Origin of the sequence: Paraburkholderia tagetis (assembly GCF_022213065.1) — a bacterium.
GTDB classification, from domain to species: domain Bacteria; phylum Pseudomonadota; class Gammaproteobacteria; order Burkholderiales; family Burkholderiaceae; genus Paraburkholderia; species Paraburkholderia tagetis.
This window is the reverse complement of sequence record NZ_JAKLJA010000018.1, coordinates 57,067-114,737: the sequence shown is the minus strand read 5'-3', so window position 1 is coordinate 114,737 and position 57,671 is coordinate 57,067. Positions and strand designations below refer to the sequence as shown.

The 57,671-nt window shown below is 66.3% G+C and carries 45 protein-coding genes and 1 pseudogene (2 of these 46 only partly in view); 27 read left to right on the top strand and 19 right to left on the bottom strand.

Annotation, left to right across the window (positions count from 1 at the left end):
- Positions 1–265, bottom strand: the 5' portion of a protein-coding gene (locus L5014_RS20965; protein ID WP_238465661.1) for a methylglyoxal synthase. 125 nt of this gene lie to the left of the window's left edge; only the first 265 of its 390 coding nucleotides appear in the window; its start codon is at positions 263–265; the stop codon falls past the left edge of the window.
- Between the two features lie 118 nt (positions 266–383).
- On the bottom strand, positions 384–1,163 hold the full coding sequence (locus tag L5014_RS20960; RefSeq protein ID WP_238465660.1) for an SDR family oxidoreductase: 780 nt from the start codon (positions 1,161–1,163) through the stop codon (positions 384–386).
- A 501-nt stretch (positions 1,164–1,664) separates the two neighbouring features.
- Here L5014_RS20960 and upp point away from each other — a divergent pair.
- The 9 genes from upp (at position 1,665) to rng (ending at position 10,593) form a co-directional block, all read left to right on the top strand.
- Positions 1,665–2,315 carry a uracil phosphoribosyltransferase gene (upp, locus tag L5014_RS20955; protein ID WP_238465659.1) on the top strand — a complete coding sequence of 217 codons (651 nt, stop codon included), beginning with the start codon at positions 1,665–1,667 and terminating at the stop codon, positions 2,313–2,315.
- A 549-nt stretch (positions 2,316–2,864) separates the two neighbouring features.
- A complete protein-coding gene (locus tag L5014_RS20950) occupies positions 2,865–3,593 on the top strand; it encodes a YebC/PmpR family DNA-binding transcriptional regulator (protein ID WP_238465658.1) in 729 nt (242 codons plus the stop codon).
- Between the two features lie 139 nt (positions 3,594–3,732).
- Positions 3,733–5,007 carry a phosphoribosylamine--glycine ligase gene (gene purD, locus L5014_RS20945; protein ID WP_238465657.1) on the top strand — a complete coding sequence of 425 codons (1,275 nt, stop codon included), beginning with the start codon at positions 3,733–3,735 and terminating at the stop codon, positions 5,005–5,007.
- A 489-nt stretch (positions 5,008–5,496) separates the two neighbouring features.
- The gene (gene hemF, locus L5014_RS20940) at positions 5,497–6,507 is read left to right on the top strand and encodes an oxygen-dependent coproporphyrinogen oxidase (RefSeq protein WP_238465656.1); all 1,011 of its coding nucleotides are present in this window, start codon (positions 5,497–5,499) and stop codon (positions 6,505–6,507) included.
- Between the two features lie 4 nt (positions 6,508–6,511).
- Positions 6,512–7,276 (top strand): nicotinate-nucleotide adenylyltransferase, encoded by a 765-nt coding sequence (locus tag L5014_RS20935; RefSeq protein WP_420800108.1) that lies wholly within the window; start codon positions 6,512–6,514, stop codon positions 7,274–7,276.
- Between the two features lie 2 nt (positions 7,277–7,278).
- Positions 7,279–7,746: a ribosome silencing factor gene (gene rsfS / locus L5014_RS20930; RefSeq protein ID WP_238465655.1), complete on the top strand. Its 468-nt coding sequence runs from the start codon at positions 7,279–7,281 to the stop codon at positions 7,744–7,746.
- A 135-nt stretch (positions 7,747–7,881) separates the two neighbouring features.
- Complete coding sequence (gene rlmH, locus L5014_RS20925; protein WP_133199453.1) at positions 7,882–8,352, top strand: 23S rRNA (pseudouridine(1915)-N(3))-methyltransferase RlmH; 471 nt, start codon at positions 7,882–7,884, stop codon at positions 8,350–8,352.
- Between the two features lie 139 nt (positions 8,353–8,491).
- On the top strand, positions 8,492–9,115 hold the full coding sequence (locus L5014_RS20920) for a Maf family protein (protein ID WP_238465654.1): 624 nt from the start codon (positions 8,492–8,494) through the stop codon (positions 9,113–9,115).
- Positions 9,116–9,123: 8 nt separating this feature from the next.
- The gene (gene rng / locus L5014_RS20915; RefSeq protein WP_238465653.1) at positions 9,124–10,593 is read left to right on the top strand and encodes a ribonuclease G; all 1,470 of its coding nucleotides are present in this window, start codon (positions 9,124–9,126) and stop codon (positions 10,591–10,593) included.
- Positions 10,594–10,866: 273 nt separating this feature from the next.
- Here the strand turns inward: rng and L5014_RS20910 are convergent, their stop codons facing one another.
- Together L5014_RS20910 and L5014_RS20905 are read right to left on the bottom strand one after the other, a co-directional pair.
- On the bottom strand, positions 10,867–11,334 hold the full coding sequence (locus tag L5014_RS20910) for an immunity 50 family protein (RefSeq protein ID WP_238465652.1): 468 nt from the start codon (positions 11,332–11,334) through the stop codon (positions 10,867–10,869).
- Positions 11,335–11,344: 10 nt separating this feature from the next.
- Complete coding sequence (locus tag L5014_RS20905; RefSeq protein ID WP_238465651.1) at positions 11,345–12,193, bottom strand: hypothetical protein; 849 nt, start codon at positions 12,191–12,193, stop codon at positions 11,345–11,347.
- A 520-nt stretch (positions 12,194–12,713) separates the two neighbouring features.
- Between L5014_RS20905 and mnmH the strand changes: the two genes are divergently transcribed.
- A complete protein-coding gene (mnmH, locus tag L5014_RS20900) occupies positions 12,714–13,790 on the top strand; it encodes a tRNA 2-selenouridine(34) synthase MnmH (RefSeq protein ID WP_238465650.1) in 1,077 nt (358 codons plus the stop codon).
- 274 nt (positions 13,791–14,064) lie between these two features.
- On the opposite strand, the gene L5014_RS20895 is transcribed toward mnmH, so the two are convergent.
- Positions 14,065–14,376: a DUF4148 domain-containing protein gene (locus tag L5014_RS20895; RefSeq protein ID WP_238465649.1), complete on the bottom strand. Its 312-nt coding sequence runs from the start codon at positions 14,374–14,376 to the stop codon at positions 14,065–14,067.
- A gap of 232 nt (positions 14,377–14,608) precedes the next feature.
- Positions 14,609–15,700 (bottom strand): glycosyltransferase family 4 protein, encoded by a 1,092-nt coding sequence (locus L5014_RS20890; RefSeq protein ID WP_238465648.1) that lies wholly within the window; start codon positions 15,698–15,700, stop codon positions 14,609–14,611.
- Between the two features lie 327 nt (positions 15,701–16,027).
- On the opposite strand from L5014_RS20890, the gene L5014_RS20885 reads away from it, so the two are divergent.
- Positions 16,028–17,302 carry an O-antigen ligase family protein gene (locus tag L5014_RS20885; RefSeq protein ID WP_238465647.1) on the top strand — a complete coding sequence of 425 codons (1,275 nt, stop codon included), beginning with the start codon at positions 16,028–16,030 and terminating at the stop codon, positions 17,300–17,302.
- Positions 17,303–17,450: 148 nt separating this feature from the next.
- On the opposite strand, the gene msbA is transcribed toward L5014_RS20885, so the two are convergent.
- Positions 17,451–19,205, bottom strand: coding sequence for a lipid A export permease/ATP-binding protein MsbA (gene msbA, locus L5014_RS20880; protein ID WP_238465679.1), 1,755 nt, complete (start codon positions 19,203–19,205; stop codon positions 17,451–17,453).
- 330 nt (positions 19,206–19,535) lie between these two features.
- Between msbA and L5014_RS20875 the strand changes: the two genes are divergently transcribed.
- The gene (locus tag L5014_RS20875) at positions 19,536–20,318 is read left to right on the top strand and encodes a glycosyltransferase family 2 protein (RefSeq protein ID WP_238465646.1); all 783 of its coding nucleotides are present in this window, start codon (positions 19,536–19,538) and stop codon (positions 20,316–20,318) included.
- On the opposite strand, the gene dnaE is transcribed toward L5014_RS20875, so the two are convergent.
- Positions 20,312–23,902 (bottom strand): DNA polymerase III subunit alpha, encoded by a 3,591-nt coding sequence (gene dnaE / locus L5014_RS20870; RefSeq protein WP_238465645.1) that lies wholly within the window; start codon positions 23,900–23,902, stop codon positions 20,312–20,314. The genes L5014_RS20875 and dnaE overlap by 7 nt on opposite strands.
- Before the next feature lie 203 nt (positions 23,903–24,105).
- Here dnaE and L5014_RS20865 point away from each other — a divergent pair, with 203 nt between their 5' ends.
- Together L5014_RS20865 and gluQRS are read left to right on the top strand one after the other, a co-directional pair.
- Positions 24,106–25,005 carry a sulfurtransferase gene (locus tag L5014_RS20865; protein ID WP_238465644.1) on the top strand — a complete coding sequence of 300 codons (900 nt, stop codon included), beginning with the start codon at positions 24,106–24,108 and terminating at the stop codon, positions 25,003–25,005.
- A 7-nt stretch (positions 25,006–25,012) separates the two neighbouring features.
- Positions 25,013–25,951, top strand: coding sequence for a tRNA glutamyl-Q(34) synthetase GluQRS (gluQRS, locus tag L5014_RS20860; protein ID WP_238465643.1), 939 nt, complete (start codon positions 25,013–25,015; stop codon positions 25,949–25,951).
- A 143-nt stretch (positions 25,952–26,094) separates the two neighbouring features.
- Here gluQRS and L5014_RS20855 read toward each other — a convergent pair whose 3' ends face one another.
- From L5014_RS20855 to purT, 5 genes are all read right to left on the bottom strand, one after another.
- Positions 26,095–27,585 (bottom strand): DEAD/DEAH box helicase, encoded by a 1,491-nt coding sequence (locus tag L5014_RS20855; protein WP_238465642.1) that lies wholly within the window; start codon positions 27,583–27,585, stop codon positions 26,095–26,097.
- A 578-nt stretch (positions 27,586–28,163) separates the two neighbouring features.
- Positions 28,164–29,600 (bottom strand): aldehyde dehydrogenase family protein, encoded by a 1,437-nt coding sequence (locus L5014_RS20850; RefSeq protein ID WP_238465641.1) that lies wholly within the window; start codon positions 29,598–29,600, stop codon positions 28,164–28,166.
- Positions 29,601–29,751: 151 nt separating this feature from the next.
- Positions 29,752–31,398, bottom strand: coding sequence for an acetolactate synthase large subunit (locus L5014_RS20845; protein ID WP_238465640.1), 1,647 nt, complete (start codon positions 31,396–31,398; stop codon positions 29,752–29,754).
- A 178-nt stretch (positions 31,399–31,576) separates the two neighbouring features.
- The gene (locus L5014_RS20840) at positions 31,577–32,053 is read right to left on the bottom strand and encodes an MliC family protein (RefSeq protein ID WP_238465639.1); all 477 of its coding nucleotides are present in this window, start codon (positions 32,051–32,053) and stop codon (positions 31,577–31,579) included.
- Between the two features lie 283 nt (positions 32,054–32,336).
- Positions 32,337–33,557 (bottom strand): formate-dependent phosphoribosylglycinamide formyltransferase, encoded by a 1,221-nt coding sequence (gene purT, locus L5014_RS20835; RefSeq protein WP_238465638.1) that lies wholly within the window; start codon positions 33,555–33,557, stop codon positions 32,337–32,339.
- 302 nt (positions 33,558–33,859) lie between these two features.
- Between purT and L5014_RS20830 the strand changes: the two genes are divergently transcribed.
- Together L5014_RS20830 and L5014_RS38645 are read left to right on the top strand one after the other, a co-directional pair.
- Entirely contained in the window at positions 33,860–34,531 is a 672-nt protein-coding gene (locus tag L5014_RS20830) for an META domain-containing protein (protein ID WP_238465637.1), read from the top strand.
- A 394-nt stretch (positions 34,532–34,925) separates the two neighbouring features.
- Positions 34,926–39,962 (top strand): DNA translocase FtsK, encoded by a 5,037-nt coding sequence (locus L5014_RS38645; RefSeq protein WP_274389445.1) that lies wholly within the window; start codon positions 34,926–34,928, stop codon positions 39,960–39,962.
- 166 nt (positions 39,963–40,128) lie between these two features.
- Here the strand turns inward: L5014_RS38645 and L5014_RS20820 are convergent, their stop codons facing one another.
- The gene (locus L5014_RS20820) at positions 40,129–41,298 is read right to left on the bottom strand and encodes a lactonase family protein (RefSeq protein WP_238465678.1); all 1,170 of its coding nucleotides are present in this window, start codon (positions 41,296–41,298) and stop codon (positions 40,129–40,131) included.
- A 345-nt stretch (positions 41,299–41,643) separates the two neighbouring features.
- Here L5014_RS20820 and L5014_RS20815 point away from each other — a divergent pair, with 345 nt between their 5' ends.
- The 3 genes from L5014_RS20815 (at position 41,644) to L5014_RS20805 (ending at position 45,460) form a co-directional block, all read left to right on the top strand.
- Positions 41,644–41,793, top strand: a complete 150-nt coding sequence (locus L5014_RS20815; protein WP_238465636.1) for a DUF3096 domain-containing protein — start codon at positions 41,644–41,646, stop codon at positions 41,791–41,793.
- Positions 41,794–42,000: 207 nt separating this feature from the next.
- The gene (locus L5014_RS20810) at positions 42,001–43,878 is read left to right on the top strand and encodes a glycoside hydrolase family 15 protein (RefSeq protein ID WP_238465635.1); all 1,878 of its coding nucleotides are present in this window, start codon (positions 42,001–42,003) and stop codon (positions 43,876–43,878) included.
- A 304-nt stretch (positions 43,879–44,182) separates the two neighbouring features.
- The gene (locus tag L5014_RS20805) at positions 44,183–45,460 is read left to right on the top strand and encodes a polyhydroxyalkanoate depolymerase (RefSeq protein ID WP_238465634.1); all 1,278 of its coding nucleotides are present in this window, start codon (positions 44,183–44,185) and stop codon (positions 45,458–45,460) included.
- Between the two features lie 107 nt (positions 45,461–45,567).
- Here L5014_RS20805 and L5014_RS20800 read toward each other — a convergent pair whose 3' ends face one another.
- A complete protein-coding gene (locus tag L5014_RS20800; protein ID WP_238465633.1) occupies positions 45,568–46,200 on the bottom strand; it encodes a TetR/AcrR family transcriptional regulator in 633 nt (210 codons plus the stop codon).
- Between the two features lie 409 nt (positions 46,201–46,609).
- Here L5014_RS20800 and rsxB point away from each other — a divergent pair.
- The 3 genes and pseudogenes from rsxB to L5014_RS20785 all read left to right on the top strand — a co-directional run.
- Positions 46,610–47,539: pseudogene (gene rsxB / locus L5014_RS20795) on the top strand (electron transport complex subunit RsxB); the annotation flags it as partial.
- Positions 47,540–47,732: 193 nt separating this feature from the next.
- Positions 47,733–48,377, top strand: coding sequence for an endonuclease III (gene nth, locus L5014_RS20790; RefSeq protein WP_238465632.1), 645 nt, complete (start codon positions 47,733–47,735; stop codon positions 48,375–48,377).
- Between the two features lie 206 nt (positions 48,378–48,583).
- Entirely contained in the window at positions 48,584–49,018 is a 435-nt protein-coding gene (locus L5014_RS20785) for a DUF1841 family protein (RefSeq protein ID WP_238465631.1), read from the top strand.
- 162 nt (positions 49,019–49,180) lie between these two features.
- Here the strand turns inward: L5014_RS20785 and L5014_RS20780 are convergent, their stop codons facing one another.
- The gene (locus tag L5014_RS20780) at positions 49,181–49,597 is read right to left on the bottom strand and encodes a c-type cytochrome (protein WP_238465630.1); all 417 of its coding nucleotides are present in this window, start codon (positions 49,595–49,597) and stop codon (positions 49,181–49,183) included.
- A 27-nt stretch (positions 49,598–49,624) separates the two neighbouring features.
- Positions 49,625–49,990 (bottom strand): c-type cytochrome, encoded by a 366-nt coding sequence (locus tag L5014_RS20775; protein ID WP_238465629.1) that lies wholly within the window; start codon positions 49,988–49,990, stop codon positions 49,625–49,627.
- Positions 49,991–50,405: 415 nt separating this feature from the next.
- Between L5014_RS20775 and L5014_RS20770 the strand changes: the two genes are divergently transcribed.
- The 5 genes from L5014_RS20770 (at position 50,406) to L5014_RS20750 (ending at position 56,065) form a co-directional block, all read left to right on the top strand.
- Positions 50,406–51,257, top strand: a complete 852-nt coding sequence (locus L5014_RS20770; protein ID WP_238465628.1) for an AAA family ATPase — start codon at positions 50,406–50,408, stop codon at positions 51,255–51,257.
- Between the two features lie 45 nt (positions 51,258–51,302).
- Complete coding sequence (locus L5014_RS20765; protein ID WP_238465627.1) at positions 51,303–52,475, top strand: vWA domain-containing protein; 1,173 nt, start codon at positions 51,303–51,305, stop codon at positions 52,473–52,475.
- A 130-nt stretch (positions 52,476–52,605) separates the two neighbouring features.
- Positions 52,606–53,823 (top strand): benzoate/H(+) symporter BenE family transporter, encoded by a 1,218-nt coding sequence (locus L5014_RS20760; protein ID WP_238465626.1) that lies wholly within the window; start codon positions 52,606–52,608, stop codon positions 53,821–53,823.
- Between the two features lie 341 nt (positions 53,824–54,164).
- The gene (gene tal / locus L5014_RS20755) at positions 54,165–55,124 is read left to right on the top strand and encodes a transaldolase (RefSeq protein WP_238465625.1); all 960 of its coding nucleotides are present in this window, start codon (positions 54,165–54,167) and stop codon (positions 55,122–55,124) included.
- 509 nt (positions 55,125–55,633) lie between these two features.
- Positions 55,634–56,065, top strand: a complete 432-nt coding sequence (locus L5014_RS20750; RefSeq protein WP_238465624.1) for a VOC family protein — start codon at positions 55,634–55,636, stop codon at positions 56,063–56,065.
- Positions 56,066–56,111: 46 nt separating this feature from the next.
- Here L5014_RS20750 and L5014_RS20745 read toward each other — a convergent pair whose 3' ends face one another.
- Together L5014_RS20745 and mctP are read right to left on the bottom strand one after the other, a co-directional pair.
- Positions 56,112–57,305, bottom strand: a complete 1,194-nt coding sequence (locus tag L5014_RS20745) for an FUSC family protein (protein WP_238465623.1) — start codon at positions 57,303–57,305, stop codon at positions 56,112–56,114.
- A gap of 261 nt (positions 57,306–57,566) precedes the next feature.
- Positions 57,567–57,671, bottom strand: partial view of a monocarboxylate uptake permease MctP gene (gene mctP / locus L5014_RS20740; RefSeq protein WP_238465622.1) — the final stretch only. Its footprint extends 1,446 nt past the window's final position; 105 of the gene's 1,551 nt are visible here — the last part of the coding sequence; its start codon lies beyond the right edge, outside the window; its stop codon occupies positions 57,567–57,569.

Here is a 57,671-nt window from a genome sequence, read left to right as displayed (position 1 = left end):
GCGGCTGCGGGGTCATGGGGTCGCGCAGAAAGATCACCACGTCGACATTGCCCTCGGCAAGCTGTGCGCCGATCTGCAGGTCGCCGCCATGCGGACCCGAGAGCATGCGCTCGACCTCCAGGCCGTGTGCCGCCGCGATGCGGCCGCCAGTCGTGCCGGTCGCGAGCAGCTCGCAGCGGCGCAGCGTGTCGACGTATTCGCCGCTCAGCCTGACGATGTCGTCCTTCTTGTGGTCGTGCGCGATCAGCGCGACGCGGGTAGGCATGGCCTGGTTCCTTGTTTCGGTGAGGTGGAGTGTGTGGTTGGGGTGGCGTTGGTGCGCGTGCCGGCGCGTCGCAATCGCGATGCAATGCGCCGCCGCGCGCGGATCGGAACGTACCGGATCAGAACGTGCCTGGGAATGCGCCGCCGTCGATCAGCCAGTTTTGTCCCGTGATATAGCCCGCATGGACGCTGCACAAAAACGCACAGGCACGCCCGAATTCCTCGGGCGTGCCGAAGCGGCCCGCCGGAATCGACTTCACGCGGCGTGCGCGCACTTCGTCGAGCGACAGATTGCTCGCCTTCGCCTGCGCGACGATGGTGGCCTGAATGCGGTCGGTATCGAAGGAGCCCGGCAGCAGATTGTTGATCGTCACGCCCGTGCCGGCGACCTGGCGCGCCACGCCCGCAACGAAACCCGTGAGACCCGAGCGCGCGCCGTTAGAGAGGCCGAGCACGTCGATGGGCGCCTTCACCGAGGAGCTCGTGATATTGACGATGCGCCCGAAGCCGCGCTGGCTCATGGCATCGATGGTGGCCTGGATCAGCGCGATCGGCGTGAGCATGTTCGCTTCGAGCGCAGCGAGCCACGCTTCGTGCGTATAGCTGCGGAAGTCGCCCGGCGGCGGGCCGCCCGCGTTGTTCACGAGAATATCCGGCGACGGGCACGCGGCGAGCGCGGCGGCGCGGCCCGCCTCCGTGGTGATGTCGCAGGCCACGGCCTTGACCTCGACGCCGGTGTTCGCGCGAATCTGCGCGGCGGTCTCCTCGAGCGTTTGCGCCGTGCGCGCGACGATCGTCACGTTCGCGCCCTCGGCCGCGAGCGCCTCGGCGCAACCGCGTCCCAGCCCCTTGCTTGCCGCGCACACCAGCGCGCTGCGTCCTGCGATACCCATGTCCATCGTTTGCGGTCCTCGTGGTTGTCGTGGTCGGTATGACGAATCGGTGACGGCGGCTGACGCAGGAATCGCGGCGACGGGCCCGGGCCGCCTGCGCGATCCCGGACGCGCCTGCTTGTCCCGCCCGCTTGTCTGCCTCTCGTCCCGCCTCTCGTCCCGCCCTTTTGTGCGTCCGATTTTTGCGATTCTAGAAGAATCGGGCCGCGCGCGTGGGACACCCCGGGCCGTTGGTCCCTGCCATGCCCCAACGCGGCCCCCGATCCTGCTCAGTTCCCGCCCAGTTCTCGTATACTTGCGCCTGTAGCGCGGCCCAGCGCTCCCGCGAGCCACGCCGGACTCAACAATCCGGCTGCCTGCCACGCGTGCGGCGGGCCCTGCACGCCGCACGCTGCGCGCACCCGCCCGATGGCCTATGACCGATGATCCATGGCCGATGAGGTTCGAGGCGCCCGGCAGCGGCACGACCGACACCCCCGATCCCCTTGCAGCCTCGTGCGCCCCGCCATGAAACAGGACAGCCGCTTTCCGAATCTCTTCATCCTCGATCACCCGCTGATCCAGCACAAGCTCAGCCACATGCGCGACAGGGACACGTCCACGCGCACATTCCGCGAGCTGCTGCGCGAGATCACGCTCTTGATGGGCTACGAAATCACGCGCGAGCTGCCCGTCACGACGCGCCGCGTGCAAACGCCGCTCGTCGAGATCGACGCGCCCGTGATCGCGGGCAAGAAGCTCGCGATCGTGCCGGTGCTGCGCGCGGGCGTGGGCATGTCCGACGGCCTGCTCGAGCTGATTCCGTCGGCGCGCGTGGGCCATATCGGCGTCTATCGCGCCGACGACCACCGCCCCGTCGAGTACCTCGTGCGCCTGCCCGACCTTGAAGACCGCACCTTCATCCTGTGCGACCCGATGGTCGCGACCGGCTACTCGGCGGCGCACGCCATCGACGTGCTCAAGCGCCGCGGCGTGCCCGGCGAGCGCATCCGCTTTCTCGCGCTGGTGGCCGCGCCCGAAGGCGTCGAGGTGTTCCAGCAGGCGCATCCGGACGTGCGGCTCTACGTGGCCTCGCTCGATTCGCACCTGAACGAGCACGCCTACATCATTCCGGGCCTCGGCGACGCCGGCGACCGCCTGTTCGGCACCAAGAACTGATGCCGCCGGGGGCGGCGCCCCAGCCGCCCCTCGCACCTGCTGCGCCTTGCGTGCGGTGCCCGTGAGATCCCCGCCCTGAATCTCCGCCCTGAATCTCCGTCCAATCCCCGCGCTGTCGCACCGAGGGGTGAGGCCGAGCGAGCCCGGCGTGATAAAATTCAGGTCCGCCCGACAGTCCCGAGGGCGTCGCGAAGTGCGCCGAAATGCGCCTCACGCGGCGCCGGCCAGCCCGGAAGTGGTCCCGGCCGGCCCTGCCGGCACAGGCAAGCCAACCAAGGCTGCGCTGCGTACCCGGCGCGCGTCCCGCACGAAACGGCAGCGCCAGCCACCGCTGGGAAGCCGGCCGCACGCGCGAGCGCCAGCCGCGCGAAGCGCCGGCCACGGGTAACCAGCGGCGGGCGGCGGGCGGACAGATACTCATGGATGGGCACACCGGCATGGAAGCATCGGCCGCGCACGAGCGCGCCACGCCGCGCCCTGGCATCGTATTGAAAACTGCAGCAACGACAACTGCACCATGCACGCTTCATGCGTGCGACGGAGAAAGGTATGGCGGGTCATTCGAAATGGGCCAACATCAAGCACAAGAAGGCGGCTGCTGACGCGAAGCGCGGCAAGGTCTGGACCCGGCTCATCAAGGAAATCCAGGTCGCGGCACGCATGGGCGGAGGTGAGATCGACTCCAATCCGCGCCTGCGTCTGGCCGTGGACAAGGCCTATGACGCCAACATGCCCAAGGACAACATCAACCGCGCGATCCAGCGCGGCGTGGGCGGCGTCGATGGCGCGAACTACGAGGAAATCCGCTACGAAGGCTACGGCATCGGCGGCGCGGCTGTCATCGTCGACACCATGACCGATAACCGCACCCGCACCGTCGCCGAAGTGCGCCACGCGTTCTCGAAGTTCGGCGGCAACATGGGCACGGACGGCTCGGTGTCGTTCATGTTCGATCACGTCGGCCAGTTCCTGTTCGCGCCGGGCACCCCCGAAGACAAGCTGATGGACGCCGCGCTCGAAGCGGGCGCCGACGACGTCGTCACGAACGAGGACGGCAGCATCGAGGTGATCTGCCAGCCCTTCGAGTTCCAGAAAGTGAAGGACGCGCTCGAAGGTGCGGGCTTCAAGGCGGAAATGGCCGAAGTCACCATGAAGCCGCAAACGGAAGTCGAATTCACGGGCGACGATGCGGTGAAGATGCAGAAGCTGCTCGACGCGCTCGAAAACCTGGACGACGTCCAGGAGGTGTACACCAACGCGTCGATCGACGAGGCATAAGCGGCGCGGGCGCGGCGCGGGAAAGCGCGGGCGCGAGAGGCGACTGGCCGGGCACCGGTTGGCCGCCGCCAAGATTTAACGGCCGGCGCATGGCGCGCCGGCCGCAACTGTTTCTGGTTCTGGTCTTTCGGGGATTTACATGAAGTTACTCGTCGTCGGTTCTGGCGGCCGCGAACATGCGCTGGCGTGGAAGCTTGCGCAGGCGCCGCGCGTCCAGCTCGTCTACGTCGCACCGGGCAACGGCGGCACCGCGCAGGACGAGCGGCTCGCCAACGTCGACATCACGGACATCCACGAGCTCGCCGATTTCGCCGAGCGCGAGCAGATCGCCCTCACCGTGGTCGGGCCGGAAGCCCCGCTCGCGGCCGGCATCGTCAACGTGTTCCGCTCGCGCGGTCTGAAGGTGTTCGGCCCCACGAAGGAAGCCGCGCAGCTCGAAAGCTCGAAGGACTTCGCCAAGGCGTTCATGAAGCGCCACAACATCCCCACGGCCGCCTACGAGACCTTCTCGGACGCCACGGACGCGCACGCCTACGTCGAGAAAAACGGCGCGCCCATCGTGATCAAGGCTGACGGCCTCGCCGCGGGCAAGGGCGTGGTGGTGGCGATGTCGCTGGAAGAAGCGCATCAGGCCATCGACATGATGCTCGCCGACAACAAGCTCGGCGACGCCGGCGCGCGCGTGGTGATCGAAGAATTCCTCGCGGGCGAGGAAGCGAGCTTCATCGTCATGGTGGACGGCAAGCACGTGCTCGCGCTCGCCTCGAGCCAGGATCACAAGCGCCTGCAGGACGGCGACCAGGGCCCGAACACGGGTGGCATGGGCGCCTACTCGCCCGCGCCCATCGTCACGCCGCAATTGCATGCGCGCGTGATGCGCGAAATCATCCTGCCGACCGTCGCGGGCATGGAGAAGGAAGGCATCCGCTACACGGGCTTCCTCTACGCAGGCCTGATGATCGACGCGCAGGGCAACCCGAAGACGCTCGAGTTCAACTGCCGCATGGGCGACCCGGAAACGCAGCCGATCATGGCGCGCCTGAAGGGCGACTTCTCGAAGGTCGTGGAGCACGCGATTGCGGGCACGCTAGACCAGGTCGAGCTCGAATGGGACCGCCGCACGGCGCTCGGCGTCGTGCTGGCCGCGTACAACTACCCGGACACGCCGCGCAAGGGCGACCGCATCAGCGACATCCCCGCCGAGACCGACAGTTCGGTCACGTTCCACGCCGGCACGCAGTTCGTGGACGGCAAGCTCGTGACCTCGGGCGGCCGTGTGCTGTGCGTGGTCGGCCTCGCCGATACCGTGCGCGGCGCGCAAAACGCGGCTTACGAGACCGTGAACCGCATCGCGTTCGACGGCATGCAGTATCGCCTCGACATCGGCTATCGCGCCGCAGGACGCAAGCAGTAACGTCCAGGCGCAGAAAAGGCGCGCGAACACGGCTTGCGAGCCCGTGCGCGCGCCAGCTCGCCGTATGGCGAGTTGTCTGGCTCGCTGCCTGGTTCGCTGTCTGACTTCATGGCACGCGTGACGTGCGCCGCCCCCAAGCGGCGCATCGCGCCACGCCAACGTCATGATCCAGGCGCGCCGCGGATACGTCTGCTCAAAGTCGGCTTGAAACCGGCTTGAAACTGGCTTGACGTCGACCTGAACCCGACCTGACATCGGCCTGAAGCTGGCCTGAAACCAGCGGCAACAACCGGGCGAACGAGCCGAACCAGCCATTACGCGCCGAGCGGGCATGGCGAACGCTGCGGCGCGCCGCATGGACGGCATAGCCGCGAAGCCGCGCCGAACGGCGTAAACTTCCCGCAACCGGCCGCACCGAGCGACCCGTACCCCGATTCCGAACCCAATCCTGGCGCAGTGCCGGCCCCCGCCGCCTCGCCCGCCCCACCGATGACCGAACCGACTGAAAACGGCCAAACCCGCGTGATGCCCGAAGGCGCGACCGATGGTGCAACCGCTGCTGCCATCGCTGGCGCCACCGCTGGTGGCACTCATAACAGCGCCGCCGTGCGCGCCTGGCTCTCGGGCCTGCAAACGCAGATCGCCGATACGCTCGGCGCCTTCGACGGCACGCCCTTCGCCACCGACGCATGGCAGCGCGAGCCCGGCGAAAAGCTGCGCGGCGGCGGCTGCACGCGCATTCTCGAAGGCGGCCAGTTCTTCGAGCGCGCGGGCATCGGCTTCTCCGACGTGTCGGGCGACACCCTGCCCCCGTCGGCCACGGCCGCGCGCCCCGAACTCAACGGGCGCGGCTTCGAGGCGATGGGCGTCTCGCTCGTGCTGCACCCGCGCAACCCGTACTGCCCGACCGTGCACATGAACGTGCGCATGCTGCTCGCCACCAAGGCGGGCGAAGCGCCCGTGTTCTGGTTCGGCGGCGGCATGGATCTCACGCCCTACTACGGCTTCGAGGAAGACGCGCAGCATTTCCACCGCGTCTGCCGCGACGCGCTCGCGCCTTACGGCGAAGGTCTCTACCCGCGCTTCAAGCGCTGGTGCGACGAATACTTCTTCCTCAAGCACCGCAACGAGGCGCGCGGCGTGGGCGGCATCTTCTTCGACGACTACGCCGAAGGCGGCTTCGACCAGGCATTCGCGATGCTGCGCAGCGTGGGCGAAGGCTTCCTGAAGGCGTATCTGCCGATCATCGAAAAGCGCCGCGCGACGCCCTATGGCGAAGCCGAGCGCGAATTCCAGGCGTACCGGCGCGGCCGCTATGTCGAGTTCAATCTCGTCTGGGACCGCGGCACGCACTTCGGGCTGCAAAGCGGCGGGCGCAGCGAGTCGATCCTCATGTCGATGCCGCCCTCGGCCAACTGGCGCTACGACTGGCAGCCGCAGCCGGGCACGCCCGAGGCGCGCCTGTACACGGACTTCCTGCCGGTGCGCGACTGGATCTGACGCCGTGACGCAACACCTGACCGCTCCCGCCGACACGCCCGCCCCGGCACCGGCCAGCGCATCCAGCCATGCGCTGGCACGCCGCGTCGGCCTGCTCGGCGGCACGTTCGATCCGATCCACGAGGGCCATCTCGCGCTCGCGCGCCATTTCGCGCGCATGCTCGGCCTCACGGAGCTGATCCTGTTGCCCGCCGGCCAGCCCTGGCAGAAGCCCGAGGTGAGCGCCGCGGAGCATCGCCTCGCGATGACGCGCGCGGCGGCCGCCTCGCTCGTGCTGCCGGGCGTGACGGTGAGCGTGGACACCGACGAGATCGAGCACGACGGGCCCACCTATACGGTGGAGACGCTGCGCCGCTGGCGCACGCGCAGCGCGAGCAACGCAGCGGCGGCGCTCACGCTGCTGATGGGCGCAGACCAGTTGCTGCATCTCGATTCGTGGCATGAATGGCGCGAGCTGTTCGCGCTCGCGCATCTGGGCGTGGCGAGCCGCCCCGGCTTCGATTTCGCGGCGCTGCCGCCCGCCGTTTCGGCGGAAGTGGCCGCGCGGCGCGCCAACGCCGCGACGCTCGCGGCCGCGCGCTGCGGGCATCTGCTGATCGACGCCACGCTCGCGCTCGATATTTCGGCCACCGAGATCAGGCGCGAGCTGAAAACATGCGTGCAGACGCAGGTAGCAACAGAACAACGCGGCGGCACAGCCGCCGAAAAGATTCCCGCGGCAGTGTGGGACTATATCCTTCAACATCATTTGTATCAGCACCACGGGTAAACATGGACATCCGCAAACTTCAACGCGCCATCGTCGACGGTCTCGAAGACGTCAAGGCACAGGACATTCGCATCTTCAACACGAGCCATCTGACCGAGCTGTTCGATCGCGTGATCGTCGCGAGCGGCACCTCGAACCGCCAGACCAAGGCCCTCGCCTCCAGCGTGCGCGAGAAGGTCAAGGAAGCCGGCGGCGACATCATCAGCACCGAAGGCGAGGACATCGGCGAATGGGTGCTGGTGGATTGCGGCGACGCGGTCGTCCACATCCTGCAGCCCGCGCTGCGCCAGTACTACAACCTCGAGGAAATCTGGGGCGACAAGCCGGTGCGCGTGAAGCTCGCGGCCAACACGGGCTTCACGGGCGCGCGCCCGAGCGAGCCGATCGACGGGGAAGACGAGGACGAACTCGACGCGCCCGCCGTGAAGAAGCCCGCGCGCAAAGTCGCATCGCGTCGCAGCGCGAAGTAACGCCGAACTCCGCCATCAACGCGAAGTGGACGCGCAGCGAGCAGGCTCGCAGTGAGCACACCGCAGTGAGACACAACAAGCACGCATGAGCACACAACGAGCGCGCTCGCGCGTCACACACATTCGTTTAGCACCATGAAACTGCATATCGTCGCCGTTGGGCACAAGATGCCGGACTGGGTGGCCGAAGGCTTCGAGGAATACACGAAGCGCATGCCGCCCGAGCTGCGCATCGAGTTGCGCGAGGTGAAACCCGAGCAGCGCTCGTCGGGGCGCTCCGCCGAAAGCGTGATGGCCGCCGAGCGCACGCGCATCGAAGCGGCGCTGCCGAAGAACGCGCGCATCGTCGCGCTCGACGAACGCGGCCGCGACTGGACCACGATGCAGCTCGCCCAGGCGCTGCCCGGATGGCAGCAGGACGGGCGCGACGTGGCGTTCCTGATCGGCGGCGCGGACGGGCTCGATCCGCAGCTCAAGGCGCGCGCCGACACGCTCCTGCGGCTGTCCTCCCTCACCTTGCCCCATGCGATGGTGCGCGTGCTGCTGGCCGAGCAGCTTTACCGCGCATGGACCATCACGCAGAATCACCCCTATCATCGCGTTTGAAGCGGGCCTCGAATTGCACAAACCCGCCACGCACGCCCGCCGGAGTTTGTGCGGCGAGACCGGCGCGCCGCAGCGGCCATCGTATGTGTGAACCCGCGCGAACCTGATTTCCGCCTCATCAAGACGTAAAAACGCCCCGATGACCACTACTGCGCCCTATCCGTTCGTCTATCTCGCCTCGCAGAGCCCGCGCCGCCAGGAACTGCTGCAGCAGCTCGGCGTGCGCTTCGAGCTGCTGCTGCCGCGTCCCGACGAAGACGCCGAATCGCTCGAAGCCGTACTGCCCGGCGAGTCCGCCGCCGTCTACGTCGAGCGGGTGTGCGCCGCGAAAGCCGATGCCGCGCGTGCCCGGCTCGTTGCGGGCGCCCACGCTTACGCGCCGATCCTCACTGCGGACACCACCGTGAGCATCGACGGCCACATCCTCGGCAAGCCGCACGATGCGGCCGATGCCTACGCGATGCTCGATAGACTCGCCGGCCGCGAGCACGAAGTGCTCACCGCCGTGGCCGTGGTCAATGCCGAAGGTGTGTGCCTGCCGCTCGCGCTCTCGCGCTCGCACGTGCGCTTCGCCCCCGCGCTGCCCGCGGCGATCGCGCGCTACGTCGCGAGCGGCGAGCCATTCGGCAAGGCCGGCGCATACGGCATCCAGGGACGCGCCGCCGAGTTCATCGAGCGAATCGACGGGTCCTATTCGGGTATCATGGGTTTGCCACTTTTCGAAACGGCCGCCCTCCTGCGCGCCGCCGGCATCGACTTCTAAAACCAATCATGAACGAAGAAATCCTGATCAACGTCACGCCTCAGGAGACGCGTGTCGCGTTGGTCCAGCAAGGTGCAGTCCAGGAGCTTCACGTCGAGCGCACGCTTTCGCGCGGACGCGTCGGCAACGTCTATCTCGGCAAGGTCGTGCGCGTGCTGCCGGGCATGCAGTCCGCATTCATCGACATCGGCCTCGAGCGCGCCGCGTTCCTCCATGTCGCCGATATCTGGCATCCGCGCATCGCGGGCGAAGCGCATGCGAGCGTGCATCATCAGCCCATCGAAAAGACCGTATTCGAAGGGCAAACGCTGATGGTCCAGGTCGTGAAGGACCCGATCGGCACCAAGGGCGCGCGTCTCTCGACGCAGGTGAGCATCGCGGGCCGCACGCTCGTCTATCTGCCGCAGGAGCCGCATATCGGCATCTCGCAGAAGATCGAAAGCGAGGCGGAGCGCGAAGCCGTGCGCGCGCGCCTGACCGCCGTGCTGCCCGCCGACGAGAAAGGCGGCTACATCGTGCGCACCATCGCCGAGGACGCCACGAGCGAAGAGCTTGCCGCCGATGTCGCGTACCTGCGCAAGACGTGGACGACGATCGTCGCGCTGGGGCAGCGCATGCCCGCCACGAGCCTGCTCTATCAAGACCTGAATCTCGCGCAGCGTGTGCTGCGCGACTTCGTGAACGACGAGACCTCGCGCATTCAGGTCGATTCGCGCGAAACGTTCCAGAAGCTCACCGAGTTCGCCTCCGAATTCACGCCCGCCGTGCTGCCGATGCTGCATCACTACACGGGCGAGCGGCCGCTCTTCGACCTCTACAACATCGAGGCCGAAATCCAGCGCGCGCTGTCGCGCCGCGTCGACCTCAAGTCGGGCGGCTACCTCGTGATCGACCAGACCGAGGCGATGACAACGATCGACGTGAACACGGGCGGCTACGTGGGCGCGCGCAACTTCGACGACACGATCTTCAAGACCAATCTCGAAGCGGCGCACACCATTGCGCGCCAGTTGCGGCTGCGCAATCTGGGCGGCGTGATCATCATCGACTTCATCGACATGGAGAATGTCGAGCATCGCGACCAGGTGCTCGGCGAACTGAAGAAAGCGCTCTCGCGCGACCGCACGCGCGTGACCGTGAACGGCTTTTCGCAACTCGGGCTCGTGGAGATGACGCGCAAGCGCACGCGCGAATCGCTCGCGCATGTGCTGTGCGAGCCCTGCCCGACGTGTCTGGGCAAGGGGCAAGTGAAAACCGCGCGCACCGTATGCTACGACGTGCTGCGCGAGATCCTGCGCGAGTCGCGCCAGTTCAACCCGCGCGAGTTTCGCGTGGTGGCGTCGCAGCAGGTGATCGACCTGTTCCTCGAAGAGGAGTCGCAGCATTTGGCGATGCTGATCGATTTCATCGGCAAGCCGGTGTCGCTGCAGGTGGAGTCGAATCTGAGCCAGGAACAATACGACATTGTGCTGATGTAGGGAGCGCCGGATCGCCCCGAATCACTGACTGACCATCAAGCCCGGCCAGACGGTGCTCTACGCAAAACATCAAAAATGCGCACGGCGAAAGTCCGGCAGGATTGCGCCGTGCGCCAGTTCATGGCGGACCACCGGGACAAGCTGCTCTCCACTTTTGCCGCAAGCACCCAAGCCAGCTACGGCCGTAACCCGAAACGCGTCGAGAGCGGCATGTCGGTAACGAAAGCCGTCGCTCTGATGAAGTTCCTGATGATGGTTCTCTCTGGACGTCGCTTACGAAGCGTCGCGGACGTAGGGGCGCATATCGCTGACCACAACCTTCGCGCACGTGAGCCGCACATCAAGACCAACGTTCGGCAACAGGTCTAATCGGATCAATCCGCCTGCAGCCGTGGCCAGCGTCATTTCCATCACTGTCGCCTCCTCAAGCATCGCGTTCACATCGATCTCCGCCGTTCGAATGTCGAGACAATCGAGGATGACCACATAGTCGTGGCGGCGACCAACGGGAAGCGGCCCGTAGCGGTTGTGAAGCACTTCCAACCGCACGTCCACCAGGTCACGTGTTCGAGCACCCGGCAACGGTTGACCGTCCCGCCCCTCTCGCGTCTCCCTCCGCCGGCTCATGCAGAAGGAGCGGACAGCCGAATCGTGAAAGGACGGATAACCGCCCAGCGCCCTCGTCAATACGTCACCATGGGTTGCCAATTCCCAGCCCCATGTCTTTTCAGGATCGCTCACTACACTTCCCTCATTCGCAGTTGATCGGAGACATCGGGAGGTGTGCATTGTCCCGCTTCCCATCGAAAAAATTATGTCCGTGCGACTCGCCGTGACTCGCGTGATATTGCGCGCACAGGTTACCGCTGGTGTCGAAATAGTCCACGTCGAGGCCATTCGGATTCACGCGAAAACCACCTGGTTCGTTGCCGCTCATCCCAACGCCGCGCGCCGCAAACTCCTGAACGTCATCGATCAACGTATCTGGCGTGTAGTCGAACGGCTGCGCATCGCCGAGCGGTGTCGAGCCAGAATCGCCGCTATCGAAGAAATTCCGTTTGGTTATGGCACCGTGTGAATCGTCACCGCCGCCGAGCAAAGCACCCGCCGCCGATCCGACAGCGTCAAGCCAACCAGACGCGCCATTAGAACTGGCGGCCTTGCTCGCGATCGCAACAACCGGTCGGTATGGCGTGCGTTCGATAAAGCGCCCACCCTCGTCGAGCGGTATGAACTGTCCGTCACGGACCCCGTAGACTGTGGGCTTCGGGTCTGGCACCCGTTTCGGCCAGCTTTGCGGCGCGTAGGACCTTGCAACTCGCCGACTACCACGCCATGCATGGTCAATCGCGGGAATGAGCCAACCATCGCGTACCGCGTCGCGAAGGATGCGCGTCACGCCGTCCCCATCGATCGGCGCGGACAATCCCGAGATGCGTAGGTGCTCGCGAATAAACGCAGCATACGCGTTGAAATCACTACTGGCCCGTGCGTCGCGGCGGCTGATGGAAACCCGGAACAGCCGGTCGAAGTCCCGCCGGTTCTGGTCGATCTGCTCTTCGCGCTCTTTGCGCTTTTTCTGGCGTTCATCGTAGGACAAGCTCCACCACGTAGTGGGCTCGTCCACGTCACGTGCAGGCACAAGGGAGCATTGCCAGTCGCTCGTAAGCGGTACGGACAGTGCATTGTATGAACGTCCCCATTCGGGTAACGACATGCCTCCTCCGGTTCAATCTGATGCGCGTATACGTAGCACGCGCCCGCCTGCCGCACCTTGCGGTAAGCCCATGGAGGGGGCATTCGATGCCGGATGAATGAGCCGGCGAGACTTTGCGGGATACTCGCACGCCGCGCCGCTGCAATACAGCTAGCCGTGCAGGAGACGCAAGCATCAAAAAACCGGCTCGCAACGTCGCACCGTATATCATTCGCTATTGGCCCTGCGCGCCCCGAAACCGGTTGCACGATCGGTTACACGCCAGGCAGCCAGAACCGGAAATCGGGCCACGTCTGCTCTAAGGCGATCGTTTGCCCCCAGGATTTTCCGTAACACATCGCTAAACCACGACCTCGCGCGCCACCGGCGCGAAGCCGTCGCACGCATCATCGGAGCACCGCAGTTGAATCACCAGCGCGCCACCCTTTCCCAACTGGGCGAGTTCGACGAGATCGTCGACGTGAGAACGCCGCTCGAATACGCCGAGGACCATGTGCCCGGCGCGATCAACGCCCCCGTGCTCAGCAACGAGGAGCGCGTGATCGTCGGCACGATGTACAAGGACTCGCCCTTCGAGGCCTCGCGCGTGGGCGCGGCTATGGCCGCGCGCAATATCGCCATGCATCTGGACACGACCTTCGCCGACCGTCCGCGCAACTGGCGCCCGCTCATCTACTGCTGGCGCGGCGGCAAGCGCTCGGGCTCGATGACGACCATGTTCAACATGATCGGCTGGCGCGCGCGGCAGCTCGAAGGCGGCTACAAGACCTACCGGAACACCGTGGTCGAGGCGCTCGGCACGCTGCCCGGGCATTTGCGCTATGTCGTGCTCGCCGGGCCGACCGGCAGCGGCAAGACACGCCTGTTGCAGGCGCTCGACAGTGCCGGTGCGCAAACGCTCGATCTCGAGGCGCTCGCCGCGCATCGCGGCTCGCTGCTCGGCGCGCTGCCCACGCGCGCGCAGCCCTCGCAGAAGTCGTTCGACACGACGCTGGTGGAGCGGCTGCGTGCGCTCGATCCCGCGCAGCCCGTTTTCGTGGAGGCGGAAAGCCGGCGCATCGGCGCGATCACGCTGCCTGTCGCGCTGGTCGAAGGCATCCACGGCGCAACGTGCGTCGTGGTCGAGGTAGCGCGCGAGGAGCGCGTGGCGCTGCTGCTCGAAGAATACGGCCACCTGCTCGGCGACCAGACCTACTTCCGGGAACAATTGCTGAAGCTCACGCCGCTGCATGGGCACGAGCGTATCGAGTCGTGGTGCCGTCTGCTGGAGGAAGGCCAGCACGCGGCGCTGTCCGAGGCGCTCGTGACCGAGCACTACGATCCCGCGTATTCGCGCAGCACGCGCAAGCACTATCCGACGCTTGCGACATCGCCACGCTTCGTATTCCATCCGATGACGGGCGAGCCGATCGAAGAAGCACGCGCGCTGCTCGCGCAACTGCGCGGCGAAAATCTGCTCGGGGAGACGTCGGGGCAATAGTTCGGTCTGTGCATGCGAATGGCCGCCCGACGGACGGCCACGCCAGGAAAAAGCGCCCGGGCGCCGATTCCGCGCCCGGGCCAAACCATCGGAGTCCCGATGGTGGAGGTTTCTTGCCGGGCTGACGGCATGCCAGAGCAGCCTTGCGCCGCCTGACTGGCCGATTTGCCGTGATCGCCCGCTTGTCTGTCGACTGTCGGGTTGCTCCGCGCGCCTCACCGCCCTCCCGCGGCGCGGCGCTCATTCGAATCGGAGCCTGAGTCGCACTGGCGGCTTAGGGGTGCGCGTACATCGCGTTCCAGTCTTGCGCCGACACCGTCGCGCCACGCACACCCGATTCCGAAGCATTCGCGACACCGCCATACGCGCTATTGCCGCTCTGCGCGGCCACCTTGGCCTGGGCGGCCTGGATCGCGTCCGGGTAATGCGCTTGATCGCCGTCGCCGACGCGGTAGCCGACCTTCTGCAGTTGCACGAGTTCTTCGCGCACCTGGGCGCGGGTGATGGTCGAGTGCGACTGAGCAAACGAAGCGACGGGGACGACGAGTGCAGCGGCAACAGCAACGGCTTGAATCAGGGACTTCATGGTTACGACCTCCAGTATGTTCAGGACGGCCGACGTGCGACTGTGTGTATGTGCATGCGACCGATGTACGCATCGTATGCCTGTCAGACACCAGGGTTAACCCCTAAAACCAAATGAGACTCTTCCAGACTTCGGAAGAATCGCTGAAAGTGCCGCGTGGCGGGCGTTTGCAGCGGAATCGCCCACGCTCGCGCCATGCGAACGCAAGCGCGAGGCGGGCACGAGGCGCAGACTAGCGGGTTGGCGAAATATCCGCGACGAGTTCGAGCAGCGCGTCCACGTGGGCTTGCACGCTGGCGTCGTACAGGATGTCGGGATGGGAGCCTGATGCATTGGCGGGTTTGGCGGACGCGGCCGGTTCGACGCGTCGTCCACGTGCCGCCACGGCCGCTTCGATTGCGCGGCGCAGGTCGGCGGCATCGCCGGGCCGGAACAGATATTTGGCGCTATCGGCGATGGCATCGCAGCAGCCGATATTCGACGAAAAGATCACGGGCGTGCCGCACATGACCGACTCGATGCCGACGAGTCCGAACGGCTCGTAAGTCGACGCAAGGATCGAGTAGTCGGCCGCGCGATAGGCGTTTTCGAGATCCTTCACATAGCCGATGTAGCGCACGCGCGTGCTCGTGCGTTCGGGCGGACGCCCGGCCACGGCCACGACCACGGGCAGGTCCAGTGCCTCGATCACCTGCTCGATGAGCGGCAGACCCTTGCGCTCGTGGCTGCTCGACGCAAAGAGCAAGACCGTTTCGTGGTCGGCGAACCCGTATTGCCTGCGCAGCGCGGCGCGCGTGCCGGCGTCCACCGGCGAGAAGCGCTCGCCATCCACGGGGGGACAGAGCACGCGGATCTTTGCCTCGTCCACGCCATAAAACTCGCGCAGTTCGGAACGCATGAGATCGGAATGCGCGACGATCACGCGCGACCGCGCGTATTGCTGACTTTCGAGCGCGATCTGCCGGCTGTCGGAGCCGCGCAGCGTGCGCCCCGTCGCGCGCAGAAAGCCGCGATGCGTGCCGCCGCAGATGGCGATCTCCGAGGAATCGACGCGGTTGCAGCCGATCAGCACGTCCACGCCCGCACGGCGGCGCAAGGTGGCCAGCCGCCGCGCGAACCACATGTCGCGCAGCTTTCCCGGCAGCAACGAGACGTTGATCCGATGCGGCTCCACGAGCGCGTATTCGGGTACGGATGGGTCGAACTTGCGTGCGAAGAACACGGGCCGCACGCCGCGCGCGGCCAGACCCCGGATGAGATCCATCGCGTAGCGTTCCAGGCCGCCACTGTGCTTGAGCGCGTTGCTGGAAATTCCAACCTTCATGACCCGTCCGACAAAAAATGATTGCGCGCAAATTTCGCGTGGGCCGATTATAAAGCGCCAGTTCCGTGCAACAGCGATGCCTTCCGCGCTTCCAGGCCAAGCCATGTCCTACTCAATCTGCGGAAAGTCCTGTAATACGCCAAGCGCTATGTCCGTCAGCGCATCGCGCATACCCAAAACCCCCTCCGGTATAATCGTTCGGCTAATGGGCAGCAGGACCTGTCCGCCCCGATGACAGGCTTATGCTGGCCGAGCGAGCGCAACGGCGCAACTGCCCGGCTACACCGACATAACAACTGACTGCCCATCCGATTTGCGCCGGCCGACATGAATCACGATACGACGACCTATCTTCGCCGCCTGGCTCCAATCGTTACCCTGCTACTCGCGGTTGGACCCGCCACGAATCTGGTCTGGCGCGGCGGTACGGGTTACTGCTTTTTCCTGCTGCTGGCGTTTGCGCTTTATGGCGCGTACACATATCGTCACGACCGCAGCTATTTCGCGCCGTGGTGCGAATACCGCTGGTACACGGCCGCGATGCTCGCCCCGCTCGTCGTGGTCGTGCTCCAGCAGCCGCTGCTCGGCTACTGGGCGCCACACCAGTTCGACGCCCTCTCGCGCCTCGCGCTCGCGCTGCCGATCTTCCTGCTGCTTAGCCGCCTGCCTTCGCGCCGCCTCACGGTCGTCGGCTGGGGTTGTGCACTCGGTGCGCTCGCAGCGAGCGCCTGGGTTTTCATCGACCGCCCCGCCGGCGGCTGGAACGATACCGAGCGCCTCTCGAACTACTACACGAATGCGATCCCGTTCGGCGACACGGCCCTGCTGTTCGCCTTCCTCTCGATATTCACCTTCGGCTGGGACCGCAAGGCGCGCCCACTCGCGCTTATCGTCAAACTCGCCGCGCTCGTGGCGGGCGGCTTCGTTTCGTATCTTTCAGGCACGCGCGGCGGCTGGATCGCGGTACCCGTCTTCGCACTCCTGCTCGGCGTGCAGTACGGTTGGTTTTCGCACTGGAAACGCGTGGTCGTGACGCTGGTGCTGCTCGCCGCAGCCGCCGGCGCGCTGTTTTCGACAAATGGCATTCGCCACCGCGTGGCCGACGCCAGCTCCGATTTTGCCCTCATGCAACGCGGCGACAAGGACACCTCGGTGGGGCTGCGCCTGCAGCTCTGGAACGCATCGGTGACGCTGTTCGAGCGCCATCCGGTCTACGGCGTGGGCAAGGGTCACCTGAAACTGGCGCTCGCCGATCTCGCGCAGCACGGCGAGGCCAGCCAGCAGATCGTCAATGAGCGCGCGCACAGCGACTTCTTCTCGGCCATCGCCGAAATGGGCGCCATGGGCGCCGCAACCCTATTTCTGCTCTACTTCGGGACGTCGGTCTATTTCTGGCGCGCGTGCCGCGCCGCCGACACGGTCATCCGCACCGCCGCCTGCAGCGGCCTCGCGGTGTCGTTCAGTACGATCCTCTTCGGGCTCACGATCGACGTGCTGGTGCCGATCCAGGTCGTCGTCCTGATCTCGCTGCTCACGGCTGTTTTCCTGGCGATCATCGCGTCGCGCAAGCGCGAACTCGAAGGCAGCGCGACAGCGCACTGAGCCGCCGCGGCGTGGCTGCACCGCCTCAACTCGCTGATCCACCCACGGCCCCCGGGCTAGCCGGAAAGCGCCGCGCTTCGTAGTACAGCCCGTTGGGGCCCGGCACAAGCCGCAAGGCGCCCGAACATCGGGCGCCCCACTCCGACGCTCACGCCGCGTTCTGCTGGAACTGGATCTTATGCAGATGCGCGTACAGCCCGCGCTGTTCGAGCAGTTGCTGGTGCGAGCCGCGCTCGGCGATGCGGCCCGCCTCCATCACGAGAATGCGGTCCGCGCGCTCGATGGTCGAGAGCCGATGCGCGATCACGAGCGTCGTGCGGCCCTTCATCAGCGTTTCGAGCGCCGCCTGCACATGGCGCTCCGACTCCGAGTCGAGCGCTGAAGTCGCTTCGTCGAGAATCAGGATCGGCGCGTCCTTGTAGATCGCGCGCGCGATCGCGAGACGCTGCCGCTGCCCGCCCGAGAGCTTCATGCCGTTGTCGCCGACCAGCGTTGCGATGCCTTCGGGCAGCGCCGAGATCGTATCCCAGAGGTTGGCCGCGCGCAGCGCGTCTTCGACGCGTGCCGCGTCGGCCTTCTCGCCGTAGGCCACGTTGTTCGCGACGGTGTCGTTAAAGAGCGTCACGTCCTGGCTCACCAGCGCAATCTGGCTGCGCAGCGCGTGGATGTCGTACTCCGGCAGCGGCACGCCGTCGACGAGAATCGCGCCGCCGCTCGGATCGAAAAAGCGCGGCAGCAGGTTCACGAGCGTGGTCTTGCCGCTACCCGAGGGGCCTGCCAGCGCGATCATCTCGCCCGGCGCCGCGCTGAACGTCACGTTATCGAGGATCGAGCGCGTACCGGGCCCATAGGAGAACGACACGTTGCGAAACTCGATCTCGCCACGCGCGCGCTCGAGCGGCTTGCCGCCGCCCGCCGGCTCGGCCGGCTCGTCGATCAGGCCGAAAATGAGCTCGGCGGCCGTCATGCCGCGTTGCAGCGGCTGGTTCACGTCGATCAAATGCTTGAGCGGCGAGATCACGAGCAGCATCGACGTCACGAAGGCGACGAAGCCGCCCACGGTCGTCTGGTCGTGCGAGGCTTGCACCACCGCGATCGTGATGACGACCGCCAGCGCGATCGAGGCGAGGAACTGCGTGATCGGCTGCGCAAGGCCGCCCGAGATCGTCATGCGCATCTGATAGCCGCGCAGGCGCTTGCTCATCTCGCCGAAGCGGTCCATTTCGTACTGCTCGCCGTTGTGAACCTTGACGACCTTGTAGCCGCCCACCGTCTCTTCGACGATGTACGACAACTCGTTCGTGAGCGCCTGGTGCTCGCGGTTCAGGCGGCGCAGGCGCCGGTTGATCTTGCTGACGAGCCAGCCGATGGCCGGCAGCAGCACGGCCACGATCAAGGTGAGGCGCCAGTTGAGAATGAACAGGTAGCCCAGCAGGAAGATCACCGTGAGCGAGTCGCGCACGGAGGTGACCAGCACGCTCAACAGCACGCCCAGGATCTGGTTGACCTCGAACACGATCGCGTTGATGACCGTGCTCGCCGTCTCGCGCTGAAAGAAGCCGACGCTCGCATGAATCATGCGCTCGAACATCTTCAGGCGTAGCTCGAGCAGAATCTTGTTGGTCATGTACTGGAGCAGATAGCCGGACGCGTACTGCGTGAGGCCGCGCACGAGCGCGAGACCGATCACGGCGGCCGGGACGATCCATCTGGCGTTAGGGCTGCCCTTGGTGCCGAAGCCGTGGTCGAGCAGCGGCTTGAGGAGCGCGGGAATGCCGGCCTCGGTCGCAGCCACGATCGCAAGCGTGACGATGGCCGCAATCGCCACCCAGATGAGCGGCTTGATATACGGCCAGAGGCGCCGTCCGACCGATGCGGCACTGGACTTCGTGCCGGAGCCGATCGGTTTGCTGAGGGTGGATTGTCGGGAGGTCTCGCTCAAGGCATCCTCTGGAAAGGCGTGTACTGGAAATCGGCTTATTTTTGGGTGACGCGACAGGAGCCATGCGCAGGACGCACTGACTCCGGTTCTGTTAGCGCCCCAGATACAGCCCGGTCATGGGCGGGTCGCCCAGATCAACGTCCCTGCGGCCCCCGGCTACGCGGGCCAACCGCAAGGCACAGCATTGTATACGTTCGAAGCGGGACACCCGTGCATGCGACATGCGTATGTGCCGCTATGTATATACTTGCCAGGCGCGCCTCCCGGCGCATTTCCACACGAAACAGTCGCATGACACAGACCACGCTCGGCGTCGCCATCATTACGAAAAACGCCGCCTCGCGGCTCGCTCAATGCCTCGACGCGCTGTCGTTCGCCCACGACATCGTCGTCATCGACAGCGGCAGCACCGACGGTACTACAGAAATCGCCCGCGCCCACGGCGCACGCGTCATCGAGGAAACGACCTGGCCGGGCTTTGGCACACAAAAAAACCGCGCAATCGACGCATTGGCAACGGACTGGATTCTCTCGATCGATGCCGACGAAATCGTCTCGCCTGAACTGGCCGGCTCGATCCGCGCAGCCATCGCCGCGCCGGTGACCGACGTCTACGCCGTCGACCGGCTCTCGAGCTTCTGCGGCTCGTGGATTCGCCACAGCGGCTGGTATCCCGACTGGATTCCGCGGCTGTTCCGGCGCGGCACCGCGCGCTTCTCCGATGCCCTCGTGCATGAGCGGCTCGTCTTCACGGCGAGCGCGCAACGACTCGAAGGCAAGTTGCTGCACTACTCCTACACGGATTTCGACGACGTGTTGCGCAAGCTCGACGCCTATTCGAGTGCGGGCGCCGAGCAGCGCGCAGCCGCCGGCAAGGGCGGCAGCGTCGGCAAGGCGGTGGTGCGTGGCGCATGGGCGTTCGTGCGCACCTACGTGCTGCGTGCGGGGTTTCTGGATGGCCGCGCGGGCTTCATGATTGCGGTGTTCAACGCGGAAACGGTTTATTACCGCTTTCTCAAGCTCACGCTACTCAACGGCCACCCTGCCGAGCGCGCGCTGAAGACCGATCAATAAACGATCTCGATGGAGCTGCCTGCGAACTCGCCACGCAACGCGGCGAGCAGGTCGTCGGTGGGCTTCACGCGCCACGCGTCGCCCAGACGCACCTCGCCTTGCGCGCGCTCGTTGCTATAGACGATCTGCACCGCGAGGCCGTTCGGAATGACGACCTGCTCGCGCTCGCGGCCCCGGCCGCCGCCACCGTAGCTGCCACCACCACCGCCGCCATCGCGACCGCCACGCCCGCGCGTCTCCACCACGGGCGCCGGCAGCGAGTCGTCGGGCTTCGCGCGATGCGCTTCGAGCACCGTGCGCAGCGCGCCTGCATTGGCGTTGCCGTTCATCTGCACCTTCACGGCCTGCGCGTAGCGGCTGCGGGCGCGCTCCAGATCCATCACGGTATCCACCGTGAAGCGGATACCGCCCGTGAACGCGTCGTTGCGCGCCCCGCCCTGCACGACGAGTAGCTCGTCTTCCTTGAAGAGCGCCTTGTGCGCCTCGTATTGCTCGTTGAACACCGTCACTTCGCACTGGCCGGTGCCGTCGTCGAGCAGCGCGATCAGCATCTTGCCGCGCTGGGTCATCTGCGTGCGCAGCGAAGCGATCACGCCCGCGACGAGCTTGTCGCGCCCTTCCTTGAGCTCGCCGATCTTCTGGCGCACGAAGCGCCGCACTTCGTCCTTGTAGGCATCGAACAGGTGGCCCGAGAGGTAGAAGCCAAGTGCGCCCTTCTCTTCCTGGAGCCTGCGCTTGTCGCCCCAGGCGGGCTCGTCCACCAGCTCATGCGCGGCCAGCGGCGCGTCGCCCATGTCGAAAAGGCCCGCCTGCATGGCGTTGGCGCTCGCCTGCTCGGCGGCTTCCATCGCCATCGGCACCGATGCGAGCAACTGGGCGCGATTCGCGTGGATCGTGTCGAACGCGCCCGCGCGGATCATCGCCTCGATCGTGCGACGGTTCACGAGACGGCGGTCGACGCGCTCGCAGAAGTCGAACAGGTCCTTGAATAGACCGCCTTCTTCGCGCGCGCGCAGGATTTCCTCGATGGCGTTCTGGCCGCTGCCCTTGATCGCGCCGAGGCCATAGCGGATCGTGCGCGAGCGCTTGCCTTCGGCCACGTTGGCATCGGCCACCGGCTCGAAGCGATACGCCGACGCGTTCACGTCCGGCGGCAGCACGACCATCTTGTTGGTGAGGCAGTCCTCGAAAAGAATCTTGACCTTGTCGGTATCGTCCATGGCGAGCGACATATTCGCTGCCATGAATTCGGCCGGATGGTGCGCCTTCAACCACGCCGTGTGATAAGCGAGCAGCGCATAGGCCGCAGCGTGCGACTTGTTAAAGCCGTAGCCCGCGAACTTCTCCATCAAGTCGAAGGTCTCGTCGGCCTTCTCGCGCGTGAGGCCGTTCTTTGCCGCGCCTTCCGCAAAAATCTCGCGGTGCGTGGCCATTTCCTCGGGCTTCTTCTTGCCCATCGCGCGGCGCAGCAAGTCGGCGCCGCCGAGCGAGTAGCCGCCGATGATCTGCGCCATCTGCATCACCTGCTCCTGATAGACCATGATGCCGTAGGTCTCTTTCAGAACAGGTTCGACGCGCGGATCGGGATACTCCACCACTTCGCGGCCGTGCTTACGCGCGCAGAAGCTCGGAATCAGGTCCATCGGACCCGGACGATACAACGCCACGAGCGCGATGATGTCCTCGAAGCGGTCGGGCTGCGCGTCCTTGAGCATGCCTTGCATGCCGCGGCTTTCCAGCTGGAACACGGCGACCGTATTCGCTTTCTTGAGGATCTGGAACGACGGTGCGTCGTCGAGCGGCACCTGGGCGAGCGACCAGTCTTTCTTCGACGGGTCGAGCATGCGGATGTAGCGCTCGGCCCAGTCGAGAATCGTGAGCGTGGTGAGACCCAGAAAGTCGAACTTCACGAGGCCGACGGCTTCCACGTCGTCCTTGTCGTACTGGCTCACGACGCCGCTTTCGTCGCCCTGCGTGTAGAGCGGGCAGAAGTCGGTGAGCTTGCCGGGCGCGATCAGCACGCCGCCCGCGTGCATGCCCACGTTACGCGTGAGACCTTCCACGAGCTGCGCGAGGTCGAGCAGCTGGTGCACTTCGTCTTCGTTGTCGTAGCGCTCTTGCAAGAGCGGCTCTTCCTTCATCGCATCGGCGATGGTGACGTGCTTGCCCGGCTTGAACGGAATGAGCTTCGCCACGCCGTCCGTGAAGTTATAGCCGAGGTCGAGCACGCGGCCGATGTCGCGCACCGCCGCCTTCGCGGCCATGGTGCCGAAGGTGGCGATCTGCGAGACCGCGTCGGCGCCGTACTTCTCCTTCACGTACTGAATGACGCGATCGCGCCCGTGCTGGCAGAAGTCGATGTCGAAGTCGGGCATCGAGACGCGTTCCGGATTCAGGAAGCGCTCGAACAGCAGGTTGTAGCGCAGCGGATCCAGATCGGTAATGCCGAGCGCGTATGCGACCAGCGAGCCCGCGCCCGAGCCCCGGCCCGGCCCCACCGGCACACCGTTGTTCTTCGCCCAGTTGATGAAGTCCGCGACGATCAGGAAGTAGCCCGGGAAGCCCATCTTGATGATGGTCCCGCACTCGAATTCGAGGCGCTCGTTGTAACGCGCGCGCTCGTTCTCGCGTTCGGCTTCCTCGGGGTAAAGCTGCACGAGGCGCTTTTCGAGGCCCTCTTTCGAGAGTTGCACGAGGTAGTCGTCGAGCGACATGCCGTCGGGCGTCGGAAAGAGCGGCAGCTTCGGCTTGCCGAGTTCGAGCGTGAGATTGCAGCGCCGCGCGATTTCGATGGTGTTCGCGATGGCCGAGGGAATGTCCGCGAACAGCGCGACCATTTCTTCCTGGTTGCGAAACCGCTGGTCGATCGTGAAGCGCTTCGGGCGACGCGGATTCGCGAGGATGTCGCCCTCCGAAATACACACGCGTGCTTCGTGCGCCGTGTATTCCTCGTCGGTCATGAACTGCATCGGGTGCGTGGCCACGACCGGCAGTTGCAATTGCGCCGCGATGGCCACGGCCTGCTCGATATATTGCTCGGCGCCCGGCTGGCCGCAGCGCTGCAATTCAATGTAATAGCCGTTCGGGAACAGTTTCGCCCAGCGCTGCGCGTGACGCTTCGCGCTTTCGACGTTGCCCGCCGCAAGCGCGAGGCCCACATCGCCCTGCTGCGCGCCCGAGATCGCAAGCAGCCCTTCGGCCAGCCCGGCTTCGAGCCACGCGACGTCGATTTCCGCGCGGCCTCGATATTGATTCGTGAGCCACGCCTTGGAAAGCAGTTCGCAGAGGTTGAGGTAACCGCGCTTGTCCTTCACGAGCAGAAGCAGACGCGAAGGCTTGTCGCGGTCGTCCGGATTCATGATCCAGACATCGCAGCCGGCAATGGGTTTGACCCCTTTGCCACGGGCTTCGGTGTAGAAACGGACGAGGCCGAATGCATTGCCGAGGTCGGTGAGCGCGAGCGCGCCCTGGCCGTCCTTGGCCGCCGCCTTGACGAGGTCGTCGAGGCGCACGATGCCGTCGGCAATCGAGAATTCGGAGTGGACGCGGAGATGGACGAAGCGGGGATCTGACATGGGCGTCATTGTAACTCTACGGTCCGGCGATTTTGGCCGCCGCCTGCGAGCATGGCGATGCGCCGGCCATACGGATAAGGCCTTGCGCGCCATCAGGCTCGCGCGGCATGCGGCATGGCGCGCGAGCGGCGCCGCAGCGTCGGGTTGAGGGATAATAGCGGATTACGCCCGCTGCGCAGCGGGCCCGTCCGATTCAGGTTTTCAAGTTGGCCATGCGTATTCTCAATCTCTCCGCCTACCAGTTCGCGACCCTCGACAAGACCGCCGAATGGCGTCCGCTCGTGCTCGAACGCTGCCATGCACTCGATTTGCGGGGCACCATCCTGCTCGCACCGGAAGGCATCAATCTGTTCGTCGCGGGCGATGAAGGCAACGTGCGCGCCTTCATGGACTACATCAACCACGATCCGCTCTTCGAAGGCAAATTCGCGACGCTGCAGTTCAAGGAAAGCTTCTCGGAAACGCGCCCCTTCAACCGCATGCTTGTGCGCCTGAAGCGCGAGATCATCACGATGAAGAAGCCCGCGATCCGCCCCGAGGAAGGCCGCGCGCCTTCGGTCGCGCCGGTCGTGCTCAAACAATGGCTCGATCGCGGCTTCGACGACGAAGGCCGCCCCGTCGTCATGCTCGACACGCGCAACGCGTTCGAGATCGACGTCGGCACGTTCGACAAGGCGCTCGACTACCGCATCGACAAGTTCAGCCAATTCCCGGGCGTGATCGAGGCGAATCGCGCCGATCTCGAAGGCAAGACCGTGGTGTCGTTCTGCACGGGCGGCATCCGCTGCGAGAAGGCGGCCATCCATATGAAGGAAGTGGGGATCGAGCACGTCTATCAGCTCGAAGGCGGCATTCTCAAGTACTTCGAGGAAGTGGGCGGCGCGCACTACAACGGCGACTGCTTCGTGTTCGATCAGCGCACCGCGCTCAATCCGCAACTCGAAGCCACCGACACCGTGCAATGCTTCGCCTGCCGCGCCGTGGTCACGCCCGCCGAGCAGGCTTCGCCGCTCTACGTCGTGGGCAAGAGCTGCCCGGCGTGTCATACGGAGCACGCGCAAGGTGCCGCGAGCGCCGCGGCAAGCGCCCAGGCTCCCGTTCAAGCCGCTTGATTCGCGCGTGAGCGCACCAGCTCGAACGCATAAGGGGTATCGCGGGCGCTTCGCGCCCTCGCCCACCGGACCGCTGCATTTCGGCTCGCTCGTTTCGGCGCTCGCGAGCTGGCTCGACGCACGCGCGCACGGCGGCGCGTGGCTCGTGCGCGTGGAGGACATCGACGGCCCGCGCACGGTGCCCGGCGCCGCCGAGGACATTCTCGCGACGCTGGAGCGCTTCGGCTTTCAGGCCGACGAGCCGCCCGAATGGCAAAGCCGCCGCGTGAGCCTTTATCGCGCGGCGCTCGACCAGTTGATCGCAGCGGGCCATGTCTATCCGTGCGGCTGTACGCGCAAGGAAATCGCCGATTCGCAACTGTACGCGCACCGGCGCAACACCACGCTGATCTATCCCGGCACCTGCCGCAACGGCCTGCACGGCAAGACCGCACGCGCCTGGCGCCTGCGCGTGCCGGACGATGCGCCTGCGCAAGCGGCCAACAATCCCGCGCTAATCCGCTTTGACGATCGCTGGCAAGGCCCGCAGCAACAGGATCTCGCGACCGAGGTCGGCGACTTCGTGCTGCTGCGCGCGGACGGCCAGTGGGCGTATCAACTCGCCGTGGTCGTGGACGATGCCGCGCAAGGCATCACCCACGTCGTGCGCGGCGCCGATCTGCTCGACTCCACGGCGCGCCAGATCTGGCTCCAGCAATGCCTCGCCGTGCCGACGCCCGCGTATCTGCATGTGCCCGTCGTCATGAACGAGGAAGGCGAAAAGCTCTCGAAACAGACCGGCGCGCTGGCGCTCGATGCCACGCGACCGCTCGAAGCGCTGCTGGCCGCCGCGCGTCATCTCGGGCTTGCACTGCGCGAGCCGGCGCCCGCGACGCTCGAAGCCTTTCAGGCCGATGCGATCGATGCATGGAAGCGCCGTCTCGCGCAGTTGCAGGCCACCGCATGAGCGCGTAACCCACGATTCCGCACAGCAATTCGAGCGCAAAAACGCAAAAGCGGCGTGCCGGTCGAAACCGGCACGCCGCTTTTTTCATCACACGAAACGCGCGAAACGGAACAGGAAACAGAAACCGCGCCGCGCCGAACGCCTCAGTTCGACGAAGACGTCGGCTTGTTACGCCACGACGAGCCCAGGCCGCCGAGCAGCGCCGCGAGCGGCTGCTTCTGCTTTTGCGACGTGTTAGCGGCCGGCGCCGGCTGGTCTTCGGCCTTGCTGCGCGCGCTCGGCGACGGCTCGTAGGGTTTCAGGAAGAAATCGTCAATGGGCTGCGCCGGGCGGTGGTGATGCGGACGCTCGTACGCACCGGCACGACGATGGCCGACACGCTCCCCACGACCTTCTCGGCCCTCATGACTGTCGCGTCCATCGCGGCCATCGCGGCGACGGCTGCCGCCTTCGTGATGCGCGACCGGCGTGTCGACCACGAGGCGCTCGACGGTCAGCGGACGCTTGATCAGCTTTTCGATATCGGCGAGCTGCTTCTTCTCGCTCGGGCTGCACAGCGAGAGCGCGTCGCCCGAGGCGCCCGCACGGCCCGTGCGGCCGATGCGGTGCACGTAGTCTTCCGCGTTGAACGGCAGGTCGAAGTTGATCACGGCCGGCAGCTCGGCGATGTCGAGACCGCGCGCGGCCACATCGGTTGCCACCAGCGCCTCGATCTCGCCGCGCTTGAAGGCGTCGAGCGCCTGCATGCGTTCGTTTTGCGAGCGGTCGCCGTGAATCGCGGCGGCCACGATGCCCTGCTTCTCGATCTGGCGCGCCAGCCGGCTCGCGCCGATCTTGCTGTTGCAGAACACGATCACCTGCTTCAAGCCCCGGTCGCGGATCAGTTGCACCACGGCGCCGGTCTTGTCGCCTTCGGCGACTTCGTAGACCACCTGGGTGACGTTAGTGGCCGTCGAGTTGCTGCGCGCGACCTCGATGGTCTGCGGCGTGCGCAGGTAGGTGGCGGCCAGCTTCTTGATCTCGCCCGAGAACGTGGCCGAGAACAGCAGCGTCTGGCGCTCCTTCGGCAGCAGATTCAGGATGCGCTGGAGGTCCGGCAGGAAGCCCATGTCGAGCATGCGGTCGGCTTCGTCGAGCACCAGCATCTGCACCTGGCCCAGACTCGTGGTCTTCTGCTGCACGTGGTCGAGCAGACGGCCCGGCGTGGCGATCAGGATTTCCACGCCGCGGCGCAGCTCATCCGATTGCGGATTCATGTCGACGCCGCCGAACACCACCGCGCTGCGCAGCGGCGTGTGCTGCGCGTAGGTGCGCACGTTATTGGCGACCTGATCGGCCAGCTCGCGCGTGGGCGTGAGAATCAGCGCTCGCACCGGATGGCGCGCGGGCGAGGCGCTCGTGCTCGCCAGTGGCAGCAGGCGCTGAATGATCGGCAGCGAGAAGCTCGCCGTCTTGCCCGTGCCGGTTTGCGCAGCCCCCATCACGTCGCGGCCCGTGAGGACCACGGGAATGGCTTGCGCCTGAATGGGCGTGGGCGTCGTGTAGCCCTGCTCCTGAATCGCCTTGAGGATCTCGGGCGCGAGGCCGAACTGATCGAAGGTCTCGGTGCTGGGCTTGACGGCTGTGTCGGACATGGTGGCTTCGCTATAAAGGCGCTATGCGCGCGAGGCGCGGCGCGCCTCAAATAATCACTACAGGGTACTGCCGGGTTGCTTCGAAAAGTGCTGGCAAACGTGGCAAGCGCTACGGGGCTGCGGGAGCCGCAGCGGCTTTGTGCCCGGCGTCTGCCAGGCTTCGTGCCCGGGTTTTGTCCGGGTTTTGTCCGGCTTTGTCCGATTCCCGGCCGCGGCGGCCGTCCTCCGGACGGCTCGCGGAAGATGCCCGGCATTTTCGCGGGAACGCCATCCATCGCGGTGCACAGGGAGCGCCGGCTGCACGGCCTCGCTCGACCTGCTCGTTCCCTTGTTTCCAGCCGGTGCGCCCTGCACGCTTGCATGCGCGCCTGAGCCCGGCTGCTTCTGTCGATGTCGACGTCGTGACGCCTGGCCAGAGCCCGCCACGAGGGCAGACGCAATTCGGCGAAAGGCCGGTATTGTAACACCTTGGCATAAATCCCTATGGCCGCGCGAACGGGCTTCTGCACGAGCCGGAGCCGGGCGGCCTGTCTCAAAACAGGCCGCATCCGGCCCTTTGCAGCGAATTCACCCCACGCTCACCACGTCTCGCGCATCACCATGAGCCGCAGCTCGGTCATGTCCTCGATCGCGTAGCGCACGCCCTCGCGCCCGAGACCCGAGTCCTTCACGCCGCCATACGGCATGTTATCGACGCGAAATGACGGAATATCGTTGATCACGACACCGCCCACCTCGAGCCCGTCCCACGCGCGATGCGCGTTCGCGAGCGAATCGGTGAAGATGCCCGCCTGCAGGCCGAAATCGCTGTCGTTGACGATTTCGAGCGCCCGGCCGAAGTCGTCGAAGCGCTCGAGAATCGCCACCGGCCCGAACGCCTCGCGCCGGTAGAGATCGGTGTCGCGGCCCACGTCTTCGAGCAGCGTGGCCTCGAACATCGCGCCATCGACCTTGCCGCCCGCGATGATCTTCGCGCCCGCCAGCACAGCGCTTTCCATCCAGCCCGCCAGACGCTTCGCCTCGGACTCGGAGATCATCGGCCCGACGAAGGTCTTTTCGTCCTTCGGATCGCCCATCTTGAGCGACTTCACCTTGGCAATCAGCTTCTCGCGCAGCGCGTCGTAGATCGACGCGTGCACGAGAATGCGCTGCACGCCGATGCAGCTCTGCCCCGACTGGTAATACGCGCCGAACGCAAGCCGGTCGACCACGTAGTCGAGCTTCGCGCCCTGGTCCGCGTCGACCACGGCCGCCGCGTTGCCGCCCAGTTCGAGCACCACCTTCTTCTTGCCCGCCTTCTTTTTGAGGTCCCAGCCCACGGCGGGCGAGCCCGTGAACGAGAGCAGCTTGAAGCGCTCGTCGGTGGTGAAGAGGTCGGCGCCGTCGCGGTGTGCGGGCAGGATCGAGAACGCGCCCTTGGGCAGATCGGTTTCCGCCAGCACCTCGCCGATGATGAGCGCACCCACCGGCGTGCGGCTCGCCGGCTTCAAAACGAACGGCACGCCCGCCGCGAGCGCGGGCGCGACCTTGTGCGCGGCGAGGTTGAGCGGAAAGTTGAACGGCGAGATAAACGAGCACGGCCCGATCGGCACGCGCTTCACGTAGCCGTGATAGCCCTTCGCGCGCGCCGAAATTTCGAGGTTCACGATATCGCCGTCGATGCGCACGCTTTCCTCCGCGGCCACGCGGAAGGTATCGATCAGGCGCGTGGCTTCGCCGCGCGAATCGTTGATCGGCTTGCCCGCCTCGATGCATAGCGCCATCGCGAGCTCGTCGAAGCGCTCGCGAAAGCGCGCGACGCAGTGGTCGATCACGGCCTGGCGCTTGAAGGGCGGGAACGTGCGCATCGCGGGCATGGCCGCCTCGGCCGCGGCGATCGCCTGATCGATCGCCTTCGCGTCGGCGAGCGCGACGCGCGTGGCGACTTCGCCGCTGTATTTGTCGGTGACTTCGAGATCGGTGTTGGCGGCGACCGCCTCGTTAGCCAGGTAGTACGGATAGGTCGGTTTCAGCATGACGCGTTCTCCGGAAATACGGGCGCGCAGCAAGGCGCGCGCCTGCTCGTTGACCAGCACGGACGCCGCAGCGCTCCACGTAGCGCTTCACCTGGCGTCTCACAGGGGACTTCACGCAGCGCAGCTCACGCGGCACGTCAAAACCAGTGCTTCAGAGCTGCGCGCTCAGCCGCTTGATCTCGCGATTGAGCACGCGCTCGTTGTCCGAGTAGTCGACGGGCACGTCGATCACATGCACGCCCGGCGTCGCGAAGCACTGCTCCATGAGCGGTTTGAGCTGATCCGCTTCGCTCACGCGATGGCCGTGCGCGCCGTAACTCTCGGCGTACTCGACGAAATCGGGGTTCTGCAGCGTCATCCCGTAGTCGGGGAAATTCATGTTCTCCTGCTTCCAGCGGATCATGCCGAAGGCGTCGTCGCGCAGGATCAGCACGACGAGGTCGAGCTTCAGCCGCACCGCCGTCTCCACTTCCTGCGAGTTCATCATGAAGCCGCCGTCGCCGCACACGGCCACCACCTTGCGCTCGGGATGCACGATCCTGGTCGCGATGGCCGACGGCAGGCCCGCGCCCATCGAGGCGAGCGCGTTGTCGAGCAGCAGCGAGTTGGGCTCGCGCGCACGGTAGTAGCGCGCGAACCAGATCTTGTACATGCCGTTGTCGAGACACAGGATGCCGTCCTCGGGCATCGCCTGATACACATCGTGCACGAGGCGCACCGGATACATCGGAAAGCGCGGGTCGTGCTGCCCCTTCGCGAGATGCGCATCGAAGTGGCGCTTGATCTCCGCGAAGCGCGCGAAGTCCCACGCATGCTCGCGCGGCTTGAGGCGCTCCTTCAATTGCCAGACGGCGTTGGCGATGTCGCCCACCACTTCGATCTGCGGGAAATAGACGGGATCGACCTCGGCACCCAGAAAATTCACATGAATGACGGTCTTTTCTTCGGCGCTGCGCATGAAGAACGGCGGCTTTTCGATCACGTCGTGGCCAACGTTGATGATGCAGTCGGCGTGCTCGATCGCGCGGTGCACGAAGTCGCCGTCCGAGAGCGTGGCGTTGCCGAGCCACAGCGGATGCGATTCGTCGATCACGCCCTTGCCCATCTGCGTGGTGAAGAACGGGATGCCGGTCTGATCGACGAATTCACGCAGCACGTTGCGCGTGGTCTTGCGATTGCCGCCCGCGCCAATCATCAGCAGCGGATGGCGCGCCGTGCAGATCGCCGCCACCGCGTGCGCGACGGCCTTTTCCTCGGCGATGGGGCGGCGGCTGTAGCTCTTCGGGATGGGCTTGCCATCGCCCTCCTCGTCGGCCACATCCTCGGGCAGTTCCAGATGCACCGCGCCCGGGCGCTCCTGCTCCGCCTGGCGAAACGCCTCGCGCACGAGCGCCGGAATATTGCCGATCGAGACGATCTGGCGCGCGTACTTGGTGAGCGGCTCCATCATGCGCACCACGTCCACGATCTGGAAGTGGCCCTGCTTGCTGGTCTTGATGGGCTTCTGGCCCGTAACCATCAGCATGGGCATGCCGCCGAGTTGCGCGTAGGCCGCGGCGGTCACGAAATTGGTGGCGCCCGGCCCGAGCGTGGCGAGACACACGCCGGTGCGACCGGTGAGCCGCCCGTAGGTGGCGGCCATGAACCCCGCGGCCTGCTCGTGGCGCGTGACGATCAGACGAATCTTCGAGCGCCGCAGCGATTCGAGCAGATCGAGATTTTCCTCGCCCGGGATGCCGAACACGTACTCGACGCTCTCGGCTTCGAGCGCCTTCACGAACAGATCGGATGCTTTCATCGGCCACCTCGCGGTTCAGCGGGCGCGGGTCAGTGCGGTTGCGTGTGACGTTGCGTCGAGTCACGCAATCCGCATGAATCGTGCGCACCGACCGCCAGATTACGCCGGTGGCGCGGATCGCGCCTGCAAGCGTGCAATCCGCTCGGGAGCGCTCCGGCCAAGGCCCGGGCGGCGGGCTCTAGCGCATGATCGTGGCGCAGCCGGAAAGGATCGGCTTGGGACTGCCTTCGTTCATTGCATCGTAGAGGTCGGCGCCCGGGCCCTTGGTCCACCAGGTGTAGCGGTCGGCCACGTACTTCACGCCAGACGCGGCAATCACGCCGACAAACAGCAATTTGCGGCCCTCGACGGGCACGAGCGCGAAGCTTTGCCCGTTGGTGCCGTTGATGTAGGTGACCTTGAAGGTCTTGCCGTCCGCGCAGGTATAGCGGAAGGTGTGGCGCGGCTGGGTCTGGATTTCGCGCACATCGAGCGAGGCGGCCTGTGCAGCCGGGGCCAGCAGACTTGCTCCCATGCCCGCGCCCAGAACGGCAAGCGCGAACGCGCAGGGGGCGAGCCGGCGCGGTGCCAGACGTGAGGGACGTGAGGGGCGTGCGGCGCGCGACGTGCAAAGGCTGATGGCAAGACGGTGGGCAGCGTTGCGTCCACGGATCATGGCGGGTTCTCCCGGTGTTGCGCTGGACCGGCGCGCTGGAGCGTTGCGTTGGACCATTGCGCCGGCGTGGTGCGCGTTGCGTTGCACGGTTGCGTTACGTGGTTGCGTTAGGTGGTTGCGCGGGCTTGCCGCGCGCGCGACAAAGCGGCGATTATCTGGTGCTGCGCGAACAGCGTGGAGCTGCGCGAACAGCGCGAATGCGGCAGATCAACGCCGCGGCGCGCCAGGCCGCCGAAGTCACGTAACTCGCGCAGCCGCCTGCTACGTGCCTTCTACGTGCTGGCTACGACGCGCTCCCAGGCACCGGGCGCACCGCAGCCGCAGCGGTGCGGGCGCGCGAGCGCGCCTCGTCGATATCCGCGCCTGTCGCGAGCGCCACGCCCATGCGGCGCTTCGCGAAGCTCTCGGGCTTGCCGAACAGGCGCAGGTCCGCGCCCGGTACGGCCAGCGCCTCGGCCACGCCTTCGAAGGCGATGCCGCGTGCGTCCATGCCGCCATAGATCACCGCCGACGCTCCCGGGCCGCGCGCCGTCGTATCGACGGGCAGCCCGAGAATCGCGCGCGCATGCAGTTCGAACTCAGAGAAACGTTGCGACGCGAGCGTGACGAGACCCGTGTCGTGCGGACGCGGGCTCACTTCCGAGAACCACACGTCGTCGCCGCGCACGAACAGCTCGACGCCGAAGAGGCCGCGGCCGCCCAGCGCCTCGGTCACCTTGTGCGCGACCTCGCGCGAGCGCTCGAGCGCCTTCGCGCTCATCGGCTGCGGCTGCCAGGACTCCACATAGTCGCCGTCCACCTGGCGGTGGCCGATCGGGTCGCAGAAATACGTCTTGACGGCGCCGCTCGCCGGGTCGATTGCGCGCACGGTGAGCAGCGTGATTTCGTATTCGAAGTCGATGAAGCCCTCCACGATCGCGCGACCATGATTCACGCGCCCGCCCGCGAGCGCGTATTGCCAGGCGCGCTCGACGTCGGCGTCGCTCTTGAGCACCGATTGCCCCTTGCCCGAGGACGACATCACCGGCTTCACCACGCACGGGTAGCCGACCTTCGCGATGCCGGCCTTGAGTTCGTCGAGCGAATCGGCGAACGCGTAGGGAGAAGTCGGCAGGCCCAGCTCCTCGGCGGCGAGACGACGGATGCCTTCGCGGTTCATGGTGAGCTGTGCGGCGCGCGCGGTGGGAATCACGACGGCGGCGCCCTCGGCTTCGACGGCGGCCAGCGCATCGGTGGCGATGGCCTCGATCTCGGGCACGACGAGGTGCGGACGCTCGGCATCGATCAGCGCGCGCAGCGCCTTGGGATCGGCCATGTCGATGACATGGGCGCGATGCGCGACCTGATGGCCAGGCGCGTTTTCGTAGCGGTCGACGGCGATGACTTCGACGCCCAGGCGCTGCAGCGCGATGATCACTTCCTTGCCGAGCTCGCCAGCGCCGAGCAGCATGACACGGGTGGCGGAAGCGGAAAGCGGCGTGCCGATGCGAGTGCCGGTCTGCATGATGTCTCCAGAATGACGGTGAGGCAGCGCGAGAGAGCGCGCGCTTCGAAATGGGCGAATGGTGGGCAAATACGAGGGAGCGCCGATGTTAACACCCCGCGCATCGACGCGTGCCGCGCGTGGATGAATTGAGCATGAATCGCGGCCGACATGCACGTCGATCATGCCAGGAATGCCGCCCGATCATGCGCGCATCGTGCGTGCGAAGCCTGCTTTGATGAACTTTTGCAGAACGTTTGCGCTCGCATGCCGCCCCTTGGTGCGTTACGCTTACGCCTTCGCCAGTTATGAGGAACGATGCGATGCCCCACCGCTCGAGCACACGCCCCGCCGCACGCAACATTGCGCGCCTGCTCGCCTCACGTGTCTCATGCGCCGCGCCGCTCGCGGCCGCCGCTGCAACGGCGCTGCTGCTCGCCGCCTGCAAGCTGCCGGTTCATCAGGACACGTCCGCACCGCCCCCCGACCCGTTCAATCCCGCGGCAACGCAGTTGCTCGACAACACGCAGTGGCAGCTCGTCGAATGGAAACGCGCCGACGGCACGCTGCGTGCAGTGCCGGGCGCGAACACCAATGGCGCCGCCAGCGCACCTGCGGGCACGCCCAACGCGCGGCCCATCACGCTCGACCTCTCCACCGCCAACGGCCAGCGCCGCGCGAGCGGCTTCTCGGGCTGCAATCGCTACATGGGCACGTACTCGCTCAAGAACGGGCTGCTCTCGTTCGGCCAGCTCGCGGGCACACGCATGGCTTGCATTGGCTCGGGCGGCGCAATCGAAGGCCCGTATCTCGACGCGCTCGCGCATATCCAGCGTTCGGGCGTGCAGATGCGCGAGCCGCAAACGCTCCTGCTCATCCTCGAAAACGGCGACCGCCTGACTTTCGCCGCTACGGGTTCGTCCGCTGCCACGGGAGCGCCGGCCGGTGCGCCGGCCGCTGTATCCGCCGCCGCGCCCGCGAAGCAGGGCGAGTGAGGCGTCATGCCATCCGGCAGCCGCGCCCTCGTATGGCGCGGCTCTTTTTTTGGCGTACCGCCATGCGTCTGGTGCATTGCCTGGTGCATTGCCTGGTGCGCAGCCTGGTACACGGGCTGATGCACGGACCTGCGGCCCGGGCCGGCACGGCCTTATTCCCGCTGAGTCCCGCGCCGGGTCTTGCGAAGTTTCCCGCGCTTTTTTCCGCGCTTTGCTCCGCCAGGGCCTGCGCTGTTTGCGGCCCTGCCCGCCTGGATTGCCGCACGTTTGCTGCATGTCTGCCTCGCACCGGCACGATCAAGCCGGTTGCGGCGCGGCAACGCGCATTGCCGTGCGCCTGGGCCTGGCGGTTACACTCGACACGTTGCACATCTTTTAATCGTTGATCTCTGGCATGCACACGGTAGTCCCTGGCTGGTTCGGCTTATCGGCCGTCTGGTTCATCCCTCTGCTCTGGCGTCTCGTGAAGTCGGTGCTCCCCGGCGGCGCGGGCTTGCGCGGGCCCGGCACGATCCGGCTCTGGCTCGGCTTTGTCTGCGTGTTGCTGGCGAGTTGCACGCTCGAGGCCTCGCTTCTGAACATCGACGGCTTCGATGCGCTCGGGCACGCGCTCGCGGGCGGGCTCGGCAAGCTGATCGGGCACACCGCCGCGCCGCTCGCAATGGCGGCGCTGCTCTTCGTAAGCCTTCCCTGGCTCATCGATTTCCGCTGGCGCGACTTCTTTGCCTGGGCCGACGTCTCGCTCGGCCTGGGGCTCAATATCCGTCCGTCGAGCAACAATGATGACGACGAGCGCCCGAGCCGCCGCGCGTCCAGACAGGACGCCGCGCAATCGCAAGGCGCGACGCGTTCGGGCCAAAGCGGCAAGAATGGCCTAAGCAGCCTAAGCGGCCTTGGCAGCCTGGGAAGCCTCGGCAAGCTGGCGAGTGGCTTGGGTAGCAACCTGGGGCTCGGAGGCGGTCTCGCCTCGGGCACGGGGCCGAGCGTCGGCGCGGGCGGCGGCACTGCCGACCCGCTCGACGGCACGCGCCGCAAGCGGCCAACCGTATGGCGTCCGCAGATGCCGGGCAAGCGCGCGGCGAATGCCGCCAAGGCGGGTGCGACCGGTGCGGCAAGCGCGAGCGCCGCGGCGCAGGGCACGGATGACGCATACGCTGCGAATGGCGGGACGCGCAGTGGCGCCTCGCCGTGGCGCACCGAGCCGGATTTCGCATCGCCGGAGCCGAGCCCCGCTGCCGCGTGGGCGCGCACCGAGCCGACCGCCCCGGCCGGCTGGCTGCGCGAAGGCCAGGCGGCCGGGCGCACTCCGATGCCCGCCGCGCATGGCTCGGCACATCAACCCAACACGGCGCCGGCCGATGCCTGGCGCAATCCGTCCGCAGGCGTGAACGGCGCGTCACAGCCGTCGATGGCCGGCGCGCCGCGCACCAGCACGTCGGTCGACGCGCGACGCAGCCCGGCTGCGAGCGCGCAGGGCATGCCGCAGCCCGCCCCGTCGACCAGCTTCCCCGCCGACGCCCGCCGCCAGGCAATGGCCGGCACTAGTGGCATCGGTGGCATCGGTGGCGCGGCGGCCGGCACGGCTGGAGCGTCCGGCAGCACGACGTTGGGCGGCGCTGCGCTTGCCGGCGCGAGCGGCAGCCAGACGCCGTGGCGCGCCTCGCCGGTACGCGCGGCAGCGTCTTCCACGGCCGCTCCGCTATCGTCCCCGCTGACATCCTCGCCCTCTCCCTCGATTTCGCAGATGAGCGCGCCAGGAGCACGTCCGGTGGCGGCCTCCGCCGTGCACGCGGCCACGCTTGCGTCGACGGCCGCCGTCACGCCGCGTGGCCTCTCGGCGCCGCTCGATCCGCTGGTATCGCCTTTTGCGCAACCGGCCCCCGCGCGCCGCAGCGCTCCGCCGCCCGTTGCGGGCAGCACCGCCGCGCGCGCAGCGGCCGCAGCCGCGCCGCAAACGCGCCAGCAAAAGCCGCAGCGTCCGTTCGTCTGGCCGGCGAAGAATGCGCCTGGCCCAACACGCCAGGGGTCCGGATCCCAGTTCGGTGCATCGGCAACGGCACCGCTCCCCGGAGCCGGCCAGGTCGCGCCTGCCTATTCCCGTCCGACACAAGGCTCGGCATCCGCGCCGCAAGCGCCTCTCTCGACAGGTGTGCTCGAAACGCTGCGCTCGATCGAGGAAAACGCCGCCCGCTGGACGACGCTCGCGGGCGCGAGTCTCGCGCGCCGCAACAGCCTGGATCAGACCGTTGCGCAAACCGAACCGCGCGCAGAGGGAAGCGCGGCTGGAAGCGCCGCCGCCACGCCCGGCGACGCGAGCGTTACCCACGTGGCGCATGCGGGGTCTCCGCTCGCAGCGCCGCAGGCTGCTCGACCGCCCGAGACGGCAGCGCTCGATGAAGCGGTCCCGGCAAATGCGGCAGGAAATGCATCAGGCGCGGGCTCCGGCGTGGCGTCTGCCGCGCCTTCGGACGACGCATCGGCCGAATTCGCGCAAGAACCCGCGAGCGTGCCGAATGTGCCAAATGTGCCGAACAACGTGCACAACGACGTGCATAACGACGCATCGCCGGATTCATCGCATCTGGCGCAACAGGCTGAATCGGTCTTCGCGCCCGTTCCGCCAGCCGCGCCGATAACGCCGATAACGCCGGTTACGCCGCTCGCCGCCCCCGAATCCGTGGCGCCGTGGACTTATGTCGACGACACATCGAGCCCGACCGCCCTGCCCTCGTTCCTCATTGATGTGCAAGAAGAGGAAGAGGACACGCCGCCCGCATCCGTCGCACCGGCACCGACATCCACGGCGCCCGGCTCAACCGAGACGGCCGGCGCAGACAACGCAACCGACGTAACGGCTGCGGCCATCGAGCCTGCCGCGCCTTCGGCAACGGTCGCGCCGCCCGCCGCGATGCCGCACGCGGAGCCGCCTGCGCATACGCCCATCCACTGGCCGACCTTCGATCAAGGCATGCCATGGATCATGCTCGACGACGAGCCCGACGCAGCCGAATCGGCGAGTGCGACACCGGACGTAGCCGCCGCGACGCAGGAGCCATCGGCTCCTGCGCCTGTGGTTGGACTCACGCCGCCTGACGGCATTGCCGCGACTCGTGCCGCTCCGTCGTTGCCCGTGCCGCCCCAACAGAACGACGACGCCGACGCGACACATGAGCCGCCGATGCCCGAAGCAGCGCCGATGCCGGAAGCAGCGCCCTCGGAAGCAGCGCAAAGGGCAACGGTCGATGCGCCCGAACCGGAAAGCGCCGAAAACGTCATCCGCTTCCCGCGCGTTGCGACCGGCCCATTGCACGCCGTCCCGTCCACACCGGCAAGCAGCAGCGCGTTCGCAGAAGCCTCACCCGTAAGCGCCGCGCAGCCCGACGCTGCTCCGATCGGCGAGCACGCCTCGACACCCGCGACGCCGTTCAGCACGTTCGCGCCGGCGCCGGTCGTTGAAGTGCCCTCGTTCCTGGCTGCCATGCCGAGCACGGTGCCAGGCACCGTGCCGAACGCGGCACCCAACGTCATGGAGCCGACGCCCGTTGCGCCTGCAAGCTTCGCGCCCCACTCGCCTGTGGCGGCTCCGACTCTGCCCGTGCCGGCCTCGCCCGTGGCGGCCCCAACTCTGCCCGCGCCGGCCTCGCCCGTGGCGGCTCCGACTCTGCCCGCGCCGGCCTCGTTCGCGGCCGCGCCAACCACCGCGCACGAAGCCGCCGCGACCACATCGCACGCCCCGGTTGCAACAGGCGGCTACGCCAACATTGCACCGTGGGCATCGTCACAAACGGTCGCGCCCACCCCACAACCGCCCGCCGCCACCGCAGCCCAAAGCGACGGCATAACAGACGGCACACCCGCCACGCCGCCCGCACCCCAGCCCGAGGCATCGCGCCAACCCGTGCGCGGCCATGCGCCGACCTCGTTCGAGTTCCAGCCGCTGAGCGCATCGGCGGTCGAACTGCCCGGCCTCGACCTGCTCGAACGCGCCTCGTCCGAAATCGAGCCGGTCTCCGAGCAAAAGCTCGCCGAAACGAGCCAGTTGATCGAGCAGCGCCTGCAGGAATTCAAGGTGCCCGTCACCGTGGTCGGCGCTTCGGCGGGCCCGGTCATCACGCGCTTCGAAGTCGAGCCCGCGCTCGGCGTGCGCGGCAGCCAGATCGTCGGCCTGATGAAGGATCTTTCGCGCGGCCTCGGCCTCACGTCGATCCGCGTGGTCGAGACGATCCCCGGCAAGACCTGCATGGGCCTCGAATTGCCGAACGCGCGCCGTCAGATGATCCGTCTTTCGGAGATTCTCGAATCGGCGCCCTACCATCGCTCGCAATCGAAGCTCACGATCGCGATGGGCAAGGACATCGTCGGCCATCCGATCGTCACGGACCTCGCCAAGGCGCCGCACATGCTCGTCGCGGGCACGACCGGCTCGGGCAAGTCGGTGGCGATCAACGCGATGATCCTCTCGCTCCTCTACAAGGCCACGCCCGAGGACGTGCGGCTCATCATGATCGACCCGAAGATGCTCGAACTCTCCGTGTACGAGGGCATTCCGCATCTGCTCGCGCCCGTGGTCACCGACATGAAGCTCGCCGCCAACGCGCTGAACTGGTGCGTGGGCGAGATGGAGAAGCGCTACCGGCTGATGTCGGCCGTGGGCGTGCGCAATCTTGCGGGCTTCAACCAGAAGATCCGCGACGCCGAAGCGCGCGAGAAGAAGATCGGCAACCCGTTCTCGCTCACGCCCGAAGCGCCCGAGCCGCTCTCGCCGCTGCCCATGATCGTCGTGGTGATCGACGAGCTCGCCGACCTCATGATGGTCGCGGGCAAGAAGATCGAAGAGCTCATCGCGCGTCTCGCGCAGAAGGCGCGCGCCGCCGGCATCCACCTGATCCTCGCGACGCAGCGGCCTTCAGTGGATGTCATCACGGGTCTCATCAAGGCGAACATTCCGACGCGCGTGGCGTTCCAGGTGTCCTCGAAGATCGACTCGCGCACGATTCTCGACCAGATGGGCGCCGAATCGCTGCTCGGCCAGGGCGACATGCTGTTCCTGCCGCCGGGCACGGGCTATCCGCAGCGCGTGCATGGCGCGTTCGTCGCCGACGAGGAAGTGCATGCCGTGGTCGAGTATCTGAAGCAATTCGGCGAGCCGGAATACGTCGAGGGCATTCTCGAGGGCCCGGCCAGCGAAGGCGCGCCGCAGGACCTCTTCGGCGAATCGCCCGACGCGGAAGCCGATCCGCTCTACGACGAAGCCGTCGCGTTCGTCGTGCGCACGCGGCGCGCGTCGATCTCGTCGGTGCAGCGGCAATTGCGCATCGGCTATAACCGCGCCGCGCGACTCGTCGAGCAGATGGAAGCCGCAGGCCTCGTCTCGCCGATGGGCATCAACGGCAGCCGCGAGGTGCTCGTGCCGGGAGGCCAGCAGGAGTAAGCCTCGCCGCTCATACAGCCGCACACTCTCGCACATAGCTGCACGGAGTCGCATGACTCGCACAACGCAAAGCGCCGCGCCGGATCTCTTTCGTCGCGGCGCTTTTCTTTCGCCCGTCCGACTCATGCGCAGACCGCGCCCGGAACGCGTAGCGCGGCCTCCCCGCTTACGGCGCGACGAACTTGAAGTCCACCGGGGAGCCGATATCGATCCGCTTCGGATTCGGCTCGAGCAGGCCCGTCTCCTGATCGCGGCGAAACACATAGGCCGTGTCGCTGTTCTGATTGCCGACGATGAGCCACTGGCCGCTCGGATCGATCGCAAACTCGCGCGGCGATTTGCCGAGGCTCGACTGACGGCCCACGCGCTTGAGCTTGCCGGAGTGCGCGTCGACGGCAAAGATCGAGATATCGTTGGCATCGCCGCGATTCGAGACGTACAGGAACTTGCCATCCGGCGAAAGATGCAGCGCCGCCGCGCCCTGCGCGCCCTTGAAGCCCGGCTGCGCCAGCTTCTCGACTTGCTCGAGCGTCAGGCGTCCGTCGTGGTAAGCGAACACGCTCACCGTGGCGGTGAGCTCGCTCGTGAGGTACGCGAAGCGGCCGTCATTACCGAAGATGAGGTGGCGTGGCCCCGAGCCGGCCTTCACGTCGGTGTAGCGCCACTCGGCCGGGCTCACGAGACCGCGGCTGCCGTCCGGCGTGTAGCGGTAACTCCAGAGCTTGTCGGTGCCGAGATCCTGGGCGAAGAGGTAATGCCCGTCCGGCGAGAACACCGTGGAATGCACGTGCGCGTTGTCCTGACGTCCCTTCACCGGCCCACCGCCCTCGTGGTGCACGGTGAGCACCGATGCCCCCAGCTTGCCGTCCTGCTCGACGGGCAGCACCGCGAAGCTGCCGCCGGGGTCCGCCGCAACCGAGTAGTTGGCGACGAGGAGATAACGTCCATCGGGCGAGAGGCTCAGATAGCAGGGGTCGTTGCCCTGCGCGGAGACTTTGTCGAGAAACGTGAGCTGGCCGCTCGCGGCGTCGAAGCCGAACGCGCTCACGTCGCCGCGCAGGCTCGCGGGCCCGTTGTCGCCGGGCAGCTCGTTCACGGCGTAGACGAAGCGCTTGTCCTTGCTCACCACGAGATACGACGGATTCACCGTCTTCGCGACGCTCACCTGCTGGGCGTCGCCGGTCTTCGAATCGAAGCGATAGACGTAGAGGCCCTCGCTCTTGCCGCCGGTATAAGTGCCGACGATCAGGTCGTACACGCCATTGGCCGCCGTGGCTGCGGGCGCAGTCCCCGCGCTGGTTTGAGCGGACGCCTGGGTAGCGGCGACTGAAGCCATGATGGCGATACCCTTGATGATCTGATGGAGGAGCCCGCGCTTTTTCGTGTGCGACGGATGATGACGATCGTGCCGACGAAAACCCGGGTGCCGATGCATAGGCACGGGCATGACGATTGCGGCGGAACGGGCCTGAAACATGTCGACCTCCTTTTTCTTCTCGAAGCTGGAGCGGATCGGCAACGCGCAGCGGCGCGCGTCGATGCGAGCGAGCGTTGCGCGAACGCCAACGCGCCGGCACCAAAGTTATGAGGGTTTGCGGCCCAGTATAAGAGAGGTTGCATGTAGCCGGGCGTTGCGCGCGCATGCGCCAGCGCCGGCGTTGCTACCCCAAGGGAGTGAACAATGAACGTCCATCTTGCCATCGGCCCGCTCGCCTCGCTCATCGCCGGCATTCTGATTCTCGTGGTGCCGCGCCTGCTCAATTACATCGTCGCGCTGTATCTCATCATCATCGGGCTGCTCGGGCTATTCGGCACGGGCGGGCACTTTTGATGCTTGCGGGCCTTCGTCCGCCTTCGCGAAAGCGCGAAGAACGCCTGCGCCCCGCCTGCATCCGTCATTTGTGCCCGACAGGCAGCGAAACGCGTTGCGCGAGCCCCCCCGCAGCCACTAATCTTGTGCGTGCGTGTGCCGTATCCGCTCCAGGCGTAATGTTGTCAAAGGCGCTGTCAAAAGCGCAACGCTGTCAATTTGCTTACTATGCCCGCACTCATCGAAGACTACGCAATGATCGGCGACGGCCACACGGCCGCGCTCGTGTCCCGTGAAGGCTCCATCGACTGGCTCTGCTGGCCGCGCTTCGACTCTGGCGCGTGCTTCGCGGCGCTGCTCGGCACCGAGGAAAACGGCCGCTGGCTCATCACGCCAGCCCCGCCCGCCGACGGCTCCAAAGCCGAAATCAAGACCACGCGCCGCTACCGCGGCGACACGCTGATTCTCGAAACCGATTTCGAAACGCCCGAAGGCGCCGTCACGCTCATCGACTTCATGCCGCCCGGCAATGGCTGGAGCGAGCTCGTGCGGCTCGTGGTGGGCCGGCGCGGCACCGTGCGCATGCAGTGCGAATTCGTGCTGCGCTTCGATTACGGCTTTTCCGTGCCGTGGGTGAGCCGCCTGAACTACGAAAGCGGCATCAAGGCGACAGTCGGCCCCGACACCGTCGTGCTACGCACGCCCGTCGACCTGCAAGGCGAGAACATGCGCACCGTCGCCGAATTCGCCGTGAGCGAAGGCGAGCGCGTGCCGTTCTCGCTGGCCTATGCGGCTTCGCATCTGCGCCTGCCGCCGCCGCGCGACCCGTTCACGGCGCTCGCGCGCACCGAGAACTTCTGGGAGGAATGGTCGGCGCGCGGCAACATCGAAGGCCGCTGGGCCGAGCCCATCCGCCGCTCGCTCATCACGCTCAAGGCGCTCGCCTTCGAGCCCACCGGCGGCATCGTGGCCGCGCCCACCACCTCGCTGCCCGAGCAGCTTGGCGGCACGCGCAACTGGGACTACCGCTACTGCTGGCTGCGCGACGCCACCATCACGCTGCTCGCCATGATGCGCGGCGGCTACTACGACGAGGCGCGCGCCTGGCGCGCGTGGCTTGGCCGCGTGATGGCGGGCTCGCCCTCGCAGTTGCAGATCATGTACGGCCTCGCCGGCGAGCGCCGTCTGCCCGAGTTCGAACTCGACTGGCTGCCTGGCTACGAAGGCGCGAAGCCGGTGCGCGTGGGCAACAACGCGGTCGGCCAGTTGCAGCTCGATGTCTATGGCGAAGTCATGAACGCACTGCACCTCGCGCGCGTGGGGGGTCTGCAGGCCGACGAAACCGCGTGGTCGATCCAGTGCGCGATGCTCGAGCACCTCGAAAAGATCTGGACCGAGCCCGATGAAGGCATCTGGGAAACCCGCGGCGGGCGCCAGCACTTCACGTTCTCGAAGGTCATGGCGTGGGTGGCGTTCGACCGCTGCATCCGTTCGGCCGAAAAATTCGGCCTGCCGGGCCCGCTCGATCACTGGCGCGCGCTGCGCGGCACCATCCACGCGACCATCTGCGAGCGCAGCTTCAACACCTCGCTCAACTCGTTCACGCAGATCTACGGCGGCACCGATCTCGACGCGAGTCTCCTGCTGATCCCGCTCGTGGGCTTCCTGCCCGCGTCCGACCCGCGCATCGCGGGCACGGTCGCGGCCATCGAGCGCGACCTGATGTGCGAAGGCTTCGTGATGCGCTACCGCACCACGGAGTTCGATGACGGTCTGCCGCCCGGCGAAGGCACCTTCCTCGCCTGCAGCTTCTGGATGGTGGACAACCTCGCGCTCCAGGGCCGTATGGACGACGCGCGCAAGATGTACGAGCGGCTGCTCGCGCTCGCCAACGACGTCGGGCTGCTGGCCGAGGAATACGACCCGATCGCGGGCCGGCTTGTGGGGAATTTCCCACAGGCGTTCTCGCATGTGGCACTTGTCCATACCGGCCTGAATTTGATGCGCCATGAGCAGGAAATGGCCCGGGCGACGGGGCATCCGGCCGTTGCCGGTGTTCCGCCAGCCGATCTGGATTTCGCCGCAGCAACGAGTACGACATCGTAAAGTACGAAACTGGTGCGAAACTGCACGAAAACCCGCTTGCGCTCGCGCCAAGTGCGTTACACTTGAGGTCTGGAATTGTTGCGTTGCACAACGCGCCCGGGTCCGCAAGGATCTGCCAGGAAAAGGGATGGCAGTTTCTGGCACGAGGATTCGCGTTCGCTCGCGGCAAGCCGTATGCCGCGCCGCTCAAGCGGCCGGCCGCAAAGCCGATAAACAGGCTGACCGACCAACTACCGGCCCGCTTTCCGCGCCGTGCTTACCCTGCGCGGCACGGGGGCGAGCCACCCCTGATGCTGGAGCATCCATGCTCTACCAAATCCGTGAATTTCAGCGCGCCTTGCTGAGCCCGCTTACCGCTTGGGCACAGGCCGCCTCCAAATCATTCTCGAATCCGTCGAGCCCGTTCTCGCTCGTGCCAGGCGCCCCGCGCCTCGCCGCGGGTTACGAACTGCTCTACCGCCTCGGCAAGGACTACGAGAAGCCCGAATTCGACATCCGCCAGATCGAGAAGGACGGCTTCAACATTCCGATCGTCGAGCAGACCATCATCAACAAGCCGTTCTGCCGGCTGCTGCGCTTCAAGCGCTTCGCCGACGAAACCGCCGCCGTCGCCGCGCTCAAGGACGAGCCCGCGGTGCTCGTGTGCGCGCCGCTCTCGGGCCACCACTCGACGCTCCTGCGCGACACCGTGCGCACGCTGCTGCAGGACCACAAGGTCTACATCACCGACTGGATCGACGCGCGCATGGTCCCGCTCGAAGCCGGCCCGTTCCATCTGGACGACTACATCGCGTACATCCAGGAGTTCATCCGCCATATCGGCGCGAAGAACCTGCACGTGCTTTCGGTGTGCCAGCCCACGGTGCCGGTGCTCGCGGCCATCTCGCTCATGGCGAGCCGCGGCGAGCCCACCCCGCTCACGATGACGATGATGGGCGGCCCGATCGACGCGCGCCGCAGCCCCACGGCGGTCAACTCGCTCGCCACCGAGCATTCGACGGAGTGGTTCGCGAACAACGTGATTCACACGGTGCCGGCCAACTATCCGGGCGAAGGGCGCGCGGTCTATCCGGGCTTCCTGCAGCACGCGGGCTTTGTCGCGATGAATCCGGGCCGCCACACCACCGCGCACTGGGACTTCTACAAGAGCCTGTTGCGCGGCGACGAAGAGGATGCCGAAGCACATCGCCAGTTCTACGACGAATACAACGCGGTGCTCGACATGGCCGCCGAGTACTACCTCGAAACCATCCGCACGGTGTTCCAGGAGTTCAGACTCGCCGAAGGCACGTGGGACGTCGCCGGCGAGCGCGTGCGGCCGCAGGACATCCGCGAGACGGCGCTCTTCACGATCGAAGGCGAGCTCGACGACATCTCCGGCGCCGGCCAGACGCGCGCCGCGCACGACCTGTGCACGGGTATTCCGGAGCACAACAAGCAACACCTGACGGCGGAAAAGTGCGGCCACTACGGCATTTTTTCAGGCCGCCGCTGGCGCACGATCATCTATCCGCAATTGCGCGACTTCATCCGCCAGCATCAACGCGCGAAGCAGAGCGTGCAGGAAAGCGCGGTGGCCTGACTTCAACGCAGGCCAAAGCAAGCCAGGCAAGCGCACCATGCAATGCCAAACGCCGCGCTCAGTTCACACTGAGCGCGGCGTTTTTTCATCTGCACGCCGGTTGCACTTCATTTGCGCATCAAGTACGCAAGCAGCATTTCGGTGTTGAGCCGGATGATCTCGGCGCGCTCGGCGCTCGTGCTGAAGTCACGGCCGAGCGTGGCGTTGAGCGTGTAGCGATTGGACACGATGTAGTAGCCCATGCCCGAGAGCGTCACGTAAAGGCGCAGCGGATCGATGTTCGCGCGAAAAAGCCCCGCTGCTTCGCCGCGCGCGAGGATGGAGCCGAGCGTGGCGACGATCGGCGAAACCATCTCGTGGATGCGCGTGGATTTCCCCATATAGCGCGCCTCGTGCAGGTTCTCGTTGTTCACGAGCCGCAGGAGGTCTGGGTGATCGCGGTAGTAGTCCCAAACGAAATGCGCGAGCCGCGTGATGGCCTCGACAGGTGCTAGCCCGCCCAGGTCGAGTGCGCGTTCGGCCTCGTTCAGCGCGCCGAATGCGTGCTCCAGCACGGCAGTAAACAACTGCTCCTTGCTGCCGAAGTAGTAGTAGAGCATGCGCTCGTTGGTTTCCGCGCGGCGCGCGATCTGGTCGACGCGAGCGCCGAACAGGCCACCGCCCGCGAACTCTTCCGCTGCGGCAAGCAGGATGCGGCGGCGCGTGCCTTCGGGATCTCTTTTGATTTTCGTCTGATTCATGGTGGCAGGATCGCTCGATAGGCGCGCGGCTTCCCACTTTGCGCTGCCGGGCCTCTCCAAACCCATCGTGCGGCAGCGTGGCATGGAGCGCGCCGGGTTAATGGACTGACACCCTTCGCTTCCCGGTCTTTCTTTGTTTGCAGTCGTCTTGACCCCTCGCCCGACGCTGCGTATTTGACGCCGTCCTGCGGACTTGATCCGATGCCTTGCGCGGGGTGGTGCAACCACAGCCAGAACATTCGAATTAAGTGCTTTGATTATGGCACATGGCCTGCCGATGGCAATGCGGGAAATCGGCGATAATGCGGGCTTTGGCGCCGCGTGCGCGCGCCTCGAGCGAGCCCTGAGCGTGCCAGCCCCAGGCGTGCGCTCCCGCAGCCGCACCGTCGCCCGGCCAGCAATCGCAACCGTGAACGATTCCAAAACCCTCGCAGATCGCATCGAAGATCTGCTGCCCCAGACTCAATGCACCAAGTGCGGCTACGACGGCTGCCGGCCCTACGCCGAAGCCGTCGCCGCCGGCACCGCCAACTACAACCAGTGCCCGCCGGGCGGCGCTGAGGGCGTCGCACGCCTCGCGAAGCTGCTAGGCAAGCCGGTCATCCCGATCAATCCCGTGAACGGCGTCGAGCGGCCACGCCCCGTGGCCTTCATCGACGAGCAGTTGTGCATCGGCTGCACGCTGTGCATGCAGGCATGCCCTGTCGATGCGATCGTCGGCGCGCCCAAGCAGATGCACACCATCGTCAAGGATCTGTGCACGGGCTGCGACCTGTGCGTCGCGCCCTGCCCCGTGGACTGCATCGCGATGATTCCGGTGACCGGCGAGGCAACGGGCTGGGACGCCTGGAGCCAGCAGCAGGCCGATGAAGCGCGCGTGCGCCACGACCGCCGCCAGGCCCGGCTCGCCGCCGAGCGTGACGCAGCCGAAGCGCGCGCCGCGGCACGCCGCGCGGCGGCGACTCCCGCTGGCGCCAGTTCGGGTGCCACAGCCACCTCAGCCGCCTCGGGCACGCCTGCCGAGAGCGCGGGTGCCGCTGCGGCCTCCACCGCACCCGCAGGCGCAGACGACGCCGAGGCGAAGAAAAAAGCAATCATCCAGGCCGCTCTGGAGCGTGCTCGGCGCAAGAAAGCGGAGCTGGCCGAGCACGGCGTTGGCCCACGCAATACCGAGCACGTGAGCGCCGATGTGCAGGCGCAAATCGACGCCGCCGAGGCACGCCGCCGGCGCCTCGGCATCGCGTCCGACGCGGGTGCCGGAGGGGACGCCGCCGGCGGCAAGACCGCGGGCGCCTCCACGCCCGCCGCTGCCCCCGCCGCACCCGCCGCGACCGAACAGCCCGCGCCGGGCGTCAGCCAGGACGGACGCCAAGGCACACGCCAGGACGAGCATCAGGACAGCAGCAAGCGCAACGGTCACAACCACAATCCGCACGACGACAAACCGGCATGAGCCGCACGAACTGCACAATCCGCACAATCCGCACAATCCGCCCGAACCGCATCGGGCGGACGGCCCTCGCCAACCAGCCATGAACGCCACCAAGCGCCGCGCCATCTACGAAACGTTCCAGAGCCTCAACCCGCATCCGACGACCGAACTGGAGTTCACGACGCCCTTCGAACTCCTGATTGCCGTCATGCTCTCCGCCCAGGCCACCGACGTCTCGGTCAACAAGGCCATGCGCAAGATGTTTCCGGTGGCCAACACGCCCGAGGCGCTGCTCGCGCTGGGCGAGGAAGGCGTCGCCGATTACATCAAGACGATCGGCCTGTATCGCACCAAGGCGAAGAACGTCATCGCCACCTGCAAGATCCTGATCGAGCAGCACAGCGGCGAGGTTCCGCAGACGCGCGAAGCGCTCGAAGCGCTGCCGGGCGTCGGACGCAAGACTGCGAACGTAGTGCTCAACACGGCGTTCGGTCACCCGACCATCGCCGTGGACACGCACATCTTCCGCGTCGCCAACCGCACGGGCCTCGCGCCCGGCAAGGACGTGAAGGCCGTGGAAACCGCGCTGGAGAAGGTCACGCCGGCCGAATTCCGCCAGGACGCCCACCATTGGCTGATCCTGCACGGCCGCTACGTGTGCAAGGCGCGCCGCCCGGAGTGCTGGCATTGCGTGATCGAGCCGCTGTGCGAATTCAAGCCGAAGACACCGCCGCCCGAGCTATGACGAACCCGCTGGCGCCCCGGCGCCGGTGCGTGCGCCGGCGTAAAATTGGCGCTTGAGCCGGCGCGCAAGTCGCACACAAGACGGCTTCGCGCCCGTTCAGGCTTTGACCCGAGGCGCTGACCCGATGCGCCAGACTCCGGCTCCAGGCCAGAAACCAGGCCCTCGTTACGAGGCCCTCACCACCGCAAGATCCAGCACGATTCACGATGTTCAATCCCAGCCGCGACGAAGTCCGCCGCTTTTTCACCGAGACCTGGCGCAAGCAGCGCGCGGGCGAAATCCTCACGCCGCTCGAGGCAATGGCCGCCGACTGGATCGTCGAGCACCCCGAGTACCACGCGCAGCTCGCCGATCCCGAAGCGGCCACCGCGCAGGACTATTCGCCCGAGCGCGGCCAGAGCAATCCCTTTTTGCACCTGTCGATGCATCTCGCGATCAGCGAGCAGCTTTCGATCGACCAGCCGCCTGGCATCCGCGCGGCGCATGACCGGCTCGCGGCGCGGATGGGCTCCACGCACGACGCGCAGCACGCCATCATGGAATGTCTCGGCGAGACGATCTGGGAAGCGCAGCGCACCAACACGCCGCCCGATACCGATGCTTACCTCGCCCGCATCGAGCGGCGCGCCTCGCGCGACTGAGCCTCGGCCAAGCCTGGTTGATCAGTGAAGGCCCACGAAAAAACACCCCGTGTGAGAAGCGCCTGAGCGCGTCTCACACGGGGTGTTTTGCATTCGCATCGCGCACACCAACGCCATGCACGCCGCATGGCATCTTCGGGGCGCGTATCCGCGCCCGCGCGCTTACTTCTTTTCGACCAGATCGCCCTTGAGCGACTCGACGTAGGCGGCCAGATCCTTCAGGTCGCGCTCCGAGAGGCTTTGCACCTGCGCCTGCATGATCGGATTGCTGCGGCCGAAATTCACGTTGCCGTTACCCATCTGATACTGGCGCAGCGCCCAAAAGACGTAGTCGGCGTGCTGGCCCGCGAGCTTCGGATATTCGGGGCTCACCGGCTTGTTCAGGTTCACGCCGTGGCAGGCCGCGCAATTGTGGCTGTCGGCGAGCACCTTGCCGTTGGAGGCATCGGCGGCGTGCGCCGATTGCACGGCAAACGCGAGCGCTGCGGCTGCGCAAACCGCCGAGGCGGCCTTGAGAAGCGAGGCGCGGACGGCGACGCCGCGTACCAACGCGTGCTCGGCCGTGTAGGGCTTGTTCATGGATTCTCCTGTCCTGTCCCGTGCCGGTTACTTCTCGGGATTGTTTTTCGTGGCGGCCGTCTGCGACGAGTAATAAGCCGCGATATCGGCGATGTCCTGCTCGGACAGCGACGACGCAATCGCGTGCATCGTCCCGAAGTGGCGGTCGCCCTTCTTGTAGCCGTGCAACGCGCTTTCGATGTATTGCGCGTTCTGGCCGCCCAGGATCGGCACGTGATAGACCTCGGGATAAGCGGTGCGGTAGTCGGGAATACCATGACAGCCGATACACATCGCAACCTTACCCTGCCCTGCCTTCGCGTTGCCCACGACATCCGCGTGGGCCGTGGCCGCGAAGCCCGCCAGCACTGTCAATGCGCCAAACATGACGTGCTTGCCGACAATTTTTTTCATAGCATCCAACCTGGCTTGAGGGATTCGAACGCCCGAACCGCAGGCCACGGCCTGCGACGCATGACTGCTGTTTTTACTTTTGGGTCGCCGTGCAGGCCGAAAAAAATCGGTCCGAGTATACCGCGACGCCGCGTAGCACGTCCACCGGGCTGACGCCCGGCCAATGCCCGCTCACGCCCGCCCGACGGGGCTCGGGCGCGAATGGGAAAATTCGCGAGCGGTCAGGCATGGTGGCGTGCGGGTCATCCCTGATACGGCTCGCACACTGCTCGCGAGCCATAAACGAGTGGCACAAAGGTCCACACGAGGTCCACACGAGGCCCACATCGCGGACGGACCCAACGATACGCGAGCGCCCCCCCGACCCACCACCCCTTCTGACTTATACTGGGATTTTTTTAGCGAGCGGTTCATCATGCGCGTCACGCGTTTCGAAGGCTCTTCGCAGTACGTCGCCACCGACGACCTCAAACTCGCGGTCAATGCCGCAATCACCCTCAAGCGGCCGCTGCTCATCAAGGGCGAGCCCGGCACCGGCAAGACCATGCTGGCCGAGGAAGTGGCGGTAGCGCTCGACATGCCGCTCATGCAGTGGCACATCAAGTCCACCACGAAGGCGCAGCAAGGCCTCTACGAATACGACGCGGTCTCGCGCCTGCGCGACTCGCAGCTCGGCGACGAGCGCGTGAAGGACATCGGCAACTACATCGTGAAGGGCGTGCTGTGGCAGGCGTTCGAGTCGGAGCAGCAAAGCGTGCTGTTGATCGACGAAATCGACAAGGCCGACATCGAATTCCCCAACGACCTGCTGCGCGAACTCGACCGCATGGAGTTCTACGTGTATGAAACGCGCGAGCTCGTGAAAGCGAAGCAGCGCCCGCTCGTCATCATCACGTCGAACAACGAGAAGGAGCTGCCCGACGCGTTCCTGCGCCGCTGTTTCTTCCACTACATCAGCTTCCCCGATCCGGCCACGATGCAGCGTATCGTCGAGGTGCACTATCCGGGCATTCGCCGCGATCTGCTCAACGCGGCCATGGAAAGCTTCTTCGAGCTACGCAACGTCGCGGGCCTGAAGAAGAAGCCGTCCACCTCCGAGCTGCTCGACTGGCTCAAGCTGCTGCTCGCCGAAGACATTCCGCCCGACGCCCTGCGCGCGGCGGACGGCTCGAAGTCCATGCCGCCGCTCGCCGGCGCGCTGCTCAAGAACGAGCAGGACATGACGCTCTTCGAGCGGCTCATCTACATGAACCGCCATAACCGTTGAACACGCGCTGAGCGCGGGGCAAGCTCGCAAGGCCGGAGAACCTGCATGCTGATCGACTTCTTTTACACGCTGCGAGACGCGAAGCTGCCGGTCTCCGTGAAGGAGTACCTCACGCTCGTCGAAGCGCTCAAGGAGCGCGTGATCGCGCCCTCGCTCGACGACTTCTACTACCTCGCGCGCATGACGCTCGTGAAGGACGAGCAGTACTTCGACCGCTTCGATCAGGCGTTCGGCGCGTACTTTCGCGGCATCGAGAAGAAGTCGGAGCTCGCCTTCGAGATTCCCGAAGACTGGCTCAAGAAGCGGCTCGAACGCGACTTCACGCCCGAGCAGCGCGCGCAGATCGAGGCGATGGGCGGGCTCGACAAGCTCATGGACCGCCTGAAGGCGCTCTTCGAGGAACAGAAGGAGCGCCACGAAGGCGGCAGCAAGTGGATCGGCACGGGCGGCACCTCGCCGTTCGGCAACGGCGGCTATAACCCCGAGGGCATCCGCATCGGCGGCGAAGGCGGGCAACGCAGCGCCGTGAAGGTGTGGGACGCGCGCGCCTACCGCGATTACGACGACCAGGTCGAGATCGGCACGCGCAACATCAAGGTGGCGCTGCGGCGCCTGCGCCGCTTCGCGCGCGAGGGCGCCGCCGAAGAGCTCGATCTCACCGACACGATCCGCAGCACGGCGGCGAACGCGGGCTGGCTCGACCTCAAGATGGTCCCGGAGCGCCACAACAACGTGAAGGTACTGATGCTGCTCGACGTGGGCGGCTCGATGGACGATCACATCAAGCGCACCGAAGAACTTTTCTCGGCGGCCAAGGCCGAGTTCAAGCATCTCGAGTTCTACTACTTCCATAACTGCGTCTACGACCACCTGTGGAAGAACAACCGTCGCCGCCACGCCGAGCGCACGCCGACCTGGGACCTGCTGCACAAGTTCACGCCCGACTACAAGCTCATCTTCGTCGGCGACGCGACCATGAGCCCCTATGAAGTGCTGCAGCCGGGCGGCTCGGTCGAGTACAACAACCCCGAAGCCGGCGCCGTATGGCTGCGCCGTCTCGCCGACCAGTTCCCGCATTTCGCGTGGCTCAATCCCGAGCCCGAGCGGCTATGGGAGTACCGCCAGTCGGTGTCGATCATCCGCGAGATACTCGGGCACCGGATGTATCCGCTCACTGTGGCCGGGCTCGAAACAGCCATGCGCGTGCTGAGCAAATAGCAGCGCCGTAGCGAAGCGCTTCTCGCAAGCCGCGCCTGCGCCGACCTCGCGAGGCCGCGCCGCCATGCAGCGCTCGCGGCGCGTGGCCACGCCGTTGCGCACACAACCATAAAACGAGGAGATTTCCAGCATGACCGCGCCTTCGTCCCCGGACCTGCCATCGACGTTCCGGCCGGGACCCCTGCGGCCTTTCGCAGACACATCGGTTGCCACTATCGTCGCGGGCTTCGTCGCGATGATGACCGGCTACACGAGTTCACTCGTGCTGATGTTCCAGGCCGGCCAGGCCGCGCACCTCTCCCCGGCACAAATTTCCTCGTGGATCTGGTCGCTCTCGATCGGCATGGGCGTGACCACCATCGCGCTGTCGCTCTGGTATCGCGCGCCCACCGTAATCGCGTGGTCGACGCCGGGCGCGGCGCTCCTGATCGGCTCGCTGCCGCATGTGCCCTATGCCGAGGCCATCGGCGCGTATCTCGTCTGCGCGGTGCTGCTCACGGCCGTGGGCGTGACCGGCTGGTTCGACGCGCTCATGAAGCGCGTGCCCGCCGGCATTGCGGCGGCGCTGCTCGCGGGCATCCTGTTCGAGATCGGCATCGAGATCTTCCACGCGGCGCAGGTGCAAACGCCGCTCGTGCTCACGATGTTCTTCGCCTACCTGCTGCTCAAGCGCGCGATGCCGCGCTACGCGATCGTCGGCACGCTCGTGGTGGGCGTCGCGGCCGCCGCCGCGCTTGGGCTGCTCGACTTCAGCCACTTTCACGTGGCGCTCGCGAAGCCCGTGTTCACGATGCCCGCGTTCTCCGTTTCGGCGATCGTGAGCATCGGCATTCCGCTTTTTGTCGTGGCCATGGCCTCGCAGAACGTGCCCGGCATCGCCGTGCTGCGCGCCGACGGCTACAACACGCCCTCTTCGCCGCTCATCGCCACAACCGGCATCGCCTCGCTCGTGCTCGCGCCGTTCGGCTCGCACGGCATCAATCTCGCGGCCATCACGGCGGCGATCTGCACCGGCCCGCACGCCCACGAGGACCGTACCAAGCGCTATATGGCGGCCGTCTGGTGCGGCATCTTCTATCTGATCGCGGGCATCTTCGGCGCGACTATCGCAGCGCTATTCGCGGCGTTTCCGCAAGCGCTCGTGGTCTCCATCGCGGCGCTCGCGCTGTTCGGCTCGATCATGAGCGGCCTCACCAACGCCATGCAGAACCCGAAGGAGCGCGAAGCGGCGCTCGTGACGTTCATGGTGACAGCTTCGGGGCTCACGCTGCTCTCCATCGGCGCGGCGTTCTGGGGGCTCGTGGCGGGCGTAATCACTCAAATGATCCTGAACGCGCGGTGGGACTGAAACCTGGGTCTTCCAGGTGTGAAACCCGGGTCTGAAAGCTGACGCGCCGCCGCGCTTGACCCGATCTGCCGCGCGCGTCATCGCACCGCCACCCGATCCGCCATAAAATGGTGGCATACGCCGTGCTCACCGGCACGGTATCGAGCACCACCGGCGCACCGCCCGCGCTCCGTCCCCGTACTTGCGAAGGGCGTTGTCGAGGACGGCGACGCAGCGCCGTTTCGCGTTTGACGCGTTCTGCATTTCGCGTTTCGCCCTTCGCGCCATGAGCCAGCGGCTCTGGCGCGCAAGGCCGTTCAACTCCCACCGACGCCGGCGCGCATGCGCCCACAAGGCCTGACATGACTACCGCACTCGATCAGCTCAAGCAGTACACCACCGTCGTCGCCGATACGGGCGACTTCCAGCAGTTCGTCCAGTACAAGCCCGAGGACGCGACCACCAACCCGTCGCTGATCCTCAAGGCCGTGCAGAAGGCCGAGTACCGGCCGCTGCTCGAAAAAACCGTGCGCGATCACGCGAGCGAATCGGTCGAGTCGATCATCGACCACCTGCTGGTCGCCTTCGGCACCGAGATTCTCAAGATCATTCCGGGCCGCGTCTCGACCGAAGTGGACGCACGGCTCTCGTTCGACACGAAGAAGTCGATCGACAAGGCGCACCACATCATCGACCTGTACAAGCAGGCCGGCATCCCGCGCGAGCGCGTGCTCATCAAGCTCGCGTCCACGTGGGAAGGCATCCGCGCCGCCGAAGTCCTGCAAAAGGACGGCATCCGCTGCAACATGACGCTGCTGTTCTCGCTCGCCCAGGCCGCCGCGTGCGCCGAAGCCGGCGCACAGCTCATCTCGCCGTTCGTCGGCCGCATCTACGACTGGTACAAGAAGGCCAAGGGCGCCGACTGGGACGACGCCAAGGACGGCGGCGCCAACGACCCCGGCGTGCAGTCGGTACGCAAGATCTACGCGTACTACAAGAAGTTCGGCTACAAGACCGAGGTGATGGGCGCGAGCTTCCGCAACACCAGCCAGATCGTCGAGCTGGCCGGCTGCGACCTGCTCACGATCAGCCCGGACCTGCTGCAGAAGCTCCACGACAGCAAGGAGAAGGTCGAGCGCAAGCTCTCGCCTGAAGCGTTCAAGAGCGCGCAGATCGAACGCGTGGCCGTGGACGAGTCGTCGTTCCGCTTCCAGCTCAACGAAGACGCGATGGCGACGGAGAAGCTTGCGGAAGGCATCCGCGCATTCGCCGCCGACGCCGTCAAGCTCGAAAAGATGATCGAGGAACTGCGCTCGCATTAAGCCGCTTTAAGTCGCCGCTTTAAGTCGCCGCTTTGAGTCGGCGCTTTGAGTCGGCGCTTTGAGTCGGCGCTTTGAGTCGGCGCTTTGAGTCGGCGCTTTGAGTCACCGCTTTGAGTCACCGCTTTGAGTCACATTAAGGCGCGTCAAGTATCTCGAGGCGGCGCACGTAGCGGCCACCGCGCACGCCTTCTCTGGGGCCGCACATCCACCTGTGCGGCCCTTTTTGCATGGGGCGCCGGCAGGGTGCGCCCCTCGTCTTTGCGGCGGCAAGCGCGCAACCGTCATTCCCATCTGCGCTCTCGCAAACCCTGACGACACAGGGCCCCGAAAAGCGCATGTGGTCATCTGGAGCACCTAGAATCAGGGCAGCGGCGCAACATGCCGCGCCATCCCGGTCCCCTCCTGTCGCGCACCGTCACCAAACCGCGCGCCAATTCTCATGGGACCGCCCATCCTGGGATCGCCCGCCGCGGGATCGCCCGGCGGTCCACTCCGCAAGGAAATTGACGATGCAAATCCAGCCCTATCTGTTCTACAACGGCACCTGCGAGGAAGCGATCGCGTTCTACCGCGAGGCGCTCGGCGCGCAGGAGCTGTTCAAGATGCGCTTCAAGGATGCCCCGCCCGACCCCGAGCGCCCGATGCCGCCCGAATTCGCCGAAAAAATCATGCACGCGACGCTCCAGATCGGCGACGCGCAAATCATGATGTCCGACGGCGGATGCATGACGCAGAATGACAAGTTCGCCGGTTTCAGCGTCTCGCTCTCGGCGCCCGACGCCGCCAGCGCGCAGCGCTACTTCGATGCGCTCGCCAAGGGCGCGCAGGTCACCATGCCGTTCCAGAAGACCTTCTGGTCGCCCGGCTTCGGCATGCTGACCGACAAGTTCGGCGTGCCGTGGATGGTCAGCGCGCCGCCGCTCGAAAGCCCCGCCGCCTGATTATTCCTGAGCGGTTCCAGCTCCGGAATGTCCGCGAACGCGCGCGTCACACCATCCGGTGCAGATGCGCGCGTTCGATGTTCCATCTCGGCTCGGTTTCGAGGAGCAAGGCACGCAGTTGCCCCACCTGCTCCTCGAAACGCTGTTCGAGCCAGTAAGGCCCCTGCATTTGCGGTGCGAGCGGCGCGACGGCCGGCCCCGGCTCCTCCGGCAGCTTTGCGCCCGGACGCAGCGCACGCGCCGCCGCCTCCGGATGCCGCGTGCCGCCAAAACGCAGCGCCCGGGCCGTCGCCAGCAGCGCGTCGCGCACGCCCGCGCTGCTTCCCGCAAAGGCCACCCGCACGAGTTGCTGCTCGTAGTTCCCGAGGCCCGTCGACATCATCTCCAGCGAACTGAGCAGCGAGCGGTGCAGCCGCTGCACCTGCTCGAGCCGCGCGAGCGGCACGTCGATCTCCTTCGCCACCGAAGGCATCAGGCCGCGCAGTTGCACGAGCCGCGCGTTCAGGCGCCGGAAGGTCTCCACCTGCTCATCGGTGCTCACGTGCGCGCCGCTCACCGCTTGAGCATAAACACGCGCAATCTCGCGCAAGTTGTCGGCGAGCCGGTAGCGCCACGAATAGGTCGCGTGCAGCGGCAACGCGAACGAGAACGCCAGCGCGATCACGATGCCGATCATCACGTTGAGCGTGCGCCACAGGCCCGTGTCGATGAGGTTGTCGCCGTGGCCCGCGACGATGCACATCGTGATGGCCGTAAGGAGCGGCACGTAGCCCTCCTTGCCGATCGCGTAATAGCTGCACACGCCCGCGACGATCGCCATGAGCGAATACGTAAGCCACGTGAAGCCCGTCACCGCCTGCACGACGATGAGCGTCAGGCCGATGAGCGCGCCCAGCACGGTGCCGAGCGCCCGCTCGGCGGCCTTCTTGCGGATGTTGCCGTGGTGCTGGAGCCCGCCGATCACCACGAGCAGCGTGACCGACGCCCAGATGCCGTGCGGAATGTCGATGCCCGTGGTGGCGAGAATCGACACGAGCATCGCGAGCGCCACACGCACGCCGTGAATGGTCCCGGCGTTGCGGTAGCGATAGAACGGCGACGTGAGCGCACGCCAGACGCGCGCCACGCGCGAGCGCCGACGCCTGGGTTGGCGGTGCGCGGCGGCGTGCGCGCCCGTGCGCGACGCCGCGCCGGTGGCGGCGGAGGATGCGGTTTCGGTGTCGTGGTCGGACGAAGCCATGGCGCGCTCGAAGCCTGCTGGACAGTGACGCAAATGGGCGGAAAACCGGCGGAGTATCAGGGCAGCCAGCACAGCCAGGAAGGACGCCTCCCAGGGCGGCTGGCCCAGCAAGCATCGTGCACCAGAAAAACGAATGCCCGCAACCATGACGTTGCGGGCGTGAGGAATACGACAAGCACGGCACGCGCTGCAAGCGCTACGCCATGCATTACGTGGCATGCGAGCCACGCGCGCCAGACCGAAGCCCAGGCGCGCGCCGGATCAGCTTTCCTGCACGTCGAGATAGTCCTCGGGGCGCGTGCGGTCCTCGCCCTTTTGCATGCCGAACAGATGCACGAGCAGCGAAACCCCCACCGCAACCACGAG

Bases quoted from the DNA above. Each gene is read 5' to 3' on its own strand.
- L5014_RS20775 (WP_238465629.1), bottom strand. From the start codon at position 49,990: ATGAAAAAAATTGTCGGCAAGCACGTCATGTTTGGCGCATTGACAGTG.
- L5014_RS20950 (WP_238465658.1), top strand. From the start codon at position 2,865: ATGGCGGGTCATTCGAAATGGGCCAACATCAAGCACAAGAAGGCGGCT.
- dnaE (WP_238465645.1), bottom strand. From the start codon at position 23,902: ATGACGCCCATGTCAGATCCCCGCTTCGTCCATCTCCGCGTCCACTCC.
- tal (WP_238465625.1), top strand. From the start codon at position 54,165: ATGACTACCGCACTCGATCAGCTCAAGCAGTACACCACCGTCGTCGCC.
- L5014_RS20800 (WP_238465633.1), bottom strand. From the start codon at position 46,200: ATGAATCAGACGAAAATCAAAAGAGATCCCGAAGGCACGCGCCGCCGC.
- purD (WP_238465657.1), top strand. From the start codon at position 3,733: ATGAAGTTACTCGTCGTCGGTTCTGGCGGCCGCGAACATGCGCTGGCG.
- L5014_RS20830 (WP_238465637.1), top strand. From the start codon at position 33,860: ATGCCCCACCGCTCGAGCACACGCCCCGCCGCACGCAACATTGCGCGC.
- L5014_RS20890 (WP_238465648.1), bottom strand. From the start codon at position 15,700: ATGAAGGTTGGAATTTCCAGCAACGCGCTCAAGCACAGTGGCGGCCTG.
- L5014_RS20760 (WP_238465626.1), top strand. From the start codon at position 52,606: ATGACCGCGCCTTCGTCCCCGGACCTGCCATCGACGTTCCGGCCGGGA.
- rsfS (WP_238465655.1), top strand. From the start codon at position 7,279: ATGGACATCCGCAAACTTCAACGCGCCATCGTCGACGGTCTCGAAGAC.
- rng (WP_238465653.1), top strand. From the start codon at position 9,124: ATGAACGAAGAAATCCTGATCAACGTCACGCCTCAGGAGACGCGTGTC.
- L5014_RS20765 (WP_238465627.1), top strand. From the start codon at position 51,303: ATGCTGATCGACTTCTTTTACACGCTGCGAGACGCGAAGCTGCCGGTC.
- L5014_RS20815 (WP_238465636.1), top strand. From the start codon at position 41,644: ATGAACGTCCATCTTGCCATCGGCCCGCTCGCCTCGCTCATCGCCGGC.
- L5014_RS20875 (WP_238465646.1), top strand. From the start codon at position 19,536: ATGACACAGACCACGCTCGGCGTCGCCATCATTACGAAAAACGCCGCC.
- L5014_RS20845 (WP_238465640.1), bottom strand. From the start codon at position 31,398: ATGAAAGCATCCGATCTGTTCGTGAAGGCGCTCGAAGCCGAGAGCGTC.
- nth (WP_238465632.1), top strand. From the start codon at position 47,733: ATGAACGCCACCAAGCGCCGCGCCATCTACGAAACGTTCCAGAGCCTC.
- L5014_RS20885 (WP_238465647.1), top strand. From the start codon at position 16,028: ATGAATCACGATACGACGACCTATCTTCGCCGCCTGGCTCCAATCGTT.
- L5014_RS20810 (WP_238465635.1), top strand. From the start codon at position 42,001: ATGCCCGCACTCATCGAAGACTACGCAATGATCGGCGACGGCCACACG.
- hemF (WP_238465656.1), top strand. From the start codon at position 5,497: ATGACCGAACCGACTGAAAACGGCCAAACCCGCGTGATGCCCGAAGGC.
- L5014_RS38645 (WP_274389445.1), top strand. From the start codon at position 34,926: ATGCACACGGTAGTCCCTGGCTGGTTCGGCTTATCGGCCGTCTGGTTC.
- L5014_RS20820 (WP_238465678.1), bottom strand. From the start codon at position 41,298: ATGGCTTCAGTCGCCGCTACCCAGGCGTCCGCTCAAACCAGCGCGGGG.
- upp (WP_238465659.1), top strand. From the start codon at position 1,665: ATGAAACAGGACAGCCGCTTTCCGAATCTCTTCATCCTCGATCACCCG.
- rlmH (WP_133199453.1), top strand. From the start codon at position 7,882: ATGAAACTGCATATCGTCGCCGTTGGGCACAAGATGCCGGACTGGGTG.
- L5014_RS20960 (WP_238465660.1), bottom strand. From the start codon at position 1,163: ATGGACATGGGTATCGCAGGACGCAGCGCGCTGGTGTGCGCGGCAAGC.
- L5014_RS20840 (WP_238465639.1), bottom strand. From the start codon at position 32,053: ATGATCCGTGGACGCAACGCTGCCCACCGTCTTGCCATCAGCCTTTGC.
- L5014_RS20895 (WP_238465649.1), bottom strand. From the start codon at position 14,376: ATGAAGTCCCTGATTCAAGCCGTTGCTGTTGCCGCTGCACTCGTCGTC.
- L5014_RS20805 (WP_238465634.1), top strand. From the start codon at position 44,183: ATGCTCTACCAAATCCGTGAATTTCAGCGCGCCTTGCTGAGCCCGCTT.
- L5014_RS20785 (WP_238465631.1), top strand. From the start codon at position 48,584: ATGTTCAATCCCAGCCGCGACGAAGTCCGCCGCTTTTTCACCGAGACC.
- purT (WP_238465638.1), bottom strand. From the start codon at position 33,557: ATGCAGACCGGCACTCGCATCGGCACGCCGCTTTCCGCTTCCGCCACC.
- L5014_RS20920 (WP_238465654.1), top strand. From the start codon at position 8,492: ATGACCACTACTGCGCCCTATCCGTTCGTCTATCTCGCCTCGCAGAGC.
- L5014_RS20855 (WP_238465642.1), bottom strand. From the start codon at position 27,585: ATGTCCGACACAGCCGTCAAGCCCAGCACCGAGACCTTCGATCAGTTC.
- L5014_RS20745 (WP_238465623.1), bottom strand. From the start codon at position 57,305: ATGGCTTCGTCCGACCACGACACCGAAACCGCATCCTCCGCCGCCACC.
- L5014_RS20850 (WP_238465641.1), bottom strand. From the start codon at position 29,600: ATGCTGAAACCGACCTATCCGTACTACCTGGCTAACGAGGCGGTCGCC.
- L5014_RS20780 (WP_238465630.1), bottom strand. From the start codon at position 49,597: ATGAACAAGCCCTACACGGCCGAGCACGCGTTGGTACGCGGCGTCGCC.
- L5014_RS20770 (WP_238465628.1), top strand. From the start codon at position 50,406: ATGCGCGTCACGCGTTTCGAAGGCTCTTCGCAGTACGTCGCCACCGAC.
- L5014_RS20750 (WP_238465624.1), top strand. From the start codon at position 55,634: ATGCAAATCCAGCCCTATCTGTTCTACAACGGCACCTGCGAGGAAGCG.
- L5014_RS20865 (WP_238465644.1), top strand. From the start codon at position 24,106: ATGCGTATTCTCAATCTCTCCGCCTACCAGTTCGCGACCCTCGACAAG.